This window comes from Yersinia alsatica, from assembly GCF_025133195.1.
GTDB classification, from domain to species: domain Bacteria; phylum Pseudomonadota; class Gammaproteobacteria; order Enterobacterales; family Enterobacteriaceae; genus Yersinia; species Yersinia alsatica.
The window spans coordinates 4,259,104-4,316,774 of sequence record NZ_CP104006.1 but is presented as its reverse complement, the minus strand read 5'-3'; the positions used below and the strand labels follow the sequence as shown (position 1 = coordinate 4,316,774).

The window sequence follows — 57,671 nt, the reverse complement described above, 5'->3', positions numbered from 1 at the left end:
GCAACATGCGGAATGGTGCATCAGCCTGCACATAAACTTTCTTCACACGACCACGGTCGATAAAGTCGTTTACGTAGCTGCCGCCCATCGCGGAACCGAGGGTGGTATTGATATCAGAAATTGACACACCAAGGGCTTGTGCTTTTTCCTGATCAACTTCCACTTTGAACTGAGGTGTGTCTTCCAGCCCGTTAGGGCGCATACCGACCAGCATATCTGGATGTTGCGCAGCCATACCAAGCAGTTGGTTACGTGCTTCAGTTAACTTCTGATGCCCCAAGTTACCTTGGTCAATTAACTGGAAGTCGAAACCGGTGGCTGTACCCAATTCCACAATCGCTGGCAAGTTAAAGGCGAACACCAAACCGTCTTTAATTTGTGAGAATGCAGCAGAGGCACGGCCTACAATGGCTGGGACTTTGTTTTGCTCACCTGGGCGCTCGTCCCAGTTTTTCAGACTAACGAATGCCAGACCGGTGTTCTGACCTTGACCACTGAAACCGAAGCCGTTAACGGTAAACACCGAGTTAACCACATCTTTTTCTTTGTCGAGATAATAGTCAGTAACCTGATTTAGCACCTTCTGAGTACGTTCTTGGGTTGCCCCCGCCGGCATTTGTACCATGGTCAGGAACACGCCCTGATCTTCTTCTGGCAAGAATGAAGAAGGGAGCCGTATGAACAGCAAGCCCATCACAATAACCAGTGCCAGATAGATCACCAGATAACGACCGGTGCTGCGCAAGATGTTGGCAACACTGTCGGTATAATGGTGGGTACTCTTGTCGAACATGCGGTTAAACCAACCAAAGAAGCCGGTTTTCGGGCCATGTTCGCCTTTGGCGATAGGTTTCAGCATTGTTGCGCACAGTGCTGGTGTCAGAATTAATGCCACCAGAACCGAGAGCACCATGGCTGAAACGATAGTGATAGAGAACTGACGATAAATCGCCCCGGTTGCGCCGCCGAAGAAGGCCATCGGGATAAATACCGCAGAAAGCACCAACGCGATCCCCACCAATGCACCTTGGATCTGCTCCATGGATTTCTTGGTGGCTTCTTTCGGTGGTAGCCCTTCCTCTTGCATCACACGTTCGACGTTCTCTACGACCACGATGGCGTCATCCACCAATAGCCCTATCGCCAACACCATCCCGAACATCGTTAGGGTGTTTATCGAATAGCCAAAGGCAGAGAGAATGGCAAAAGTCCCCATCAATACGACCGGCACCGCAATCGTTGGAATCAACGTTGCACGGAAGTTTTGCAAGAACAGGTACATAACCAAGAACACCAGAATAATGGCTTCTACCAGTGTTTTAACCACTTCGTTAATAGAGATCTTAACGAACGGTGTGGTGTCGTACGGATAAACCACTTTCAACCCGGCAGGGAAGAACGGCTGTAATTTCGCCAGTTCAGCTTTTACTGCCGCGGAGGTGTTCAGGGCGTTAGCCCCTGTTGCCAGCTTGATACCGATACCTGCCGCTGGCTTACCGTTATAACGGGCAATGATGTTGTAGCTTTCAGCACCCAGTTTGACGATAGCAACGTCTTTCAGGCGAACCTGCGAACCATCAGTATTCACTTTCAGCAAAATTTGGCTGAATTCTTCCGCATTTGTTAAACGGGTTTGCGCAATAATTGATGAGTTCAGTTCCTGACCTGGCACCGGTGGTGTCCCACCTAACTGACCCGCTGCAACCTGATTGTTCTGTACTTTAATGGCGCTGATAACATCAACTGGCGTCAAACCGAAGTTATTCAGTTTGTGCGGGTCCATCCAAATACGCATCGCATATTGGGAACCAAACAGCTGAACATCACCCACCCCAGTAGTACGGCTAATCGGATCTTTAATGTTAGAACCAACATAGTCAGCAATGTCTTCTTGCTGCATGTTACCGTCTTCAGAAATAAAGCCGGCAACCATCAGGAAGCTACTACTGGACTTTTCAACGCTGACACCTTGCTGCTGTACTTCTTGCGGCAGCAATGGCATCGCTAATTGCAGTTTGTTCTGGACCTGAACCTGAGCGATATCCGGGTCAGTGCCTGAGTTAAAGGTCAACGTCAACTGCACATTACCGGAGGAGTCACTGCTGGAAGACATATACAGCAGGTTATCGATACCGTTCATGTTCTGTTCGATAACCTGTGTAACTGTATTCTGCACAGTGGTCGCATCAGCGCCAGGGTAGTTGGCGGAGATTGTAATTGCCGGTGGCGCAATGGTCGGATATTGCGCAACAGGTAATTTCATTATCGCAAGAGCGCCCGCCAACATGATTATGATAGCGATAACCCAAGCAAAAATAGGGCGATCTATAAAGAACTTAGCCATGAATTACCGGCTCCTTTTAAGACTTCTTCGCTGTATCAGCTGGGGCTGCTTTTGGTGTCTCGTCAGTAACTTCCTGCACTTTTACCTGCACACCCGGTCTGATTTTCTGCAAGCCGGAAACAATAAGACGATCGCCTGCTTTCAACCCTTCGGTAACCAACCACTTGTTACCAATAGCTTGATTAGCAACCAACGTGCGCATTTCAACTTTGTCGTCGGCACCAACAACCATCGCTGTTGCTTCCCCACGTGGGTTACGGGTCACACCTTGTTGAGGCACTAACAGTGCATCAGGTCTGACACCTTCATCCAGACGGGCACGGACAAACATCCCTGGCAGTAATGCCTCATTCGGGTTAGGGAAGATTGCACGGATGGTGATTGAACCTGTGGTTTCATCCACAGTGACACCAGAAAACTCTAACGTACCGGTTTCAGGGTATTCAGTACCGTTTTCCAACAACAAGCGAACTTTGGCTTTGCCGTTTTCTTGTTTGAGCGTGCCATCAGCCAGCTCTTTTTTCAGGCGCAGGAATTCATCGCTTGATTGAGTGACATCAACATACATAGGATCAAGCTGCTGAACTGTTGTCAGCGCAGTTGCCTGGCCACTGGTCACTAAAGCCCCTTCAGTCACTGAAGATTTACCCGTGCGACCACTGATTGGCGAGGTGACCTGAGTATAAGCCAGGTTAATACGCGCTGTTTCTACCGCAGCTTTTGCCGCAAGAACTGCAGCATTGGCTTGCATAGAGTCAGACACTGCCTGGTCATATTCTTGCTTACTGATGTAGTTGGTACCCAGTAGTGGTTTATAACGGTTCACAGTCAGGCGTGCGATGTCAGCAGCAGCTTGCGCCTTAGCTAAATCACCTTTCGCACTGTCATAAGCAGCCTGATACGTGGCTGGGTCAATTTGATAAAGAGATGTTCCGGCGGTGACATCACTGCCTTCAACATAGTTACGTTTAAGAATAATCCCGCTAACTTGCGGGCGAACTTCTGCAACACGGAATGCGGACGTGCGGCCTGGCAACTCGGTTGTGATATTCAGCGGTGCTGCTTTCAATGTCACAATACCGACTTCAGGTGCCTGTTGAGCATGGGCTTGCGCCGCATCTTTGTCATTACATCCTATAAGTACTAAGCTGCCTGAAAGTACCAGAATTGCAGCCAGAGGCATTACCCCTCTGTTTTTGCTCATAGATAAACCTCAAGTGTCCGATTTTTAATTTAATCCAATGGATCACAAGCTTTAAAACCCATTGCTGCGTAAATTATATGTGCGTGCTATGGTACATACATTCGTGAATGTATGTAAATCGCACCCCCTCGAAAAAACAACGCTATGGCACGAAAAACCAAACAGCAAGCCGAAGAGACCCGGCAACAAATTCTAGATGCCGCAGTGCGGGAATTTTCTGCGCACGGTGTTTCTGGCACTTCGCTTACTGATATTGCCGCCGCCGCAGGTGTTACCCGTGGCGCGATTTACTGGCACTTCAAGAATAAGGTAGACCTATTTAACGAGGTTTGGGCGTTATCAGAGTCTAAAATTGATCAGCTCGAGCTAGAGTATCAGGTAAAATATCCTGATAATCCACTACGTATTCTGCGCGAAATACTCATCTATGTACTTGTTTCTACGCGTGAGGATTGCCGACGCCGCGCATTAATGGAGATTGTATTCCATAAATGTGAATTTGTCGGTGAGATGACCTCCGTCCATGACGCGCGTAAAGTTCTTGATTTAGCTAGTTATGAGCGAATTGAATCGGTTTTGCAAGGCTGTATTGAAGCAAATCAATTGCCCGTCAATCTTGATACTCGCCGTGCTGCGATAATCATGAGAGCTTATATTACAGGTTTGATGGAAAACTGGCTTTTTATGCCGGAAAGTTTTGATATAAAACAAGAGGCACCGGTATTAATTGATGCCTTCCTGGATATGTTAGCCCACAGCCTTTCATTGCAAAATGAGACTAATAGCAAGGTATCGGATTAACTGGAGAGGTTTATATGAGTTCTGAAGTCAATTCGCTGGTGGTGATTGCCAATGGCGCGGCTTATGGCCATGAGTCACTATTTAATGCCCTACGTTTATCCATCACCTTGAAAGAACAGCAAACAAATCTCGATTTACGTCTATTCTTAATGTCTGATGCGGTTATTGCTGGCCTTAATGGGCAGCAGCCACGAGAAGGTTATAATTTGCAGCAGATGCTGGAAATATTAACTGCACAGAATGTTCCGGTAAAACTTTGTAAAACCTGCGCGGATGCACGTGGTATTAGTGAGTTAACGCTGGTTGATGGTGTAGAAATCGGTACTCTGGTAGAACTTGCACAATGGACGCTGGCTGCTGAGAAAGTCCTGACATTCTGAGTGACTTGGCGCTTCTGATTTTTATTATCTAATCAACTTATATTTCTGGCAGTTACATAACATTGCGCAGCAAGTGCGTAACTGCCCGCATTATTACTGCTATTCACGCTCTGAAAGACTTTTCTTATTATGAGCCAAGATTGAACGTGATAGGATCTCATCCTCTGTGTTGAAATGAAGTTCAAATATGAGCAGCAAATTTCACAATCAATATTCTTTACCACTCTCTGCACCAATAATTACGCTAACGAGCGCGTTTTTATTACGCCTACAGACAATGCTTACCCTGCTTATAATTGCATTGCTATTTTCCCCGTCACTCTTTGCTGCGGGAATCAATATAGATGTACCGACCCGTAATGAAGTACTGAGCCAACTGGATGCATTATCAAAGCAAAAGATATTGTCCCCAGCGGAAAAACTATCGCAGCAAGATCTGACCAAGACGCTTGAGTATCTTGATACTATCGAGCGAACCAAGCAGGAAACCAACCAGCTTAGGCAACAATTGGCTCAAGCCCCGGCGAAGTTACGTCAGGCGACCGAAGGGCTGGATGCACTCAAGAATAACTCCGCCGACACAATGACCCGTGAGTCACTGGCGAACTACTCATTACGCCAGTTGGAGACACGTCTAAACGAAACGCTGGATGATTTGCAGTCGGCTCAGGAAGACCTCTCCGCCTATAATAGCCAACTCATTTCCCTGCAAACACAGCCTGAACGCGTCCAGAGTGCGATGTACAATGCATCGACACGTTTAATGCAAATTCGCAATCAACTTAATGGCTTAGCGCCGAGCCAAGAAGCTTTACGGCCAACCCAGCAGCAAGAGTTATTGACAGAACAGGTCATGTTAAACGCGCAGTTAGATTTACAGCGTAAAAATCTGGATGCTAATACTACTTTGCAAGATTTGCTGCAAAAACAACGAGATTACACTACCGCACACATCGATCAGTTGGAGCGCTATGTCCAGCTACTGCAAGAAGTGGTGAGTGGTAAACGGTTAATTCTGTCAGAGAAAACAGCCAAAGAAGCGCAAGCACCCGCTGACGCGACAGATATCCAAAATGACCCTTTAGTCAGTCGTGAATTAGCGATTAACAAAGAGTTGAGCCAGCGATTAATTAATGCCACTAAAGAAGGCAATACACTGGTTCAACAGAATATTCGGGTTAAAAACTGGCTGGATCGCGCCCTACAATCTGAGCGAAATTTAAAAGAACAAATTACCGTATTACGCGGCAGCTTATTGCTTTCTCGCATTTTGTATCAGCAGCAGCTGAATTTACCGACCTCTGGTTTGATTACCAATATGGGGCCGCGCATTGCCGATTTACGGCTTGAGCAATTTGAAATTAATCAGCAGCGCGACCAACTCTTCCAAGGGGATGACTATATTCAAACCCTGATGAGTGACAGTAAAGAGAAAATTAGCCCTGATGTGGAAGACGCGCTGGGGCAAATTGTTGATATCCGGCGCGAATTACTGGATCAATTAAATAAACAGCTGGGTAACCAACTGACACTGGCTATTAATCTGCAAATTAACCAGCAGCAGCTATTGAGCGTCAATCAATCACTACAACATACGCTAACGCAGCAGATTTTCTGGGTTAGTAGCAACAAGCCGATGGATTGGTCTTGGCTGAAAGCACTACCGGGGGCGCTCAAGGCAGAAATAAGTAATTTCCATTTTACTCTGTCATGGGGGGATATCTTCGCCGGCTTGCTTAAATCCCTGGTGTTCTTGGTTCCGATGCTAATTGCGGTGGGGGTGATCCGATCGCGCTATACCATCATCAATAAGCATCTGGGTAGCCTGGCTGATGATGTTGGGCAATTAAAACGCGACAGCCAGATGCACACCCCGGTTGCCATCATGTTCACTTTGCTGAAAGTGCTACCAGGCACCCTGATCATCTTAGGCGTCGGTTACTGGTGTTTGCGCTCAGATTTCAATCTTAGTGATGTGCTTTGGAGCTTCTTCCAACGTTTAGCCTTGTTCTGGCTCGTGTTTGATCTGACATATCGAATGTTATCGCCAGGTGGCATCACTGAGCGCCACTTTATGATAGCGGCCGACCGATGCGCGCATTATCGCCGTCAGATGGTGCGCTTGGGGGCGGCATTATTGCCGGTTATCTTCTGGTCTGTGCTCGGAGAGAAAAGCCCACTTCGGTTAGTCGATGATGTTATCGGACAGGTGGTGATTGTTATAGCTCTGGCACTGCTGGCCTTGTTCGTTTATCCCTTCTGCCGTGATAGCTGGCGCGAGAAAGACTCTCATGCAGTCAGGTTAGTCATTGTTACCGCTGTGGCTGTAACCCCCATTATATTAATTGGGTTGATGATTGCTGGGTATTTCTATACCACGCTACAGCTGGCTGGCCGCTGGATTGATAGCCTGTATTTATTATTCTTATGGAATATCGTTTACCTAACAGCTATTCGTGGTTTAGGTGTTGCAGCGCGGCGTTTGGCATACCGGCGCGCAATTGCGCGGCGACAAAGTCTGGTTAAAGAGGGAGCCGAAGGCAGTGAACCAATAGAAGAACCGCCGCTGGCGTTGGATCAAATTAACCAGCAATCATTACGCCTGACCACGATGGCGCTGTTCCTGATATTTGCCAGTGCCTTCTACGGGATTTGGGCAGATCTCATCACCGTTATTTCCTATCTGGACAGCATCTCGTTGTGGCATTACAGCGCGACGGTGGCGGGGGCGAGCGTCACACAGGCTGTCACATTGGGCAATATGCTAGTCGCTCTAATGGCGCTGGTGGTTGCTTATATTCTGACACGTAACTTGCCAGGTTTACTTGAAGTCGTTGTATTGTCGCGCCTGCAACTGCGGCAGGGGACTTCTTACGCGATCACCACGATCCTGACTTATCTGATTACCGCGATTGGGGGGATAACGGCGCTGGGTTCACTGGGTGTTTCGTGGGATAAGCTACAGTGGCTGGTGGCAGCACTGTCTGTGGGGCTAGGGTTTGGTTTGCAGGAAATCTTTGCCAACTTTGTATCGGGCTTGATTATTCTCTTCGAACGCCCTGTTCGTATTGGCGATACCATTACCATTGGCACTTTCTCAGGGAATGTCAGCAAGATACGGATCCGCGCGACCACTATTACCGACTTTGACCGCAAAGAAGTAATTATTCCGAATAAGGCTTTTGTTACTGAGCGCCTGATCAACTGGTCACTATCCGATACCGTCACTCGAATTATCATTAAAGTCGGTGTGGCCTATGGTTCTGATTTAGCAAAAGTAAAAGAGATTTTGCTAAAAGCAGCACATGAAAATCCACGAGTAATGACTGACCCGGAACCTCATGTATTCTTCCTAAACTTTGGTGCCAGCACTCTTGATCATGAATTGCGTGTGTATGTGCGTGAATTAGGTGACCGAAGTTATACGGTAGATGAATTGAACCGAGCGATTGATAAACTATGTCATGAGAATGACATCAATATTGCCTTCAACCAGTTAGAAGTGTATTTACACCAAGCTAATGGCACCGAAGTGCAGGAAGTCAACCGCCCGTTTGATACCCATGGTTTGCCGTCAGGCCAATCTGACGCTGGGGATAAGAAACCTAAGTTACCGGATATCAACAAACCACTCGCCTGAGATCATTTAGCGGGGGGTATTGGTGAATACCATTACTGGCAACAAGGCGATACCAGTGTGTATCGCCTTGGCTAAGCATCAAAGCATCAGTGAAACTTGGTTAATCAGTAGTCTGATGACGGAGCTTACGCTGATAATCAAGTTGCACGATCGCTAACGCTGCCAGTGCTGTTTCTGGCGCTATCTCATTGCATTCCAGCAAGTAGATAAGATCTACTGCCAGTTGCAGTTCTGGTGAAGCTTTTTCAACTGACATAACGTGGCCAACATTTGATTTTCAGTTAATAGGAAAAGCCCGGTAGCAAGACCCTTGTTCTGGGTTCTCACCTGACTTGATTTCAATATTTATGCCCAACGGATCTCAATGTGCAGGAGAACTGCAAACTAAAGTAGCCAACACAGCTGCTAATGGGCATTAACATTATAGAAAACTATACGCTGTCGGAACCACAATGATTCAAAAAATGTGACAAATATTCAAAAACCGTTCTCTTTCTTTTCAATACTGCGCTCTATTTTTATCAGCGCTTGCCGGCAGCGCATTAGACGGCCTTCTAATGCGGCAAGCTCTTTCTGTATTTTTTGCTGTTCGATTAATAAACTTTGCTTACCAAGCTGGCTTTCTCGGTCCTGAATCATGGCCAGAATACGGCGTTCATAATCTTGGTGTTCAGCCAGTTTATGGTAAGGATCCTGTTTATTATCTCGCGGTTCAGGGTTAGATTTCCTTAACTTCTGTGTTGCCAGCTCTCGTTGTAATGCGGATATCTGTGCAACCAATCTCTCAGCCAGAAAAGCAACCTGCTGTGTCCGATTCTCAGCCACAACCTGTTTCAATTGCGCCATATTCTTGTGCACTTCCATTAGATAATCGCGAAAGCGGTTACCATGATTGCTAAACAATTTCAGATCAAAGCGGGCTTGCTGAGAAGGTGTATTAGCTTGCGGCCCTACCTGCGCAGACAATGCTTCAATTTGGCTTTCAAGCACCTGTAATAACTTTTCTGTACTCATGGCGCTTCTCCTTAGCGTTTTTCGCCAGCTTGCCTTTGAAAGAGCGGAGTTACAAGTAAGAGGCGAGTAAATATATGTATTGTGCTAATAATGCCAAGAATATCTATTGATGATGGTTAGCGCATGCGTTATTGATAGGGCTGCGTTGATGAATATTAGATCCCGGTAATCTTTCAAGCTGTAAGTGTATTGGCGGCTATCGTTCACCCCGCGAATTAGCGCAAACGTGATACAAATCAGTTGTCACTGAGTTACAACTTGGATTTTATTGGGTACGAAAGGGAGTGTATGTCTCGTTGGTTGTTAATTGCCTTGGGTTGGTTGGCAGTAGTTTTGGCGACCTTAGGTGTCGTGCTGCCTCTGTTACCGACTACGCCATTTTTATTATTGGCCGCGTGGTGTTTTGCTCGATCCTCTCCGCGTTTTCATCATTGGCTACTTTACCGTTCTTGGTTTGGTAGCTATATACGCACGTGGCAGCAACATCGAGCTTTGCCTCCAGGGGCAAAATGGAAAGCAATATTTGTTACCGTGCTGACTTTCGCCCTTTCGCTGTGGCTGGTGAAAATTTGGTGGGTCAGGAGCATATTGCTCGTTATATTAGCGATATTGCTGACTTTCATGTTACGGATGCCAGTTATTGACCTATCGCAACAAAAAAAGCCCTGAGCAGTTCACATCAGTTGCTTTTTGGTATCAGTTTGCATAGATTTGAGCGTTTTCGTGCGCGGGGTATTCCCTCGTTGCGTCCTTAGGGTTAAGGATGCAGTAATTTGCTCCATTTATGGCGACATGGTAGACCGAAATATTGCCAGATAGGACAAGTTACTCAGTTGATGCCAATTTAGCACCGACTGGCCGCGCTTTAGTATGTACAGCAGTTTTATCAGGCACAAATTATGACCGCTACTGCACCTAATACAGCACAACAGCTTGAATATATTAAAAACAGTATCAAAACCATCCCCGATTATCCAAAAGCGGGAATACTGTTCCGTGATGTGACCAGCTTGCTGGAAGATCCGTTAGCCTATGCTGCCAGCATTGAACTACTGGTTGAGCGCTATCTGGATGCAGGCGTGACCAAAGTCGTGGGTACTGAAGCACGCGGCTTTCTGTTCGGTGCGCCAGTGGCTTTGTCTCTGGGCGTAGGTTTTGTTCCCGTCCGTAAACCGGGCAAACTGCCACGTGAAACCATCAGCGAAAGCTATGAGTTGGAATACGGTACCGACAAACTCGAGATCCACACGGACAGTATTCAACCAGGCGATAAAGTCTTGGTTATTGATGACTTACTGGCTACCGGTGGGACGATTGAAGCAACTGTTAAGCTGATTCGTCGTCTGGGTGGTGAAGTGACTGACGCTGCATTTATTATTGATTTGCCTGAACTGGGTGGCGAAACACGCCTGACTCAGCAAGGGATTACTTGCTACAGCCTGGTCTCTTTCAGCGGTCACTAATAGCTGATTTTATTTAAAATTGGTTGTTTGCAGATAGTAGCCTCGCCGTCAGTCGTGAGGCTATATCTAAGTGCCCCAGCCCTTTCCTCAAGCCTGATAAAATTTAGGTCAGGGAAGTGCACCCAGTAGTAAAAATATTCCTACCAACAAATTCTGACTCCTCCTCGTGTTACTCCCAAGCTTGCGCCATTGTCTGCCAGGGCCGGGTTACATCGGCAAAGTAAATTTATGGGAATGAGGATGGGCGTACTGATACACTACGGTGAGCATCGTCATTATGCGACTTGCATATGTCCGAAAAACGGCCAAATTAGATATACTAGGTTAAATTATCCATCATAAATCAACGATGAAGCATTAATGAGCTATCAGGTACTTGCCCGTAAGTGGCGCCCAAAAACGTTTTTAGACGTCGTTGGTCAGGAACATGTTCTGACGGCGTTGGCTAATGGCCTTTCGTTAGGGCGAATTCATCACGCCTATTTATTCTCTGGTACCCGTGGTGTTGGCAAGACCACCATTGCTCGGTTGTTAGCCAAAGGTCTTAATTGCGAAACCGGCATTACCGCGACGCCTTGTGGTGTCTGCGCTAATTGTCAGGAGATTGAGCAAGGCCGCTTTGTTGATCTTATCGAAATAGACGCCGCCTCCCGGACGAAGGTCGAAGATACCCGAGAGCTGCTGGATAATGTTCAATATGCCCCAGCCCGTGGCCGCTTCAAGGTCTATCTGATCGATGAAGTCCATATGCTGTCGCGGCACAGCTTCAACGCCTTGCTGAAAACTCTTGAAGAGCCGCCAGCTCACGTGAAATTCCTGCTGGCGACCACAGATCCGCAGAAGTTGCCGGTGACAATTCTTTCCCGATGCTTGCAGTTCCATCTTAAAGTTATCGATGTTGAAGTCATTCGCGCGCTGCTTGAAAAAATATTGCAGGCGGAACAGATTAGCAGTGACGCCCGTGCCTTACAGTTACTAGCCAGAGCCGCAGATGGCAGCATGCGCGATGCGCTAAGTCTGACGGATCAGGCCATCGCGATGGGGGATGGCAGTGTGACGACCGCCACCGTCAGCCAGATGTTGGGAACACTGGATGATGAGCAGCCGTTAGCGATTATTGAAGCTTTAGTGAGTGCCGACGGCGCGCGGGTGATGGCTCAGCTTGAACAAGCAGCATCACGTGGTATTGACTGGGAAAATCTGTTAGTCGAAACCCTAAGTTTGCTGCACAGTATTGCGATGGTGCAATTGTTGCCGTCAATGTTGGATAATCACTACGCCACCATTGAACCGCGACTACGCGAGCTAGCCCGGACACTACCTCCGACAGATATTCAGCTCTATTACCAAACCTTATTGGTGGGGCGTAAAGAGCTCGCTTTCGCACCTGACCGCCGCATGGGGGTTGAAATGACCTTCTTACGTGCTCTGGCGTTTCATCCTAAAGCGATAATTGCTGAGTCTCAGATGGTGCCAGTGAGTGCGCCGATGGCGGTGGCCAATAACGCCACAGCTCAACAACACCAGCAATCCCCAGTTTATGCTCAGCATGCACCTGCACAAGAAGCCCCGCCATTAGGTGCGGCTGCGCAGGAGAACGCCCAGTTACCGGATTCGACTGCGCAACTGCTTCAGGCGCGAACGCAGTTACTCCGACAGTCGGGAGCGACCACACCAAAAAAGAATGAACCGGCAGCGCCAGGAAAAGCGCGGCCGGCAAACTCAGCACTGGAGCGCTTAGCTTCGGTGACTGAGCGTAGCCAGCAGCGTCTGGCAGCTAAATCAACGGAAGAAAAGAAACCGGCGAAGAAAGAAGCTTATCGCTGGACGGCTCAGAATCAACCAGAGGTGTCGGCAGAGCCGGTAGCCACACCGAAAGCATTGCGTTCTGCGTTGGAGCATGAAAAAACCCCGGAGCTGTCAGCAAAATTGGCTGAAGCCGCGATGGAAAGAGACCCGTGGGCCGCAGAGATAGATAAGTTACAGATTCCGAAATTGGTGCAACAACTTGCGCTGAATGCATTTAAAGAAGAAATAGAACCGGGTAATATTCGCCTTCACCTGCGTTCTGCTCAGCGCCATTTAAATTCGCCATCGGCGCAAAAGGCGCTGGCTGATGCACTGAGTGAATTACACGGTAACGCGGTTACACTTAGCGTTATTGAAGATGATAATCTGGCGGAGCGTACCCCGCTGGAGTGGCGGCAGGCCATTTATGAAGAAAAACTGGCACAAGCGCGCCAGTCAATTATTGCGGATAATAATATTCAGACACTGCGTCGTTTCTTCGACGCGGAGCTGGATGAAGAAAGTATCCGGCCGGTTTAATCGCTGCGATAAGTGCATGGTGCACCGACGCAGCCCCTTGCTATGAGAGATGACTATGTTTGGTAAAGGCGGTATTGGCAATTTAATGAAACAAGCCCAGCAGATGCAGGAAAAAATGCAGCAGATGCAGGAAGAAGTCGCCAAATTGGAAGTTACCGGTGAATCTGGCGCGGGCTTGGTAAAAGTGACAATTAATGGGGCGCATAACTGCCGCCGGGTTGAAATCGACCCAAGCCTGTTGGTTGAAGAAGACAAAGAGATGCTGGAAGATTTGATTGCTGCGGCATTGAACGATGCAGCCCGTCGTATTGATGAAACGCAGAAAGAGAAAATGGCTTCTGTATCCAGTGGGATGCAATTGCCACCAGGCTTTAAGATGCCGTTCTGATGCAAACCAGCCCACTCCTTGAATCATTAATGGAGGCGTTGCGCTGTTTGCCGGGTGTTGGCCCGAAATCGGCGCAACGTATGGCATTCCAGCTGCTGCAGCGTGATCGCAGTGGTGGAATGCGCCTGGCGCAATCGTTGACTCGCGCAATGTCTGAAATTGGCCACTGTGCTGATTGCCGAACATTTACCGAGCAAGACTGCTGCACTATTTGCTCCAATCCACGTCGCCAGCAAAATGGCCAAATCTGTGTGGTCGAAAGCCCGGCAGATATCCATGCCATTGAGCAAACCGGTCAGTTTGGTGGGCGTTATTTTGTGTTGATGGGGCATTTATCACCTCTGGATGGTATTGGTCCTGGTGATATAGGTTTGGATTTGCTTGAAAAACGGCTTGAAACTGAAACTATCAGTGAAGTCATTCTAGCGACTAACCCGACGGTTGAAGGGGATGCAACCGCTAACTATATTGGCCAGATGTGCGGTCAGTATGGGGTGCTCGCCAGTCGGATCGCGCATGGCGTGCCTGTTGGCGGCGAGTTGGAAATGGTCGATGGCACCACATTATCCCACTCATTAGCTGGGCGTAATCCCATTAAGTACTAATTTCGTTAAGTACAAGCTGTACTCAGTACCATCCTATTTAATCTGGTGGGCGATAGTTTTTATCATTGATTATCATATGAATATTTCTATTCCTGATATTCAGTGAATCGCCCCTGATTCTTGATTTTTTTCTGCATTACGACTTGAAACCACCCTCTATTGGCCCCACTTGATACTCATTGTTCGATTTTATCTACCTGTCGGTAATTTGGATTGAGGTAATTAATGAGTATGAAAGGTCAAGAAACCCGTGGATTCCAATCTGAAGTAAAACAACTTCTTCATTTGATGATTCACTCGCTTTATTCCAATAAAGAAATTTTCTTGCGAGAGTTGATCTCCAACGCTTCTGATGCGGCAGATAAACTACGTTTCCGTGCACTGTCTCACCCTGAGCTGTTCGAAGGGGATGGCGAGCTGCGCGTGCGCTTATCTTTTGATAAAGAAAAACGCACTTTGACCCTAAGTGATAACGGCATCGGTATGAGCCGTGATGAAGTCATTGATAATCTCGGTACTATCGCCAAATCAGGGACCAAAGCATTCCTTGAATCTATTGGTTCAGACCAAGCCAAAGATAGCCAGTTAATCGGCCAGTTTGGTGTGGGCTTCTATTCTGCTTTTATCGTGGCGGATAAAGTCACTGTTCGTACTCGTGCTGCGGGTGCCCCAGCCGATGCCGGTGTGTTCTGGGAATCAGCAGGCGAGGGTGATTACACCATCGCGGATATCACCAAAGAAGATCGCGGCACAGAAATCACCTTGCACCTGCGCGAAGGTGAAGATGAATATCTGGATGACTGGCGTTTGCGCTCTGTTATCAGCAAGTATTCAGACCATATTGCACTGCCGGTCGAAATCCAAAGCAAAAATGAAGAAGATGGCACTGTAACTTGGGAAAAAATTAACAAGGCCCAGGCGCTGTGGACTCGCGGTAAAGCAGAAATAACCGACGACGAATACAAGGCATTCTACAAACATATCGCGCATGACTTCACTGACCCACTGATTTGGAGCCATAACCGCGTTGAAGGTAAGCAAGAATACACCAGCTTGCTGTATATCCCGGCACAAGCACCTTGGGATATGTGGAATCGTGACCATAAGCATGGTTTAAAATTGTACGTCCAGCGTGTCTTTATCATGGATGACGCTGAGCAGTTCATGCCGAATTACCTGCGGTTTGTCCGTGGTTTAATTGACTCGAATGATCTGCCGCTGAACGTATCGCGTGAGATTCTGCAAGACAGCCGTGTTACCCAGAACCTGCGCAGTGCGCTGACCAAGCGTGTGCTGCAAATGCTAGAGAAACTAGCAAAAGACGATGCCGAGAAGTATCAGCAGTTCTGGCAGCAGTTTGGTATGGCGCTAAAAGAAGGCCCTGCGGAAGATGGCAGCAACAAAGACATCATCGCTAAGTTATTGCGCTTTGCTTCAACCCATACTGACAGCTCCGCGCAGACTGTCTCATTAGAAGATTATGTCAGTCGCATGGCGGAAGGGCAGGAGAAGATTTACTACATCACTGCTGATAGCTACGCCGCAGCGAAGAACAGTCCACATCTGGAACTGTTCCGTAAAAAAGGCATTGAAGTCTTGCTGTTATCTGATCGTATTGACGAATGGATGATGAGCTACCTGACTGAATTCGATGGCAAAGCTTTCCAGTCAGTCAGTAAAGCAGATGATTCACTGAACAAGCTGGCAGATGAAGAGCGTCCAGAGCAGCAAGAAGCGGATAAAGCGCTGGAGCCTTTTGTTGAGCGGGTGAAAACTCTGCTGGGTGAGCGCGTAAAAGATGTCCGTCTGACACATCGTCTGACTGATACTCCGGCGATTGTGACCACCGATGCCGACGAAATGAGCACGCAGATGGCAAAATTGTTTGCTGCTGCGGGTCAACAGGCGCCGGAAGTGAAGTACATCTTTGAGTTGAATCCAGAACATAGTTTGGTCAAACGTGCGGCAGATGTCGCTGATGACGCTCAGTTTGCCGAATGGGTCGAGCTATTACTGGATCAAGCGCTGCTGGCTGAGCGCGGGACATTAGAAGATCCTAACCAGTTCATTCGTAGAATGAATCAGTTATTAACAGCTTAATTAAGTAATGAAGCGCCCTGGATAGATATTATATCTGGGGCGTTTTTTTTGTTTAATTTCATCGTGTTATTTTTTTATTTTACCTTCTTCGTATTCATTCTATCTCTTGAAGCAAACTCGCATGCCTTGAGCCAACCCCCCTGAAAATGGTATGGTTGCTTGTTTTCCGCAATTTCGATTTTTTTTAAGTAAAAACACAAATACCCAATAGATTTCATCATGCAGCAAGGCGACAAACGAGAGATTCCTGATGAACTTACATAAGTGAGTGATTCTGGTGACCGAGAACAGCCAACACACCTGCAACTTGAAAGATGAAGGGTATAGAAAAACTACATAGCAAGGGGATTTACGCAATGCGTATCATTCTGCTGGGCGCTCCGGGCGCTGGTAAGGGTACTCAGGCTCAATTCATCATGGAGAAATACGGTATTCCGCAAATCTCTACTGGTGATATGTTGCGCGCCGCTGTAAAAGCAGGTTCTGAGTTAGGTCTGAAAGCGAAAGAAATTATGGATGCCGGCAAGCTGGTTACTGATGAGCTGGTCATCGCATTGGTTAAAGAGCGCATCACACAGGACGATTGCCGTGACGGTTTCCTGTTAGATGGGTTCCCGCGTACCATTCCTCAGGCTGATGCCATGAAAGAAGCCGGTATCAAGGTTGATTATGTGCTGGAGTTCGATGTTCCGGACGAGCTGATTGTTGAGCGCATCGTCGGTCGTCGGGTACATGCTGCTTCAGGCCGTGTTTACCACATTAAATTCAACCCGCCAAAAGTTGAAGATAAAGATGATGCCACTGGTGAAGATCTGACTATTCGTAAAGATGATCAGGAAGCCACGGTTCGTAAACGTCTGATTGAATATCATCAACAAACTGCGCCTTTGGTTTCTTATTATCGCAAAGAAGCTGATGCAGGAAACACACAGTATTTTAAACTGGACGGAACCCGTAAAGTAGCAGAAGTCAGTGCAGAACTGGCGACTATTCTCGGTTAATTCTGGATGGTAAGATAGCTAAGGCGGCCTAAGGTCGCCTTTCTTATTTTACGGATATCGTCGACAGTGTCTTCACCCGCTCAAATAATCGACGCAATACCCACAACAAGGACTTATGCATGATGCAAAGCAAGCTTGGCGTACTGATGGTTAATCTGGGGACACCGGATGCCCCGACACCACAAGCGGTCAAACGCTATCTGGCTGAGTTCCTGAGTGACCGCCGAGTGGTTGATACTTCCCCCTTGCTGTGGTGGCCATTGTTACATGGCGTTATTTTGCCGATTCGCTCACCGCGCGTAGCAAAATTATATCAGTCAGTATGGATGGATGAAGGCTCGCCTTTACTGGTTTATAGTCGGCGACAGCAAAAAGCGCTAGCCTCACGTATGCCAGATATTCCCGTCGAGCTGGGGATGAGTTATGGTTCGCCAAATCTACCTGATGCAATTGATAAACTGTTATCACAAGGCGTGACCAAGCTGGTGGTTTTGCCGCTTTACCCGCAATATTCTTGCTCGACAAGTGCCGCGGTTTGGGATGCTGTTGCTCGTATTTTGAAAGGCTATCGCCGCTTACCGTCGGTGTCATTTATCCGTGATTATGCTGAACATCCAGCTTATATTTCGGCGTTGAAGCAAAGTGTTGAACGTGCTTTTGAGCAACATGGGAAACCTGATCGGCTAGTGCTCTCTTTCCATGGCATTCCCAAACGCTATGCCCGCTTAGGGGATGACTATCCGCAGCGTTGTGAAGATACCAGCCATGCATTACGAGCAGGATTAACTTTGCCAGCAGAACAGATCATGATGACTTATCAATCTCGATTTGGCCGCGAGCCTTGGCTTACCCCCTATACAGACGAGACATTAAAAAACCTACCTTCTCAAGGGGTTAAGCATATTCAGCTGATTTGCCCCGGTTTTTCTGCTGATTGCCTGGAAACACTGGAAGAGATCAAAGAGCAAAACCGAGAAATTTTCTTACATGCAGGCGGTGAGAAATTTGAATATATTCCGGCACTGAACGACGACGAGAGCCATATTGATCTTTTAGAACAACTGGTAAAACAAGAGATTGGTTCACTATCCTTGTATTCATAATTTGTTATGTATCATTCAGTCTCTGAGTGACCCATCATGACACTTTTTTACCCGGCCTTTTGCTTGTAATACCTGCTTAGATGTATGAGAATTACCTAATTATAAAAAATAGGCATATGATTATTTTCTGTAACTATTTGTTATAAATTGATTTTTATTCGGTTGAACAGAATGTCGGATTCCAAGAACAGTACATTGGTAGCTGCAAGCCAAGGGCGGTAGCGTGCTTTGTTTTCAGCCAAAGTTTTGTCATAAATCACACAGAATTGATCTTACTTTGTAAGAAAAAGAAATAATTAATAGGCTTAATACTTATGAGAAATATAATTTAATCCAATAACTGGAAATAAAAATGTCAGTGCTCCGCAGGAATATTTTTTCTTTACTTTTATTGCAGGGTAGTAACTATATTATTCCTCTTTTAACTCTCCCATATTTAACTCGAGTATTGGGAGTCGAGGGGTTTGGTGTTTATAGTCTTACACTCTCATTAGCCCAATATTTTGTTATTTTAATTGATTTTGGATTTAACTTATCAGCATCAAAAAAAATAGCTGAACATCAAGATGATCCTGAATACATATCTAAGATTTTCTTTGAGACATTGTATTCTAAGTCAATATTATGCTTGGCTTCTATTTTAATCGTTATCTTGCTTGTTACTACGAATTCACATGCTGTAATTAAGAGCGAATTAATTTATACGGTACTCATGTTAATAGGTACAACATTGATGCCGGTATGGTTTTTCCAAGGGATAGAAAAGTTGTCTGTTGTTACAAATTTAATGATAGTGGCAAAATTATCGATGTTGCCATTATTTTTTATATTTGTTCGTAGTGATGCTGATATTAAGTATGCAGTAATGATTCAATCATCAATGAACTTACTGGCAGGGATCATCGCTATAATATATATATATCGGAAAAAATTAGTAAGAGCCGTTAGCTTCTCTAACCTAAGGTTAGCGTATACACTAAAAGATTCATTCCCAATATTTTGTGCAACTTTATCTATCAGCCTCTATACCATGAGCACAACAATTATCATTGGTATCTTCAGTAATGTATACGAGGTCAGCATATTTACTGCGGCAGATAGAGTTAAAGGTGCTATTCTCGGAGTGTTCTTGGTCTTGGGAAATGCATTTTATCCAAGAATAAATTCTTTGCTAGTTAATAAAAAAGAAGAAGCTTATGCCTTAATAAGGAAGATTTTTTATTGGCAAGGGGCTCTATGTATAGCTATCATAATATTCGTTGTTATTTTTTCTAAACTGATTACCAGAATAATGTTTGGCCCAGAATATTCTGAAGTATCAGCGCTTTTGATTTTATTTACTCCGGTCTATCTTCTTGTTATACAATCAACAGTACTGGGTAATTATATTTTACTACCTCATGGGCATAGGAAGTCTTATACTCTTCTACCAATAGTTTCTGCAATAATTCATATTCCTCTTTGTGCATATCTTGCATCTCAGTATGGTGCTTGGGGGGGGGTTATTTCAATTATTACTATCGAAGCTTTATCCTTCGTATGCTTGGTTTTAATTCTTAAGAGAAAAAATTTGTTATTTGAAATTCTTTCGAGAAATAAAAATGGACAATAAAAAAATACTTTCATTGATTATACCGGTATTTAATGCAGATAAATATCTTGAGCTTTGTCTAAATTCTGTTTTTTCTCAATGGGATAGTAGCCTCGAAGTCATTATTATTAATGATGGCTCAACTGATAACTCTCCTGCCATCATAGAAAAGTATGGCGAAAAATATGAATTTATCTACATCGATCAAAAAAATTCAGGTATATCGGCTGTAAGAAATAAAGGCGTGTCCATTTCTGCGGGAGAATATATTACTTTCCTGGATTCTGATGATCTGTGGTGTGATGGAATATATAGTTCTATCAAGAGAATAGTTTTAGATTATTCACCAAGTTGTATTGTTTTTAACTACTCTGAAATTGTAGATGATAAAGAGAAAGTATTTGAATTAGCTAAAGAGAGTAATTTTTTTTCTGACAGACTTGATTATATTAAAATTAAAATAGCTAAAAGTGAAATGTTTTATGTATGGCGATTTCTTTTTAAAAAAGAAATTTTCAATAATATTAGTTTTGATATTGGACGACGATTTGAAGATCAATTATTGCTTCCTATACTAATCAATAACTGTAGCTCTATATTTGAATCTAACAATTTAATAGTCAAATATAGGCAAGTCTCAAGTAGTATTACTAAAAATCTAAATATATTAGATCTTGATGATAGTGAATTCGGATTAAAACGTTTTACAGATAAATATACAGAGTGCAGAAGTAAATATTGGGCTATTATTTTAGCTAGTGTATTTCTTTCTCATGTATCAAAATGCGCCAGAGTATATCATTTGGATAAGTGTATAGCTTTGAAAAGCCTTAATGAATCTTACAAAATAGTTCCATTCAGTCCTATTATACATGCCGGAAAATTAAAACCAATTCTGTATTATTTTTTTAAACGTAAGCTATTTTTCAGACTGGTATCATCTGTTGAACATGAGATGAGAAAATAAAATGATATTAGTTACAATATTCACGCCTACCTTCAATAGGGCTCATCTATTAAAACGCTGCTATCTTTCGATATTAGATCAGGGTAGAGATGATATCGAGTGGTTAATAATTGATGATGGTTCGACAGATAATACCTTGGATGTAGTTAAAGAATTTAAAAATGAAAATAGATTAAAGATAAATTATATATATCAAAATAATAGTGGTAAGCAGGCAGCATGGAACTTAGCTGTAAAAAATGCAAACGGAAATTACTTTATTGGCTTGGATTCCGACGACGCTCTTGTTCACGATTCTATTAATAAATTGCTTTCGATAAAGACTGTATTTGACGATAAAGAAATTATTGGGATTCGAGCTGTTTCAGTGAGTTCAGAGACAATGAAACCTAATAATTGTTATTTATCCAACGCAGATAATAAAAGTTCGTGGTTTGAGGAGTTTCGCTCTGGTATTCGTGGTGAGAGAATTGATTTTTTTAAAACGGAATTGTTACGGAAATATTTTTATCCAGTAGAGCCTGGTGTAAATTTTATTCCTGAAATCTGGTTTTATAGTACCGTATCCAAAAATTATAAATTTTATTATAGTTCGATATCAGTTCGTATTTTTTTTGATGATGAAAATACTAATCGATTAAGCAAGTCATCGATAAAAAGGCATGCCGTAGGTCACTATATATCTCGTAAAGCGCTACTTGATAATATGCCTAAAAAAATATGGTTATATCGACCACTCGATTTTATAAAGTCTGTTTTACGGCTTAATCAAACTTTGGCTGTAATTGATAAAAAGTATATTAACCAGAGCAAGTCTTCTATCTTGGTTAAAATCGTTTCATTACCTGGTCTTATAATCAATAAAATAAAAAGACAATAAGGGATTTTATGAAAAAAATTGCTTTCTTTGGTGGTGATATCAGTCATACCGGTGGTACTGAGAGAGTTAGCATAGCGCTTGCTAACTACCTTGTTAAAGATGGCTATCAAGTTATTATTATAAGCTTAAGTGGTAATGCATCACCTAAATTTGATGTAGATGAGAGAATAAAGTTAGTATCCCTTTTTGATAAAAAAATACGCTTTTCACTTGCTTATTTCTCAGTGGTTTTTAGATTGCGTCGTATTTTAATCGATGAATCAATAGATATAGTCATTGATGTTGACACAATGTTAGCATTATTTAGTACTGTATCTTTATTGGGTACCAATATAAAGCATATATCGTGGGAACATTTTAATTATAAAAATGATTTAAATATTAAGTCGCGTAAATTTGCTAGAAGACTTGCTGCTAAATATGCTGGTGCCGTAGTCACATTAACAGAGAAAGATCGTGAGTATTGGTTAGAAGAGAATAAATATCCTGAAAGAATAGTATCAATATCAAATCCATTGCCTTTTGCACCAAAAAATAAACTCACAAAGAAAAATACAAAAAAAATTTTGGCCTTGGGCCGTCTTAGTTATCAGAAAGGATTTGATCTTTTACTTGATATCTGGGCAAAAATTGAAGAAGTGAATAGCGATTGGGAACTAGTCATTGCAGGCGATGGCGAGGACAAAAACTTATTATCTGAAAAGATAAATGAGTTAAATTTAAAAAATGTAGTGTTACTGCCTTCAACGCCAAATGTCCATGATTTGTATGATCAATCTGCCATATATGTAATGACTTCTCGATTTGAGGGCTTCCCGATGGTATTGCTTGAAGCAAAAGCTAGTGGATTACCTATCATCGCATATGACTGTGATACCGGTCCCTCTGAGTTAATTATTGATGGCGAAGATGGATTTTTGATTCCTTTTGCAGATAGTGATACTTTTTCAGAACGTCTTATTAAACTGATGAATGATGATAATTTAAGAGAAGCTATGTCATTAAGGTCATTAGTGAACTCAGAAAAATATCAAATAGAAGTAACTATAGGTCGGAAATGGAAAGACTTGATAGATAACATATAGTAATTATGGATGAAATATTACAGTCAATATCTACATAAAGGCTGAACACTGTAAATAATGATATTTATTATATAAATGTGAAAATAAGACAACGAGGATACTAGTGAATTTATTATATGTTATTACTGGGCTTGGTATGGGAGGGGCCGAAAAACAAACCGTTTTGATTGCTAACAAGATGCATGAGGCCGGGCATAATGTCATGATTATATCTCTTACTGGTGAGACTTTGGTCAATCCCAGTAATGGCGTTCAGTTAAATGAATTAAAATTAGAAAAAACACCGGTTAGCTTTTTTAAAGGCTTGCTTGAAGTTAGACGAATAATAAAAAAATTCAAGCCAGATATTCTCCATAGTCACATGTTTCATGCCAATATATTCTCAAGGTTTTTACGACTATTCACTAAAATTCCTGTTTTAATATGTACAGCTCATAATACTAATGAAGGAAGCTCTTTGCGGATGTTGGCATATAAATATACTGACAGGCTGGCTTCTATTTCTACCAATGTTAGCCAAGATGCTGTTGATTCTTTTATTCGTAAAGGCGCATCTAGCATTGATAGAATGATTGTTGTTTCAAATGGTATTGATACTTCCCAATTTGATTTCTCAGCAGATGATAGAGATACCAAGAGATCAGAGCTAGGGATTTTGGATGATACTCCAATACTGCTTAGTGTGGGGAGACTCACGGAAGCGAAAGACTATCCCAATTTATTGAAGGCATATTCTTTACTTCTTAAAAATAACAGTTTTCATAGTATACCGCGTCTATTTATTGTTGGAACTGGGCATCTTGAAAATCACCTCAAGAGCATGGTCAAAGAGTTTGATATCGAAAAGTATGTCACCTTTCTTGGACAGAGAGATGATATAAGACAGCTAATGTGTGCTGCAGATATCTTCGTCCTATCTTCTGAATGGGAAGGTTTTCCGCTTGTTATTACTGAAGCTATGGCATGTAAGAAATTAATTGTCGCGACGGATGCTGGCGGTATAACTGAGGCTCTGGGCGATTGTGGCTCTATTGTTCCAGTAAAGGATCCTGTGAGTTTATCTCAAAAAATAAATAAAATGATAAAATTATCTAATGAAGAAAAAGAGACCTTAGGTAATAGAGCCAGAGAGCGAATCACAAAAACAAATTCAATTGAAAAAATCATTGAGCGCTGGATATCTATATATAATCAATATAAAAATAAAACAAGCTGATTTCATCTAAAGTAACAAGATATATTTATAGTTACTGTAGCTATAGATTGAATTGGGGTTAAAATGCCAAATTTAATGTTGTTAATATCAATTTTTTTTGTTGTGTCTGTAATGCTAACCTATTTGTTACGAGTTTATGCATTAAAGAATAATATTATAGATACACCTAACTCTCGTAGCTCGCATGTTATCCCAACGCCAAGGGGAGGAGGGGTTGCTATAGTTGTGAGTTTTCTTATTGGTATTATGCTGTTCTATTTCCAAGGTTACCTGGCCCTTTTACCCGCAGTAGGGCTAATTATCTCTGGCGGAGTCATAGCACTAGTTGGTTTTTGGGATGATCATGGGCATATTGCTGCCCGCTGGCGTCTCCTTGCTCATTTTTCTGCTGCCGCATTTTTACTATTTTGTTTAGGTGGTTTCCCTGCATTAACTATCTCAGGCTATACCATCGATCTTGGGCTCTTTGGGAGTGTGTTCGGTTTACTATTTCTGGTGTGGATGCTTAATCTCTACAACTTTATGGATGGTATTGATGGTTTAGCAAGTGCCGAAGCGGTAATTGTCTGTATTGGTGCGATTGTTATCTATCTTATCAGTGGCAACCACATTGAACTGGATAGCTATTTAGTTCTTTGGTTGCTCGCGAGTACTGTTTTAGGATTTTTACTGTGGAATTTTCCACCGGCAAAAATATTTATGGGTGATGCAGGTAGCGGATTTCTGGGACTAATAATTGGTTCTTTGGCGATAAGTGCCGGTTGGATTGAAACTAAATTCTTTTTCTGTTGGCTAATTTTATTAGGTTTATTTATCGTCGATGCCACCTGGACTTTGGTACGCAGAGTTCTTGGTGGTTTTAAAGTTTATGAAGCTCATCGAAGTCATGGCTATCAAATTGCCTCTAGAAAATTTAAACGTCACTTGTCCGTTACATTACTTACTATTGCTATTAATGTTGTCTGGCTATTTCCTATTGCATTATTGGTTGGGCTAAATATAGTTAATCCTATAATTGCATTGATTGTTTCCTATACTCCACTTTTGTATGTTGATTATAAACTTAATGCGGGAATTAATAATGACTAGCGGGTTAAATGAATAATTGAGTAACTCGGCTTAATCTGTTTTTTTAATGGCGTATTTCGTCTTTGGGTTGGTACTCTATGTTTCTTGTATTTTTGTTATCTTTACCAAGGCCTGTCAAACGAATTATTATGCTGTTGCTAGATGCTATTCTAATTGCTTTAGCATATTGGGGGGCTTTCTGGGTACGACTGGATGTTGATAGTCCATTTACCAGCGTTGAACAGTGGGTTGCCTTAGCTGTAATTATACCACCGACTCTTTTGGTCTATGTCAAACTGGGTTTATATCGGGCCGTACTGCGCTATGTAAGTGCCAAGATCGTCAATGTGGTAATAGTTGGCGTTATATTATCTTCCGGCTTGCTGGTGTTAGGTTCTTACTTTTTAGGTGTGTACTTACCAAGAACAGTCTCTGTCATGTTCTTCATTTTCTCACTAGTCTTTATTTGCGGCTCTCGGTTATTCTTTCGGATGCTACTAAACTACGGAGTTAGGGGACAAATTCCGGTTGTGATTTATGGCGCGGGTGCATCAGGTCGGCAACTAGTACCGGCTCTTATGCAAGCAAGTGAATATTTCCCAATTGCTTTTGTCGATGATAATCCTAAGTTACATAAGGCAGTTATTCATGGTGTCACAGTCTACCCCTCAGAAAAGCTTGAGTATTTAATTGGTCGCTATGGGATAAAGAAAATATTGCTTGCAATGCCAAGTGTAAGCCAGAGCCAGCGCCGAGCGGTAGTCAGTAAACTTGAAAATCTTTCTTGTGAAGTTCTATCTATTCCTGGTATGTCTGACTTAGTTGAAGGTCGAGCACAAATAAGTAACTTGAAAAAAGTGTCGATAGAAGAGTTATTGGGCAGAGATCCGGTAGTACCAGATGAAAAATTATTAGCTAAAAATATCACTAATAAAGTGGTCATGGTGACTGGTGCTGGAGGGTCAATTGGCTCAGAGTTGTGTCGTCAAATAATTGTCGAAAAGCCAAGCCTATTAATTCTGTTTGATATTTCTGAATTTTCCCTTTACTCCATTGAGAATGAAATAGCATCAATCTGTAGAAATCATCATATCGAAACAAAATTTGTAGCACTGCTTGGATCGGTTCAAAGTGAAAAGCGCTTAATCCAAGTTATGTCTAGCTTCAATGTTAATACTGTCTACCATGCTGCCGCTTATAAACATGTCCCTCTGGTTGAGAACAACGTGATTGAGGGGGTGAGAAATAATATATTTGGCACTCTTTATTGTGCCAAAGCGGCAATAAAGTCTGGGGTAGACAAGTTTGTTCTCATTTCTACAGATAAAGCTGTGCGACCGACCAATACTATGGGTGCAACCAAGAGAATGGCTGAACTTATATTACAGGCATTATCGAAGGAGCAAGATAAGACCAAGTTTTGCATGGTTCGTTTTGGGAATGTTCTAGGTTCGTCGGGCTCTGTCGTGCCTCTGTTTAAGAAGCAAATTGCAGAGGGAGGGCCAATCACTCTTACTCATAAAGATATTATTCGCTACTTCATGACCATCCCGGAAGCTGCTCAACTTGTTATCCAAGCCGGTGCAATGGGGCAAGGGGGCGACGTTTTTGTATTGGATATGGGTGATCCCGTTAAGATTATTGATCTGGCTAAGCGGATGATTAACCTTTCCGGTCTTTCAATTAAGAGTGAAGAAAATCCTGATGGTGATATTGCGATAGAGATCTCCGGTCTACGCCCTGGTGAAAAGCTATATGAAGAACTACTGATTGGCGAGTCGGTGCAAAATACTTATCATCCGCGAATTATGACAGCAACCGAAGTTATGCTTGAATGGCCTAACTTGGAGGCTTTGCTAAATAGAATTGAAGCCGCCTGTAATGACTTTAATTATGAATCTATTCGCTCTTTATTATTAGAAGCACCCGCAGGATTTCAACCAACAGATGGTATCTGCGACCTGGTTTGGCAAAAGACTCACGACGAGAATGCAGAGAATATGACTGTCCATTGATAATTCATGGGTTGTTCACTGGCGATATTTGCATTTTGTTGTTTATGGAACTGATATGAAGACTATTGCATTTGTTATCACAAAATCAATCATTGGTGGTGCTCAAGGCTGGGTTCTTGAGCAAGTTAAGCTACTTAAAGATGATTGCAAAATTATTTTGATAACCTCTGAGCCGGGTTGGCTCACCGAAACTATTGTTTGTGACAAAGTGGTTATTATTCCTGAAATTAGGAAAATGGCCAGTATTAAGGCTATTTACTCTTTATATAAAACCCTTAAAGAGAATAACGTTGATGTTGTTGTCTCCAGTTCAGCCAATGCCGGTCTTTATAGTCGGTTAGCACGTTTATTCTTACGCTTTCGTGGCGTATATGTCTCTCATGGTTGGTCATGTATCTATAATGGCAACCTGTTGAAATTTATCTTCTGTTATATTGAAAAGTTACTGTCGAATATTACAGATGTTGTGTGGTGTGTTTCTCAAAGTGATGCTGATAAAGCCGTTAATATTATTGGCATTAAGTCTGAAAAAATAGTGACCCAACTTAATGCTATAACACCATTAACAGAGCGGCCAGATCGCCAGTGTCAAAATAAAATTATTTACGTCTGTAGGTTAGCTTATCCTAAACGACCAGACTTAATTTTAAAAGTAGCAGCAGCCAATCCCCAATATGATCTCGATATTGTTGGTGATGGTGAGTATTACCAAGAGCTTAAGAAAGAATTTGATAGTTGTGAAAATATTCATTTCTATGGTGAAATCAAAGGGTTCGATAAATTTAGTGAGTATGATGTTTTTGTATTAACGTCAGAAAGTGAAGGTTTACCAATGGCGGCAATTGAGGCAACCAGTGCGAGTCTACCAGTGATTCTTAGTAACGTTGGTGGCTGTGGTGAGGTTGTCGATCAAAATGGCATTTTAATTGAGAATACAACAGAAGAGCTGGAGTCTGCTCTTAATACTGTATTTGCAAATTATGATTCATTTTATAAAGCTGCTCAGAAACAAAAAAATAAATTTGATATAAATAATGTCAAAGATAAATGTCGAGAAATTATTCTTGGTCCACAGGCCCAGCCTTAACTCATCAAATTGAATAGGTAAATTATGACTATTTTAGTGACCGGTGGCGCAGGGTATATTGGCTCACATACGGTATTAACATTATTAGAACAAGGCGATGATGTTGTTGTATTAGATAATTTATCTAATGCTTCGGCAGAATCGCTATTACGTGTAGCTAAAATCACGGGCCGAGATGCAATATTTTACCAAGGTGATGTGTTAGATAGACATTGCCTTAAAAAAATATTTTCTGCACATGACATTGATGCTGTTATTCATTTTGCTGGTTTGAAGTCAGTTGGTGAATCAGTCGCTAAACCGATTGAGTATTATCAAAATAATGTTACCGGTTCGATTATCTTGCTGGAAGAGATGGTCATTGCTGGTGTGAAAAAATTGATATTCAGTTCGTCCGCCACGGTATATGGTGACCCTGAATTTGTGCCTTTGACCGAAGATGCCCGTATTGGCGGCACAACAAATCCTTATGGTTCTTCCAAGGTCATGGTTGAACAAATATTAAAAGACTTCTCTTGTGCTTATCCAGATTTCTCCATCAGAGCCTTGCGATATTTTAATCCGGTGGGCGCCCATCCATCAGGTTTAATTGGTGAAGACCCAAATGGGAAACCTAACAATTTGCTGCCTTTTATCACGCAAGTTGCCATTGGGAAACTCCCCAAGTTAGCTGTCTATGGTAATGATTATCCTACAATCGATGGCTCAGGGGTTCGGGATTATATCCATGTTATGGATCTGGCCGAAGGGCACCTCTGTGCACTGAATAAACTGACCAAAGGGTTCAAGGCCTATAATCTCGGATCCGGTGTTGGGTATTCAGTACTTCAGATGATCACGGAATTTGAACGTATATCAGGTAAAAAAATTCCTTATGAGATAGTGGCGCGTCGTTCTGGTGATATTGCTGAATGCTGGGCGAGTGCGGAACTTGCGCGCAAAGAATTAGATTGGCAGGCTAAAAGAAACTTAACGGATATGTTAACAGACGCATGGAAATGGCAGCAATCCAATCCGAATGGCTATGTTCGCTGAATACCGGATGAGTTGTGCTAAAATTCCTTATCTTTTCATTTCTAAATTTGTAACTCACAACAATGAAATTTCCTGGCAAACGCAAATCTAAACACTATTTTCCTGTTAATGCTCGCGATCCCTTATTGCAGCCGGCTCAGACAGAAAATGAAGTGAGTACATCTTATATTGTTGGCATTGATCAGACGCTGGTTGATATTGAAGCGAAGGTCGATGAGGACTTTATTACGCGTTATGGTCTTAGTCAGGGGCACTCTTTGGTTATCGAGGATGATGTCGCCGAACGTCTTTATCAAGAATTGATGGCTAACGGACTGATTACTCATGAGTTTGCTGGCGGTACCATCGGTAATACGTTACATAATTATTCAGTGTTGGCTGATGACCGTTCTATTTTGTTAGGTACGATGTGCAGCAATATTAAAATTGGCAGCTATGCCTATCGCTATCTGTGTAATACCTCGAGTCGCACCGATTTGAATTATTTACAGGCAGTAGATGGTGCGATTGGCCGTTGTTTTACTTTAGTCACCGAAAATGGTGAGCGAACATTTGCTATCAGTCCCGGCCAAATGAACCAGTTACGGCCAGAAAGTATTCCTGAAGAGGTCATTGCGGGTGCATCAGCACTGGTCCTTACTGCTTATCTGGTACGCTGCAAACCCGGTGAGCCGATGCCTGATGCAACTATGCAGGCTATTCGTTATGCGAAGAAACACAATGTTCCGGTGGTGATGACATTAGGAACGAAATACGTCATTGCAGATAATCCGCAGTGGTGGCGTGATTTCCTTAATGAGCACGTTTCTATCGTAGCGATGAATGAAGATGAGGCTTATGAGCTGACGGGCCTAAATGATCCGTTAATGGCCTCTGATATGGCATTGAACTGGGTTGATTTAGTCCTCTGTACCGCCGGGCCTAATGGGCTGTATATGGCAGGCTATACGGAAGAAGCTAATAAACGTCAAACTCAGCACCCATTATTACCCGGTGCCATTGCTGAATTTAACTTGTATGAATTTAGTCGAGCAATGCGCAAAGAGCATTGTGATAATCCATTACGTATTTATTCGCATATAGCCCCTTATATGGGCGGGCCTGAGAAGATAATGAATACTAATGGGGCAGGGGATGGCGCTTTATCTGCTGTGTTGCATGACATTGCAGCTAATGGCTATCACCGTAATAATGTTCCTAACTCAAGTAAACATGTGCGCAGTTATCTGAGCTACTCTTCATTGGCGCAAGTATGTAAATATGCCAATCGGGTGAGTTATCAAGTGTTGAATCAGCATTCACCGCGTTTAACTCGTGGTTTGCCGGAGCGAGAAGACAGTTTGGAAGAGTCTTACTGGGAACGGTAATTAGAGTGTTAGATTAATAAACAGGGCCGGCATATGCTGGCCCTGTTTGTTTTTGTCTTATTGGATAACGAAATGGTGCTTAGATTGGGCAGACTGGGCGCTTATCGTCTTCAGTCAGCGTTTCTATTTTCAGCATATTAAGCATGCTGTTAGCAATTTCACGTTCGCCCATGACAACCTGATTGGCACCACGGTCGGAGATATAAACAACTTCATCGTCGTAATGAGCACGCGCAATTATCTCAAGGTCTGGCCGTTTAATTCTGGCGGAGGCAACAATTTCCCCAGCCTCGTAACCATTTGGAATTGTCAGTAATAGCCAACGGGCGCAATCCAAACGTGCCAGTGACATAATATCTGCACTGGCAGCATTGCCTAATACCGCATTAATACCTTGCTCACGTAGGGCTTCCACTCTTGGTCGGGAATTCTCAATGACAACCAATGGAATTCCTTCAGCATGCAATTTTGCCCCTAATAGGCTACCCACTCGGCCATAACCCACTAATAAAGCATGGTTGCACAGGTCGACAGGGATCTGTTTTTCCTCTTCGACAGCCTCTTCCAGAATCAGGTCTTCCATGGTTTCGTTCTTGGCTAAATAGCGGTCTAGCAGAGTGAAAAGTAGCGGATTGAGCATGATGGACAAAATCGCGCCAGCCAGTACCAAATTACGGCCATGTTCTGACATCAAACCAAGAGAAATCCCGAGCCCCGCCAAAATAAAGGCGAATTCACCAATTTGTGCCAAGCTGACTGAGATAGTGAGTGCGGTGCGTTTTGAGTGACCAAACAACCGTACCAAGATGAATGCCGCAGCTGATTTCCCAAAGATGATGATCGCCAATGAAGCCGCTACGGCTAACGGCTCATGCACTAAGATCATCGGGTCGAACAGCATCCCAACCGAAACGAAGAACAGCACGGCGAATGCGTCACGCAGTGGCAAGGTATCTTGCGCGGCTCGGTGGCTCAGTTCAGACTCATTCAATACCATTCCGGCGAAGAATGCCCCCAGAGCAAAGGATACGTCAAACAGCCCTACAGCGCCGTAGGCAATACCGAGCGCCAATACCAACACCGCTAACGTAAACAGCTCACGAGAGCCAGTACTGGCGGTTTTGGCCAGTATCCATGGAACCAACCGGCGGCCCACAACAATCATCAACGTAATAAAGGCGATGACTTTACCAATGGTAATCGCCAACTCAGTGAATAATTGGCTCAGACTGGTGGTTTCATTCCCCATCACGCCAGCAAATGCCGGCAATAGGACCAGTGTCAGTACCATCGCCAGATCTTCGACAATCAGCCAGCCAATCGCAATCTGCCCTCGTTGACTATCAATTAGTTGCCGTTCTTCCAGTGCTCGCAGTAATACCACGGTACTGGCGGTTGATAGACAAAGACCGAAGACAAATCCAGTCATCAAATCCCAGCCTAATAAATGGGATAGCCCCATACCGAGTAGGGTGGCGACGGCTATTTGCGCGACCGCTCCGGGTATGGCGATGGCTTTTACTGCGAGGAGGTCTTTAAGCGAGAAGTGAAGCCCAACACCAAACATCAACAAAATAACACCAATTTCAGCCAGTTCAGGTGCTAATGAGGTATCAGCGACAAAACCTGGCGTGAATGGCCCGGCTAACACCCCTGCGGCAAGGTACCCCACCAGTGGTGAGATACGCAGACGGTGAGCCAAAGTGCCCAAGAGGAAGGCGAGAACAAGGCCTCCGACGATCGTGGTAATTAAGGGTGTTGAGTGGTGCATCCAGACTCCTTCTCGTTATACCCGCCATCTTTTAAGCTGCAGGTGTGGGGCTGTATTCAAATCTGCTTCCAGCGGCTTTGTCACCCGAGTCACTTACCTGAGTAAGTTGATCGAGATTATGCGCCAGACTAGGGGTTCACTCTTTGGGCTAGCGCCGCATTTTTGAAATCTATTGGGATATACAGGGCGGTAGCATTTCACAGCAATAACATCAGTTTATTGCATTTATGCGATCAATGCGCGATAAAAATTAAATTTTTATCGATAAAAGTCTGGTTTGACATGGAAATTGTTTGAAGTGGTTGTTTGTGGGGGATTTGATGTTTTCATCACGATTACACTGGGAACTCTCCCGACTGAAACATATATCTCAGTCGGGATTATAAGGTTATTACTATTACTTATCTTCTATATTGGGCAGTAAGGCAGTAAATATCCCCAGTAATGGTAAGAATGCACATATTTGATAAACCAGTTCAATACTGGTTAAATCCGCAACATACCCTAGTACAGCCGCACCTACCCCCCCCATACCGAAAGCAAAACCGAAGAATAGACCCGATACCATGCCCACTTTCCCCGGGATCAACTCCTGCGCATACACCAATATTGCGGAAAAGGCTGATGCCAGGATAACACCAATGATCACAGTCAAAATCCCAATCCAATACAGCGATGCGTAGGGTAAAATAAGGGTAAATGGTGCAACACCCAAGATTGAGCCCCAAATAACATATTTTCTCCCAATTCTGTCGCCGAGAGGGCCGCCAATTATGGTGCCAGCGGCAACAGCAAAGAGGAATACAAATAAATGTATTTGGGCATTTTGTACTGAAACACCGAATTTATGCATCAGAAAAAAGGTGTAATAGCTGCTGATGCTGGTCAAGTAGAAGTATTTAGAGAATATCAGCACCATCAAGACAGCTAACGTGCTTACAACCGTCTTTTTCGGCAGTACTTTTGCTGATGAGACCTTGATGACTTTGCCATGACTGGCTCTTTGTTGCTGCTGATACCATTTACTGACTTGCAATAGCACCACAATCGCCAGTAATGCGGCGAGTGAGAACCAGCCAACATTGCCTTTACCGTAAGGCGCAATCAGGATTGCGGCTAACAACGGGCCGAGAGCACTGCCAAAATTACCACCAACCTGAAAAATAGACTGAGCCATACCATGACGGCCACCAGATGCCATACGAGCGACCCGCGAAGATTCCGGGTGGAAGACTGAAGAGCCTGTCCCGACCAATGCTGCCGCCAATAAAACCACCGGGAAGGTTGTGGCAACCGCTAGTAACAAAATACCGGATAGGGTGAAACCCATCCCGATAGGCAAAGAATAGGGCTGGGGATGCTTATCCGTATACAGGCCTATCAAGGGCTGCAATAGCGAGGCCGTCAGTTGGTAAGTCAGGGTAATTAACCCTATCTGGGCAAAACTCAGTGAAAACTCGGCTTGTAGTAGTGGATAAATCGCCAGAATCAGCGACTGGATCATATCGTTGAGCAAGTGAGATACGCTGATAGCACCCAAAATAGAGAAAGAGGTGCGTTTTACAGAAGTATTAACGGAAGGCTGGAGTCCAGTCTCAGAGCGATCGGTCATAATGAGTATTCGCCTAATAGTTTTCACTGTTAATAATATGTTGGTAATGAATACATATTATGCAGTTCGAATGATTTTTACTACTACTGACATAATTTGATATATATTCCAAAGTTATGAAATTTGTACTTCCGTCATCACATTACAATACAAAGTGTGTCACAGTATGACCTTGATTTATCGTGATATTGATATATATCCCTCAAATTTCATTCATTAAGCTGGCATTTTTGGTGCTGGTTTTTAACGACAACATGGAGATTTGCCATGCGTTTTTCATTACCAACCACAGCCTGCGCCTTAGCTGTGTCGCTGGCGTTTGCACCGGGATGGGCGGCGGCTTGGGAAAAAGACAAAACTTACGACATCACTATTTTGCACACCAATGATCATCATGGTCATTTCTGGCAAAACGATTATGGCGAGTATGGTTTAGCCGCACAGAAAACAGTAGTGGATGAGATTCGCAAGCAAGTAGCCGCCGAGGGGGGAAATTTGTTACTGCTCTCCGGCGGTGATATCAATACCGGTGTGCCTGAATCTGATTTGCAGGATGCCGAGCCCGATTTCCGTGGTATGAATTTAGTGGGTTATGATGCCATGGCTATCGGTAATCATGAGTTTGATAACCCACTGAGTGTGCTGCGCCAGCAGGAAAAGTGGGCGACCTTCCCGCTATTATCCGCCAATATCTACCAGAAAAGTACTCAACAGCGGTTATTCAAACCTTACGCTTTGTTTGATAAGCAAGGGGTGAAAATTGCGGTAATTGGCTTAACCACTGACGATACCGCGAAGATCGGGAATCCCGAGTATTTCACGGATATCGAATTCCGCGTGCCGGCGGTAGAGGCAAAGCAAGTTGTCGATCAACTGCGAAAGACCGATAAGCCTGACATTATTATCGCCGCGACACATATGGGGCATTACGATGATGGCAAACATGGTTCTAATGCTCCAGGTGATGTCGAGATGGCTCGCAGCCTCCCCGCAGGCTATTTAGATATGATAGTGGGCGGTCACTCGCAGGACCCGGTGTGTATGGCCAGTGAAAATCATAAACAGGCGAATTATATCCCGGGGACGCCTTGTGCCCCAGATCGACAAAATGGTACGTGGATCGTGCAGGCCCATGAGTGGGGTAAATATGTTGGACGGGCTGACTTTACCTTCCGTAATGGCGAGCTGAAACTGGTGAGTTATCAGTTAATTCCAATCAATTTAAAGAAAAAAGTTGAGAAGGCGGATGGTACCAGCGAGCGAGTTTTCTATACGCAAGAGATTGCCCAAGATCCATCGATGCTGAAGCTTTTAACCCCATTTGAAGAGCAGGGTAAAGCACAACTAGAGATTAAAGTGGGCAGTGTGAATGGCAAGTTGGAGGGGGATCGCAGTAAAGTCCGCTTCGAACAAACCAATCTGGCACGTATGTTACTGGCGGCACAAATGGAACGTGCGGGTGCTGATTTTGCTGTGATGAGTGGTGGCGGTGTTCGCGATTCTATCGAAGCCGGTGATATCACTTATAAAGATGTGCTTAAGGTTCAACCATTCGGTAATACTCTGGTTTACGCCGACATGAAAGGCAGTGAGGTTGAGAAGTATCTGGCGGTGGTGGCAAATAAAAAAGTAGATTCTGGCGCTTATGCTCAATTTGCCAATGTTAGCCTGATGGCTGATGGCGAGGGGGTTAGCGAGGTGAAAATACAGGGTAAGCCGTTAGAACCGAATAAAACTTATCGTCTGGCGACATTGAATTTCAACGCGCTAGGCGGTGATGGATATCCGAAGATTGATACCTTGCCGGGGTATGTCAATACTGGTTTTATCGATGCAGAAGTTCTGAAACAGTATATAGAAAAACACTCGCCACTGGATGCTAGTCAGTATCAGCCGAAAGGTGAGATTGTTTATAAGTAAGCGATGAATCTGGAAGCCTCCTGCTACTGATGGAGGCTTCTTTCATCCCCTTGTTAATATCCCCGTCATCTTTCAAGTTGCAGGGTTGTTGGCTGTCATCATTCACCCAACTTATTGAGTTATCTCAACGCCTTGAGTTCATGCTATTGCCGCCTACCTGCAACTCGAAATCTATTGGGTATACAACCGATTTATCAATCCCTTTTCGCGATATCAGCAAATGTACCTTGCAGTAATCGGCACAGATCTGTTGCAGCTAATTCAATGTCTAAACCGCGTTTGCCGCCAGAAACAAAGATAGTGGCATATTCTTGCGCCGGGCTATCAATCACTGTAGGGAGGCGTTTTTTCTGCCCTAATGGACTAATACCGCCAACTAAATATCCGGTGCTGCGCTGTGCCAACTGCGGGTCAGCCATTTCTGCTTTTTTCGCCCCCAATGCGCGAGCCACCTTTTTTAGGTCAAGCTGGGTGGCAACGGGGGTCACGGCAACCGCCAGATTTTTGGCATCACCATTTAATGCAACCAACAAGGTCTTATAGACTTGGTCTGCATTGAGCCCCAGCTTTTTAACCGCCTCATCGCCAAAGTTGGTCTCTGTGGCATCGTGGTGATAAGGGTGTAAGGTGAAAGGAACTTTTTGTTTTTCCAGCAAAACGACTGCAGGTGTCATAATAAACGTCCAATTTAAAATGAAGATTTATTCCAGTGGATTATCCTACATATGAACATTGGCGTAAGGTTAAAAATTAACCTAACAAAATCAGCATAATGCTCAAATGTCATGTGAGTTACGATGAATGTCGGTTGCTAATCTAATCGTCAGGTTGCTACCCTGTATTTGCTGCTCATATTATCCGCAAGGAATGTGAGCGCTTAATAACTAAAATAATGAAAATTCCTCTTTGACTGGCCGATAGCGATATCGGCCATTTTTTTATTGCAGGCCGGGTTGCAATAATTCAGGAAGATTTCCTTCGCCATATAAATGTAGTGCACCGACCGCAACCACATAGCGCCCGGCAGGTAATTGCTCCAGTTGCTGCTGCCAGCGTTTGTTGCGCTGAATCATTAGCACGTCGTACAGGCCTTGGCTAAAAGTGGGCGCCAGTGTGCTCAAATCATTTACCGGATGATGCTCCAGCCACCAGCTAATCATGGTTTGCAGCAGACGGGCATTGGTGTGCCAGTGGGTCAAAGTATCCAGCAGTAAAGACATGCCGTTGTCTGGCAGGGTCTCGAGCAAATCGAGCTGCATTTGCGCGCCTTCCAGCTCAATAACATTTTTCTCCTGTGCCGCAGCCGCTTTCAATAATTGGTAATCGATGCCGTATTCACCACGTAGCCCTAAACGTTGGGCCTGACGGGCCTGTAGCATTAGGGCAACTTGCCATGCTGGTAGAAACGCCATGGATTGTGGATCGCTGCCCAACTCTTCGCAGCGCTGCAATAACTGTTGATAATGCTCTTCAGATAACCGGTCAACTAATGCTTCATCAAGACTATCGTTACCAAAGGGCGAGGCTGTTTCAGTGATATCAGCTTCGACAATGAGCGCATCAGCCAGATTCAACTTATTGAGCAACTCGTGGGGAAGGGGAAACATACCTTCGGTTCCCATATGAATGCTACCGACTAAGTGAAAATGACGTTCACCGGGTAACGTGATATCCAAAGCTGGGTAGGTATAGGTCGCCGAGGCAGTGATGCCCAGAAATTTTGCGATGCGGCGTAATAATTGGCCCATGTGGTTCCCTTATTAGCGTTTTCTAACATGCTAAACGCTAAATGGCGCACAAGAAAGTGTTGTGCGCCATTAGGTTATCGGGAAAGCCCCTTTTGATTTTGAAACCGCACTGTTGTTAGCGGCATTCAGTGACTTATGGGCCTCAACTGTTCGAGCCCCACAAGTCGCCATTCCAATTACTTTGACACTTGGTGAGTGCTAGGTTTAAAACGCAGTAACCGGTTAGCATTACTAACAACTGTAATCGATGACAGAGCCATAGCGGCCCCCGCCACTACTGGGCTGAGTAAGGTTCCGGTGAAGGGGAACAAAATACCCGCTGCAATCGGAATCCCCAGCGCATTATAGAAAAATGCCCCCAGCAGATTTTGTTTCATGTTCCGCAATGTGGCTTTGGAAAGCTCTACTGCATCTGCTACCCCATGCAAACTATGGCGCATCAGGGTTATCGCCGCAGTTTCAATCGCAATATCACTGCCGCCGCCCATGGCAATCCCGACATCGGCCTGTGCCAGTGCTGGTGCATCATTGATGCCGTCGCCAATCATCGCCACTTTATGCCCGGCAGCTTGCAGTTGCTTAATCGCCTCTGCTTTACCATCAGGCAAGACTCCGGCGATCACCTGATCAATACCGGCTTCTTTGGCGATAGCATTCGCGGTAATAGGGTTGTCACCGGTTAACATCACCAGGTTGTATCCTTGCTGATGTAATCGTTGCAGTGCGCTAACACTATCACTGCGCAGTGGATCTCGAATCGACAATAGCGCTGCCGGTTTGCCTTGTGCCGTCAGAATAACCGGAGTAGCACCGCTTTCAGCTTGTTGCTGCATCAGTGATTGCAACTCACTGGTATCAATCTGCTGTTCCTCCAACAGACGATTATTCCCCAGCAATAGCGGGATGCCATCGACTTCACCACTGACCCCCAAACCGCGTAATGTACGGAATTGGTTAACCGTCGCCAGTGTCAGCCCCTCTGCTCGCTGTAAAATAGCACGCGCCAATGGGTGATTAGAGCCGGTCTCCAGTGCCGCCGCCCATTCCAATGCTTGCTGTTCGCTGACACCATTGAAGGTATGAATAGCGACCACTTGCGGCTGCCCTTCGGTCAGGGTACCTGTTTTATCGAACACTAAAGTGTCGAGGTTGCTGGCCTGCTGCAATGCATCTGCATCACGTACCAGTACACCAAACTCGGCCGCACGGCCTACACCGGAGATAATCGACATCGGCGTTGCCAGCCCTAGAGCACATGGGCAGGCGATAATCAGCACCGTCGTGGCGACTACCAGAGTGTAAACCAGCTGCGGTTGTGGGCCGAAGAAATACCAAATTAGCCCTGCAATAACCGCAATCGCGACCACCGTTGGCACAAACACGGCCGAGATTCTATCCGCCAATTTGCCGATTTCCGGCTTGCTGCTTTGCGCCTGCCGGACCAGTTTGATGATGCGCGCCAAGGTGGTCTGACTGCCAATGGCATTGGCGCGGAACAGCACTGACCCATCCTGCACTTGGGTTCCGGCATGGACGACATCACCCGCCGATTTTTGTTGCGGGATAGGTTCGCCGGTCAGCATGGCTTCGTCCATCCACACTTCACCTTGCACGATTTCACCGTCAACCGGAACGCGGTCGCCCGTCGTCAGGCGCAATGTCATGCCCAGTTGCACATCCGCGAGTGGGATGACCTGCTCGCCTTCGTCTGTCACCCGCCGTGCGGTTGGTGGAGCCAAGTCTAGCAAGCGCTCCAGCGCATTTGATGAACGCTGTCTGGCGCGTTGCTCCATAGCATGACCAAGGTTAATTAAACCGATGATCATGGCACTGGCTTCATAATAAAGATGGCGTGCTTCCATCGGGAAAACTTCTGGCCAGATATTCACCGTGATGGAGTAGAGCCAGGCCGCACCGGTACCCAAGGCCACCAAAGTATCCATGGTGGCACTGCCATTCTTCAGACTGACCCAGGCATTACGATAAAAGTGACCGCCGGCAAATATCATCACCAGCAGAGTGATCACCCCGACAATCAGCCACGGCGTTTGGGTTTCGGGCGTTAGCGTCATACTGCCGCCAAATAACCCCCATCCCATCAATGGGATACCCAGCAACAGGCCAAGAGCAGCTTGCCACTGAAAACGCTTCATACTGGCTTGCGACATTTGATGCTGGCGTTCACGCCGCTCGCCTTCGTCTTCAATGATTTCAGCACCATAACCGGCGTTTTTCACCGCGGCAATTAAGGCTTCATTGCTGGGGTGACCGGTCACTAATGCACTGCGCTCGGCAAGGTTGACGCGCGCCACCTCGACACCATCAACACTTTCCAGCGCATTTTGTACTTTAGACACGCAACTGGCGCAGCTCATCCCGGTCAGTAATAACTGAACACTGTCGCTATCACTGGCTGCGGGTTCTGCCGCTGATGTTGTTGCCGGAACAGTTGAAGAGGCCGCTGCCAGATGTTCCGGCTGAGATGGGGCTGAGTGAGTCAGCGGCTCAGTTTTTGGGGATTCAGCCCCTTGCCGTGTGGCGTGATAGCCCGCTTGTTCCACGGCATCAATCAATGCTTGTGCATCAGCCTGACCATAAATTTTGGCGCTATCGAGGGTCACATCAGCCGCAATCACACCAGGAACTGCTTCCAGTGCTTTACGGGTAGACTCGGTACAATGTCCACAACTTAAGCCGGAGAGCTGTAATTCAACATCCGGTGTTTGAGCTTCTTCCGCCTGATAACCTGCCTGTTTGACGGTATCAATCAGCACATGAGTTTCAGCTTCACCAGTGACTTTCGCATAGTGAACATTCACTTCAGCATGATGAACATCTTCACGGCTTTCTAGCGCAGTTTTCACGCGTTTGGCACAATTCATACAGGAGAGGCCGTGTAAGGCCAGCACTGTGGTTTGCAACATAGTTAACTCCTTATCGAGTAGGAACCTATCCATAAATTTTGTAGGGATAAGTTTAGTCGGTATTCCCCGTCATAGACCTTATTCATGGCAAAAATGGACTGATATATCGCCTTTAGCTGTACAGCTTTTATTCCGTTGACCGTCTTTCATTCTGCTTGACTAGCATGGTTATTTTCACTAATTATAGAGGTTAAACCTTCCAGCAAGGGGAAGGTCAAGGGGGAATGATGAATATCAGCGATGTCGCAAAAAAAACCGGTTTAACCAGTAAAGCTATCCGTTTTTATGAAGAAAAAAAACTGGTGACCCCGCCGATCCGGACGGATAACGGCTACCGCAGCTACAGTGCTAAGCACATTGAAGAATTGACACTTTTACGTCAGGCGCGGCAGGTTGGTTTTACACTGGATGAGTGCCGTGAATTATTGGCATTGTTTCATAATCCGGTTCGGCATAGTGCAGATGTGAAAGCCGCGACGTTGCAAAAAGTCGCAGAAATTGAGCAGCATATTAATGATCTTAATCAGATGCGATTACGCTTGTTGGCTTTGGCCGAAGAGTGCCCAGGCGATGATGGTGCGGATTGTCCGATTATTAATAATCTGTCGGGATGTTGCCATGCGGATAATAAGCAGGAAGCTAGCACCAAGCAAAAAGTTGAGAGTTAACCAAGAAATCGTTTACTGATTTTTTGTTATTAACCTCGGCGTATTTAGATAAATACGCCTTTAGATTAAATTTTCAGTGATGAGTTATTGGACGAACATGCAAAGTGTTGCCTTCCACTAATATCACTTCAACTTCAGTACCGACACTCAGCTCAGTGGCGCTGTAAATGCGCCAGCTACTGTCACCCACCTTCATGCGGCCGTAGCCATCAACGGTTGCTTCAGTTAGCGTTGCGCGCGTTCCCAACAATTGATGATTGCGTTGGTTCAGCATGGCGGGCTGTGGTTTGATGCGTTTGCTCAACCAGTACCACCAGAGGATGGCAGAGACCACTGTCAGCACAGAAAACAGCACGCCCTGCATTTCCCAGCTAAAAGGAAATAGCCAGACTAGAATGCCGACCACCACTGCAGCCACACCGCTCCACAGCATGTAACCACTGGCACCTAGCATCTCAGCGGCCAGTAATAGGCCGCCGAGTGATAGCCAAAACCAGTTTGGGTTTACTGCAATATCCTCCAGCATGGTTATTTACCCCGGCTGTTTTTACTCTCACCAATCAGTTCTGCGATACCACCAATAGCACCCATCAGGCTGCTGGCTTCCAGTGGCATCATAATGACTTTACTGTTATTAGCTGAGCCGATGTGTTGCAGTGCATCGGTATATCTTTGGGCCACAAAGTAGTTAATGGCTTGAATATCCCCAGCAGCGATAGCCTCAGAAACCATTTTGGTCGCCTGTGCTTCTGCTTCTGCCGCACGTTCACGCGCTTCAGCCGCCAAGAATGCGGACTGACGCTCACCTTCCGCTTTCAGAATTTGTGACTGTTTTTCACCCTCGGCACGCAAAATAGCCGCCTGACGAACCCCTTCGGCTTCCAGAATATCTGCACGTTTGGTACGTTCAGCTTTCATCTGAGCATTCATCGCAGAAATTAGTTCAGTCGGTGGGCGCACGTCGCGTATTTCAATACGAGTGATTTTAATGCCCCACGGGTTTGTGGCTTCATCGACGATATGCAGCAAGCGGCTGTTGATGTTGTCGCGTTGAGACAACATTTCATCCAGCTCCATTGAACCCAAAACAGTACGGAAGTTGGTCATGGTCAAGTTGACGATGGCGAGTTCCAAATTGCTGACTTCATATGCAGCTTTTACCGGGTCAATAACCTGGATAAAGCAGACGGCATCAATCGCCACGTTGGCGTTATCGCGAGAAATAATTTCTTGGGATGGGATATCCAGAACCTGTTCCATCATATTGATTTTACGACCAATACGATCCATAAATGGCACAACGATATTCAGGCCTGGCATCAGTGTTTTGGTATAACGGCCAAAACGCTCGACAGTCCACTGAAAACCTTGTGGGACGATCTTGATTGAGGAAAAGACCACAATCAAAGCTACAACGATAAGAACAGGGATGACCGTAAACATATTTAACTTCCTGTCAGCAATGAATATTGTTTCTTAATATTACGTGACAGAGCGCTAAATGCCTAACGAAAGGCAGGTAAAAGCGTGTAAAGGAGAAAAAGCGCGATTGGGGCAGAATAAAACAGCGCGGGATGGCCCCGCGCAGTAGCAAATAATGGCAATAGAATAACGGTGAATGACCGTTAAATATCCCTATCAGTACAGTAATGAATACAGTTGACGACGATATTTAGCTGCCAGCGCATCGCCAGTGCCTAATGCCGCTAAAATATCCATTAAAGTCTTACGAGCGGTACCATTGGCGGCGGCCAAGTCTTTCTTCAGATGCCCCAATAACAGCTCCAATGCTTCTTCGTTGCGACCCACCTGATGCAGTTGCAGTGCTAATTGCACCGCAAGTTCGGCGTTATCGGGTTGCTCAGCCACTTGCTGTTGTAGTTGCTGAATTTCAGGGGTATCGGCGGCCTGTTTTAACAACTCGATCTGTGCAATCAGCCCCTGGTAGCGGGTATCACGGTCCTGGAGCGGAATGGTCGCCAACACGCCTTCGGCATCTTCACTGCGGTTGAGCAGAATTTGTGCTTCTGCCAGTTGCAGCGCGATGTCGCTGGTTTGTGGGTTATGGCTTTGCTGCATCAATTGCCAGGCGTCTTTCAGCAATGGCAAGGCTTCCTGTGCATTACCCTCACTCATCAATTTTGCCGCTTCGGCTGCTTTCAGTTCTTCAGGTTTTGGCAGCACGCGTTGCAGCAGTTCGCGGATAACCTCTTCTGGCTGTGGCCCCTGAAAACCATCGACCGGCTGGCCGTCTTTAAACAGATAAACCGCCGGGATTGAGCGCAAACCAAACTGTGACGCAACCATCTGTTGTGCATCACAATCGACACGCGCCAGAATAAATTGGCCCGCATATTCTGCGGCTAATTTATCCAGCAACGGAGTGAGTTGCAGACAGTGCTGGCTGCGTTCTGACCAAAAGTAGAACAATACCGGCACAGCCATGGATTGTTCTAATGCCTGATGTAGGTTCGCTTCAGTAATATCAATCGTTGTAGGTGCTAGCATGAATTTTTTCTCTCATCTGTTTTAACAGTAGATGGGGGCAGATTATGTTGCTTCAACCCTGACGACTATTATCAAGAATTGCCGCGCAGGACTTTATCTAACATTCGTCCCGGTAATATACGGCGCAGTATTGTCAGTGCATGGGCCACCAAGGTGACTGGATAACGCAATTGTGGGCGCGGGCTTTCCAGCGCATGGCGCAATTTCGGTAATATAGCTTCCGGCGGCAGAGTAAAGCGCTTCGCAATACCGGGATTATTCACCGGTTTATCCGCTGCTGCCTGATTCACATTTTGCGTGAAATGGGTACTTATCGGGCCAGGTTCAATCAAGCTGACATGAATACCGCTGCCGTGCAGCTCCATACGCAATGCATCTGACCAGGCTTCCAGTGCATATTTACTGGCAGCATAAGCGCCGCGACCGGCGGTTGAAACCAGCCCCATGACTGAGCTGGTTTGAATAATACGCCCTTCGCTGTGGGGGAGCATTGCGGGTAGCAGCAACTGTGTTAGTTGGTGAGTGCCAAACAAATTGGTGGAAAATTGTTTCTCTAACTGTTGGCGAGAAATGGTGTGCAGTGGGCCGTAGAGGCCAAAACCGCCATTATTAAACAAAGCATACAAGCGCCCACCGGTCAGTTCGATGACTTGTGCTGCGGCACGTTCGACACTGTCACTGTCATCCAAATCCAGCTCAATACCTTCCAGACCCATCTGTGTCATTTTGACCACGTCATCGGGTTTACGGCAGGCGGCCAATACGCGGTAACCGCGGTTTTTCAAATCTTTTGCCGCAACCAGGCCAATGCCACTGGAACAACCAGTAATTAATACTGCTTTTTGCATAACTTTACCTAGTGAGTGAATCTATTTGTTTAAAGTAATGGTTAACTAATCACTATAATTCAATGTTATTTGATAACTAACGGTTTGAGCTGTTGCGCCATCCAATCAGCAATGAAAGGTTGGGCTTCTGCGTTAGGATGTAAACCATCATCCTGCATCCACTCCGGTTTTACGGCCACTTGTTCCATAAAGAATGGAACCAGCGGGATGCCAAATTGCTGTGCCAGTTGCGGATACATTGCAGTAAAGGCATCAGTATAACGGCGGCCATAGTTAGGCGGAATGCGGATTTGCATCAATAAAGGCTGGGCTTTCGCTTCCTTTATCAGATTGATAACTTGTGTGAGATCCCGTTGAATATCCGGTGTTGGAAAACCACGCAGCCCGTCATTAGCGCCCAGTTCAATCAATACCCAGCGCGGCTGATGTTGTTTGAGCAGGGCGGGTAGGCGCGCCAAACCTTGCGCGGCAGTATCACCACTGATACTGGCGTTAACCACCTTAGGCAGTGATGGCGTGGCTTGCCATGTTTTATCCAGCCGTGAAGGCCATGCTTCGGCAATAGGCAAGCGGTAACCGGCGCTTAAACTGTCGCCGAGAATCAAAAGTGTATCGGTTGCGGCGGCACGCAAACTGAATAATCCCAACAGTAATAGGAAGGGAAGATGCCAGCGGAAAACGTTCTTGAAGTTCATCATCTTAATAAACACGTCGGTCAGGGTGAGCAACAGCTCTCCATCCTTACCGGAGTTGAGCTGGTTGTCAAACCCGCTCAAACAATTGCGCTGATTGGTGAGTCAGGTTCAGGTAAATCAACTTTGCTGGGAATTCTGGCAGGTCTGGATGATGGCAGCAGTGGTGAAGTGAGCTTGCTGGGGCAGTCATTGACTGCTATGGATGAAGAAGGGCGGGCGCAACTGCGAGCCAAAAACGTCGGTTTTGTGTTTCAGTCATTTATGTTGGTGCCCACACTCAATACCTTAGAGAACGTACAATTACCCGCACTATTACGCGGGGAAAGCGAACGTGAAAGTAAAGTACATGCCATTGAGTTATTAAAGCAGGTGGGGTTGGAGAAACGTCTTCACCATCTTCCGGCTCAGCTTTCCGGTGGCGAACAGCAGCGCGTGGCGTTAGCTCGGGCCTTTAGTGGTCGGCCAAAAGTATTATTTGCTGATGAGCCAACCGGCAATCTTGACCGGCACACTGGCGACCGTATTGCCGATTTACTGTTTTCCCTTAACCGGGACTACGACACCACGTTAATTCTGGTGACCCATGATGTGCAACTGGCTGGTCGCTGCCAACGTCGGCTGCGCCTGCAGGACGGTAAATTGTGGGAGGAAGCATGATTTGGCGGTGGTTTTGGCGTGAGTGGCGCTCACCCTCACTGCTGATTGTTTGGCTGGCATTAACACTGGCGGTGGCCTGTGTGCTGGCGCTGGGCAGTATCAGTGATCGGATGGAGCAAGGGCTTAATCAGCAAAGCCGTGATTTTCTGGCGGGTGATAGGGTACTGAGAGCCTCTCATCCAGCACCGGAAGGCTGGTTACAGGAAGCGAAGCAGCAGGGGCTGACTGTCAGTCGCCAGCTTTCGTTTATGACCATGACCTTTGCTGGCGACCGACCTCAACTGGCTGATGTCAAAGCCACTGATTTGGCCTATCCGCTGTATGGCGAATTAGAAACCTTGCCTCCGCACGTCAAGCTTGAACCGGGGACGGCGCTGGTGGCCCCGCGTCTGCTGGCGCTGTTGGGGGTTAAGGTCGGGGATTCAGTTGAAGTGGGTGATACCTCGCTGAAAATTATTGGCGAAGTGATTCAGGAGCCAGATTCAGGTTTTAACCCATTCCAAACCGCCCCACGAATTTTGATTAATTTGAGTGATGTGGAAAAAACCGGTGCGATACAGCCGGGTAGCCGCTTGAGCTACCGCTATATGTTTGCTGGCTCACCCGATGCTATCGCGCAATTTAGTGACTGGCTTACACCACAACTGACACCGGAGCAGCGCTGGTATGGTTTACAAGAGTCCGGTGGTGCACTGGGTAAATCCCTGCAACGGGCGCAACAATTCTTGCTGCTATCGGCATTATTGACGTTATTGTTGTCTATTGCCGCGGTTGCTGTGGCGATGGGGCACTATTGCCGCAGTCGCTATGATTTAGTGGCGGTGCTGAAAACATTGGGGGCCGGGCGCAGTGCATTGCGACGGCTGATTATTGGCCAGTGGCTCTCTGTTTTGGTGCTGGCGGGTCTGTGTGGCAGCGTCATTGGGCTATTGTTCGAGAAAATATTAATCCGCTTATTGTCCCCGGTGTTACCGGCCGCATTACCAGCGGCCGGGTTATGGCCATGGGTATGGTCAATGGGATCGCTGGTATTGATTTCATTGCTGGTGGGGATTCGCCCTTATCGGCAATTACTGGCGACTCAGCCCTTGCGAGTATTGCGCCGCGATGTCTCTGCCAATGTTTGGCCACTACGTTACTTTATTCCGGTGATGATCGTGGTCGTGGTGGGGTTATTGGCCCTACTGATGGGTGGGAACGCTCTGTTATGGGCGATCCTCGGTGGCATGGTGGTATTGGCGCTGCTGTTAGGTGTCATTGGCTGGGGCGGTTTATTGCTGCTACGTCGCTTGACCGTCACTCGCTTGTCATTGCGGCTGGCGATCAACCGGTTATTGCGCCAACCGTGGATGACTCTGACCCAACTGGCGGCATTCTCACTCTCATTTATGTTATTGGCTTTGTTATTGGTGCTGCGCGGGGATCTATTGGATCGCTGGCAACAACAGTTGCCGCCAGATAGCCCCAACTATTTCTTGCTGAATATCACTCCGCAGCAGGTGCCGCAAGTGACTGAATTCCTCACCCAGCATCAGATAACGCCGTCAACTTTCTATCCTATTGTCCGGGCGCGTTTAACGGAAATTAACCAGCAACTGGCGACGGAGCGGGTACATGAAGACGCCCCCGGTGGCGAGGCTGTCAACCGGGAGCTGAATCTTACCTGGCAGCAGGATCTACCGGCGCACAATCTTTTGACTGCGGGGCAGTGGCCACCAAAGGCAAATGAAGTGTCGATGGAGCAGGGGATTGCTGACCGATTGGGAATTAAAATCGGCGATAAGCTGACATTCAGCGGCGATACCCAGTCATTTGAGGCCACGGTGAGCAGTATTCGTCAGGTAGATTGGGAAAGTCTGCGTCCTAATTTTTACTTTATTTTCCCGCCGGGTGCGCTGGATAATCAGCCGCAAACTTGGCTGACCAGCTTCCGCTATCAAGGGGATGGAGAGGTGCTGACGCAATTAAACCGCCAGTTCCCAACCCTCAGTTTGCTGGATATCGGCGCGATGCTTAAACAGGTCGGGCAGGTGCTGCAACAGGTGAGTCGTGCACTGGAAGTGATGGTCATTCTGGTCATTATTTGTGGCACTTTGTTGCTGTTGGCACAAGTACAGGTCGGCATGCGCCAGCGCCGTCAGGAGTTGGTGGTCTATCGCACGCTCGGGGCAAGTAAACGCTTACTGCGGGGCACATTGTGGTGGGAGTTTGCACTACTGGGATTGGTTGCTGGCTTAGCGGCGGCAATCGGTGCAGAAGCCGCACTCTGGGCCTTGCAGCGGTTAGTGTTTGATTTCCCATGGCAACCTAACTGGGTGATGTGGTGGTTACTGCCATTGGCGGCGGCACTGTTACTGTCAGTTTGTGGTGGTTGGTTGGGCGCGCGATTGTTACGAGGCCGAGCATTATTCAGAGGATATGAAAGCTAGTTCTGTTCTAGTGCGGGCAGTGCGTAACTGCCCGCTTACTGATTACAGCTTATTCTGAGCCCAGGTTAAACCGGACTGATATTCGGTTGGTAATAAAGGTGCCAAAGCCACCAAGGCGGCACGCAGCGCTGCGCCGTCCGGGTCATTTAAATTCAAATGGCCCACTTTACGCCCGTCGCGCACCTCTTTTTCATACCAATGCAGATGGACCAATGGCAGCGACAACCACTCGGTATTCACTGGCGTACCAATCAGATTAACCATGGCTGACGGGGTATTCACCACCGGAGTTGGCAGCGGTAAATCTAAAATAGCGCGCAAATGCAGCTCAAACTGGCTGATGGACGCCCCATTTTGCGTCCAGTGACCGCTGTTATGCACCCGTGGAGCCAGTTCATTGATAAGCAAACTGTCCCCGACGATAAAGCACTCCATCGCCATAACACCGACATAATTCAGCTCATCCATAATGGCCGACAGCATCTTCTCAGCTTGCTGTTGTAAGCGGCTATCCGGCTGTGGCAACGCCACACTTATGCGCAAAATGCCATCTTCATGCAGATTATGAGTTAGCGGATAAAAAACCGATTTACCTTGATGGCTACGGGCACCCACCAGCGAAACTTCGCCAGAAAAGTTGATGCCCTGCTCGACAATACATTCGCCGTAAGCATCGGCAGGCAAAGTGCCTTGCTCTCCGGCACGTAAACGCCATTGACCACGGCCGTCATAGCCGCCGACCCGACGTTTCACGATAGCTAATTCACCTAGCGTGGCGAAGACTTGTGGCCACTGGCTAGCACTGGCCAATAATTGCCATGGAGCCGTCGCCAGATTCAGGCTATCGAGTAACTGCTTTTGTGTCAGACGGTCGGCCAGTCGCGGGAAGATATCGCGGTTAACAAAAGCGGTGTGTGTGGCAAGTTCGCGAGTTAAGGCGGTTTCTGGCCAGCGTTCAATCTCGGCGGTAATCACACTGTGCTGATAAGGTACAGCTTCCGGTTCAGCATCTAAACCCACCGGATACACCGCAATACCCAGTGGTTCGCCAGCCTGACGCAGCATGCGCCCTAACTGACCGTTGCCTAATACGCAAACTGGTTTCATGCTTTCACCTGTGAATTCGCCGTCGGCAGATCTGACTCCCGCGGATCTGGATTATCTAATACTTCGTCAGTTTGGCTTTTACGCCAATCGGCCAAACGCACAGCTAATTCGTGGTCATGTAGCGCCAGTATTTGAGCCGCCAGCAAGGCCGCATTCGCCGCCCCTGCTTTACCAATGGCCAGTGTTCCCACTGGAATACCGCGCGGCATCTGCACAATGGAATACAGGCTATCGACGCCACTTAATGCTGCACTTTGTACTGGCACCCCTAAAACCGGCACCAATGTTTTTGCCGCCAGCATACCCGGTAGGTGAGCAGCACCTCCTGCGCCAGCAATAATGACATGTAAGCCATTAGCATCAGCTTGTTCGGCAAAACTGAACAGTTTGTCGGGGGTTCTGTGTGCAGAAACAACTTCGACATGAAACGGAACATTGAGCGTGGTGAGCACGTCGGCGGCGAACTGCATGGTGGCCCAGTCACTCTTGGACCCCATTACGATAGCGATTTTAACCCCGGCTGCATAAGCCGAATCGAGGTTGGCTCCCATGGGTGTAAAGCTCCTGTGATTGCGCAAGCGTCGGCCAGACCGATTTGATATAAATCGTGACTGGCGAAGAGGGCGTAGAGCATATCATGAGCCAAAGGCAAGGAAAACGGTTGCGTCGCGGCTTTTGCTGGGTTTTATCGGTTTTTTTGTTAGGCAGCGATGGATAACAATAGCTGATTAAAACGGGAATTTAATCAACTCAACGCTCTCTTTGGTGACTTTTACCATCGACCCTTCAACATGCCAGGCTCCCAAAACGACCCGATGTGCTGTTGTGGCGGGTAATTCTACCGTATGAACCGCAGGGCGATGGGTATGCCCATGAATCATCCAACTGACATTATTGCGCTGGAATGCATCGACCACAGCTTGTGGGTTTACATCCATAATCAGTTGCGATTTACCGCTATTATTTTGCTGGCTTTGATTGCGCATATAAGCCGCAATACGTAAGCGAAAGCGCAGAGGCAACCACAGGAATAATTTCTGGATCAGAGGATTGTGTACTCGGCGGCGAAAATGTTGATAGTCGGCGTCATCAGTGCACAGGGTATCGCCGTGTAAAATCACAATGTCGCGGCCATACAACTCGACCACTTTCTCTTCGGGCAACAAGATCATGCCACTTTCAGTAGCAAAGCGCTTGCCGAGCAGAAAATCGCGGTTACCGTGAATGAAGTAGCAGGGCACGCCCTGTTGTTGGAGTGATTTTAATGCCGCAGCGATCTGCCGATACAGTGGTTCGGGGTCGTCATCGCCAATCCAGGACTCAAATAAATCGCCCAAGATATATAAGGCATCAGCATGAATGGCTTCACGCTGTATAAAATGCAGGAAACCGGCAGTGATTGCCGGTTCCTGAACGCTAAGATGCAAATCTGCAATAAAAAGCGTGCTCATTAAGCAGTCATTACTCGCTTACAGTAACACTTTTAATGATCACATCTTCTTTTGGCACGTCTTGATGCATACCGCTGCGGCCAGTAGAAACATTTTTGATTTTATCAACCACGTCCAGACCTTCAACCACTTCAGCGAATACACAGTAACCCCAACCATCAGGGCGCTCTGAACGGAAGTTCAGGAAGTCGTTATCAGCAACGTTAATAAAGAACTGAGCAGTGGCAGAGTGTGGATCATTGGTACGTGCCATTGCTAAGGTGCCACGGGTGTTTTTCAGACCGTTATTGGCTTCGTTCTTGATAGGTGCATCAGTATCTTTCTGGTTCATGCCCGGCTCAAACCCACCGCCTTGGATCATGAAACCATCGATAACACGGTGGAAGATAGTGTTATCATAGAAACCTTTACGGCAGTAGTTCAGGAAGTTTTCAACGGTAACCGGCGCTTTATCGGCGAAGGTATTGACGACGATATCGCCGTGATTAGTATGAAACGTGACCATAATAATGTTCCTGCTAGTGTAATAAGTGTATTCACAATGAGTCGTAACTCTTTAGACGGCTCTTATATCATATCTGCGAGATTGAGTCAGCACTCGAAACGTCGCCTTTATGGGCGAAAAAGTGCTGGATCAGAGGCTGATTTGCCTCATAATCTGATGATATCCTTTTTACCCATAGTAGTGATTACTTTGGGTATAAACCATGCGCACTGCAAAAACAAAAACCACGGAATGTCCCGATGCTAAAGATTTTTAATACACTGAGTCGCCAAAAAGAGGAATTCAAGCCTATCCATGCCGGTAAAGTTGGCATGTACGTATGCGGGATCACCATTTATGACCTGTGTCACATTGGGCATGGGCGTACTTTTGTCGCTTTCGACGTTGTTGCGCGTTATTTGCGTTATTTAGGTTACTCTCTGACCTATGTGCGCAACGTGACCGATGTTGACGATAAAATAATTAAACGTGCGATTGAAAACAATGAAACCTGCGAGCAACTGACTACACGGATGTTGGCCGAAATGCACAAAGATTTCGACGCCTTGAATCTTGAACGTCCAGATTTAGAGCCGCGTGCCACTCATCATATCCCCGAAATCATTGAGCTGACCGAGCGTTTGATCGCCCGTGATCACGCCTACGTGGCGTCAAATGGTGATGTGATGTTCGCGGTAGACAGTGATCCAGATTATGGCCTGTTATCGCGTCAGGATCTGGATCAGTTGCAGGCTGGCGCTCGGGTTGAAGTGGCGGATGTCAAACGCAACCCGATGGATTTTGTTTTGTGGAAAATGTCGAAACCCGGTGAACCGAGCTGGGAATCACCATGGGGGCCGGGTCGCCCTGGCTGGCATATTGAGTGTTCCGCAATGAATGGCAAGCAGTTAGGTGCGCATTTCGATATTCACGGTGGTGGCTCTGATTTGATGTTCCCACACCATGAAAATGAAATTGCACAATCTACCTGTGCCCATGATGGCCCTTACGTGAATTACTGGATGCACTCCGGTATGGTGATGATAGACAAAGAGAAAATGTCTAAATCACTGAATAACTTCTTCACTATTCGCGATGTGTTAGCCTATTACGATGCCGAGACGGTGCGTTATTTCTTGATGTCTGGGCATTATCGCAGCCAGCTTAACTACAGTGAAGAGAACCTCAAGCAGGCACGTGCTTCATTAGAGCGCTTATATACCGCACTGCGTGGAACTGATGCGAATGCAACTCCGGCAGGTGGTGCTGAGTTTGAAGCGCGCTTCCGTGCTGCTATGGATGACGATTTCAATACCCCAGAAGCCTATTCTGTGCTGTTTGATATCGCTCGCGAAGTTAACCGGCTAAAAACTGAAGATATCGCTGCGGCGAATGGTTTGGCGGCAGAGTTGCGTAAACTGGCTCATGTGCTGGGTTTGTTGGAGCAGGATCCGGAACTGTTTCTACAAAGCGGCGCACAGACTGACGACGATGAAGTGGCAAAAATTGAAGCTTTGATTAAGCAGCGCAATGACGCCCGCAGCAGCAAAGACTGGGCGCTGGCAGATTCTGCACGTGACCAATTGAATGAGCTGGGTATTGTGTTGGAAGATGGCCCGCAAGGGACGACATGGCGTCGTAAATAAAGGTGGTTAGCTCAGCCGGTTATTGGCATCTGGCGGGTAAACTCTAAAAAAATTGCGGTGCTGGCATTGACCAGTAACCGCAATTTTTTTGCCCATACTTTATGCTGCCAGCAGGGGAGGTTAAGATCAGGCCTTAACCTGCACTTTCATGCCTTGAAACTCAACAACTTGGTCAGCTACGATTTTGCAGCGCTTGCGCGTTTCTACATTCCCGTCGACTTTTACCTGACCATCAGCGATGGCGGCTTTTGCTGAGGCGCCGCTGTCGTTCCAACCTTGCAACTTTAATAAGTCACACAGTTCGACATGCGGGTGTTTTTCCAAATGAAAAATGTCCATTACTGTCCTTTCTATCAATTTTCGTTGATGTCGTGATATTCCTCGCAGGCTTGCAAGGTATTTTGTATCAGTGTTGCGACGGTCATTGGCCCAACGCCACCGGGAACCGGTGTAATCCAACCCGCACGTTCAACAGCGACATCAAATTCTACATCTCCGACTACTTTACCACTTTCCAGGCGGTTAATGCCCACATCAATCACGATAGCGCCCGGTTTAATCCACTCGCCGGGAATAAAACCGGGCTTGCCCACTGCAACCACAAGTAAATCAGCATTTTCGACATGTTGGCGCAGATTCTTGGTGAAACGGTGCGTTACTGTGGTGGTGCACCCCGCCAGCAGCAGCTCAAGGCTCATTGGGCGGCCAACAATATTGGATGCGCCGACGACGACGGCATTTAGGCCATAAGTGGGGATTTCATAGCGCTCCAGCAGTGTAACAATACCGCGTGGGGTGCAAGGGCGCAGTTTTGGCGCACGTTGGCACAAACGGCCTACGTTATACGGATGGAAGCCATCTACGTCTTTATCTGGATGAATACGTTCCAAGACTTTGACATTATCAATCCCGGCAGGCAGCGGCAGTTGCACCAGAATCCCATCGATTTCACCGTCATCATTCAGTGAATCAATTAAAGCTAACAGCTCAGCTTCAGTAGTCGTCATCGGCAGGTCATAAGAACGGGAAACAAAACCGACCTCTTCGCATGCCTTACGCTTGCTGGCGACATAAATTTGTGATGCCGGATTCTCACCTACCAACACCACCGCAAGCCCGGGAGCACGTTTACCCGCAGCTAAACGTTTCTGTACCAACGCAGCAACTTCGTTTCTTACCTGCTGCGCAATCGTTTTACCATCAATAATTTTTGCTGACATCAGTGGAAAGGTCCATCAATTAAAAAAGCGGGAATCCACCTATTTTGTCAGAAGCGGGGCGTGCTGTCAGGCGTATAATAACGATTAATTAACGATTAAATAGCCAGATGATAAACCATAAGGCGAAAACCCATTGACTCGAAAGCGACTGCCCGTATAATCCACCCCGCAACTGACTACCGGCAGCCTCTATGCTGCGGTAAATATCAAATGCGCCCTTAGCTCAGTTGGATAGAGCAACGGCCTTCTAAGCCGTAGGTCACAGGTTCGAGCCCTGTAGGGCGTACCATCTTTACGTCTCCTGAAGTCTATCTAAGTCCATAAATCCCTTATATAATCAGTATCTCTGGAACTTCCTGGTATCCCTGCGCTTATCCACATCTACTGAGTTATATAGATAGATGGGGGTATAAATGGGGGTAAGTCCAGGTTCAATGGATTGAGATACCCCCACATGGAACTAAACGCCCGGCAAGTCGATACCGCAAAGCGAAGAGAGAAACCTTACAAGCTCTCCGACGGCGGTGGATTATTTTTATTAGTAAACACGAACGGTTCACGTTACTGGCGGTTGAAGTATCGGATTGCTGGAAAAGAAAAGCTGCTATCAATCGGGGTCTATCCTGATATCACTCTCGCTGAGGCCCGGGCCAAAAGAGATGAAGCCAAACGAATACTGGCTGCTGGTGGTGATCCCGGGGAAGAAAAAAAAGCAGATAAACAAGCTAAAAAAGTCAGTATCGATAACACGTTCGAAGCGCTGGCCAGAGAATGGCATACCTATAAAAGACCTAATTGGTCGAAAGGTTACGCCGACGATTTAATGGAATCGTTTGAAAACGATATTTTCCCCTATGTAGGAAAGCGGCCAGTAGCCGAAATCAAGCCGTTAGAGATGCTTGAAGCGCTGCGCAAATTAGAAGCGCGTGGTGTCCTCGATAAAATGCGCAAAATCCGTCAGGCGTGCAATCAGACTTTTCGCTATGCGATCGTCACCGGCAGGGCGGAGAACAACCCCGCCAGTGAGTTGGCAGGTGCTTTAGCCGTTCAGAAACATCAGCATTATCCCTACCTTTTAGCTGCTGAGCTTCCTGAATATCTCCAATCCCTTAGTGCCTACAGCGGTAGCTCTGTTACTCGAATAGCTACCCGTTTGCTCATGCTTACTGGCGTTCGAACAATTGAGTTACGTGCTGCTGAGTGGGCTGAATTCAATTTAGATAAAGGTCTGTGGGAAGTTCCCATTATTCGAATGAAAATGCGTCGCCCCCATCTGGTTCCTCTATCTGAACAGGTTTTGGAGTTGTTATTGCAACTGCATGCTATAACCGGCCGCTTTAAATTAGTTTTTCCTGGTCGCAATGACAGTTTAAAGCCAATGAGTGAGGCCAGTATCAATCAGGTCATAAAGCGTATTGGCTACCATGGCAGAGCCACCGGCCACGGTTTTCGCCACACTATGAGCACTATCTTGCATGAGCAGGGTTTCAATACTGCGTGGATAGAAACACAACTGGCGCACGTCGATAAAAACAGTATTCGCGGCACCTATAATCACGCTCAATATCTGGATGGCCGTAGAGAAATGCTGCAATGGTATGCCGACTATATGGATAGTTTGGAATGTGGTGAGAATGTAATCCATGGCAGATTTGGGAAACGGGCATAATTCGTATCACAAATTCTGAAGATAGGTTAAAACGGGCCACTATGGCAGATGGCCCAGAAGACTGAGGCTAAGATACACTTTTATGAGCAGTTTAAAGGGTTAAATTCCTGAAAGCTCGTTAATCAAAGAGGGATGCCGATCAATCATTATCAATAGCTTAAGCGAGCTACCTGATGGAATCCTTCTATGTTGCTCCCACGCTTCAACTAATGAAGGACTCACACCAACAAGTTGTGCAAAGTCTTTTTGCCTGTACCCAATTTTCTTTCTGATTTCTTTTACATCAGGGATAGCAACCTCAGTGACTCTGCCTGCTTTTAATTCATCATGGCTAATCGCTACAGCCTGTTTCGCGGATGTCATTAAATCATTGAAAAAATCACTCATGCCGCACTCCCTTTGATTTGTATTATCACATCTTTGAATTGCTGTTTCTCACTACTGGTCAGCGTATCTTTTTGATTTTTGGGTAGACAGTAAAAAACCATATCCTTCCCTGTGGTTCCTGATAGTAATAAATAACGCGGACACCACCACTTTTCCCTTTCTGGCCGATGGCAAATCTTACCTTGCGTACACCGCCGGTACCCACAATCAATGCACCCGAAGATGGGTTTAATAGCAAGACTTGTTGAAGCTCCCTGAACTCATCTTCGGTTAGTAATACCTCCCGTTGCTTAGAGAAGAACGGGTTTTCAATGAACTGCAAAAAATCCATTATGTAGTCATCCTTGACATCACCTTAACTTAGGCTGAGTTAATTTTAGTCTTACATGGTAAGGATTTCAATCTGTTTATTGACTAATGCATACTTTCGGGAAAGGCATCTCACGATGCCTTTTTGTATTTTGGGCGTTATGCCGCAGCTTCCAGAGGTTCGTTGAGATCTTGATGATAGATGCGGTGTAGCAGGTCTATTTGCTGTTGTAGGACAAAGTTGAGTATTTCTTTCACTTCCTGAGATTCGAGTGTGATGACGGCGTAAATCAGCGCACGGCAGTGATCAATGACTTCTTCTAATTCCGCGGGTGTGTTATCGAACATAGCGCACCTCCCGTGAAAAAGCAGAGGCTCTGATGTGCTGTTGGTGATGGTGTTTAGGAATATAAACAGTTTTGGAATACTTAAATATTGTCACATCCATGATGACGACCTTTCTGTTGATATTTTTTACTTCACCACTAAGAGGTTCGAATCACTTGGGTGGTGAACTGGACGAGGTTCGAACTACCGGTCAACAGAGAACACCGGCGCATCTTGCGATGCCCCCGCCCAGCTCACCATTGTTTTTCACAGGTGTAACTGTACCCGCACATAGTAACCGCCATCGCTGCCGAGAGCAGATCAAAATAGCAAAATTGAGGGTCATTAGGGCTGGGGGAGCGGATCACGCCGAGCGCATCCTTAATCAGTAACGGTGGCGTCAATGGCCTGGCATCCGTCAATTCTATCAGCAGCCAGTTAGCTATCTGCGCCTGACTCATTGCAGGGTGAAGCCGTGATATCCGGTTAATCAGCTCCCTGATACTGATAAATTCCTGCTGCTTCGCCTTGAGCTTTTCCGCTGGGTTTATCATGAGATTACTCCTGTTATCTCTGGTTGGCCCTGCTTTGAATGGTACCGAACATAAT

The 57,671-nt window shown here is 45.9% G+C and carries 51 protein-coding genes, 1 tRNA gene, 1 pseudogene and 1 other annotated feature (1 of these 54 running past the window's edge); of the genes and pseudogenes, 28 read left to right on the top strand and 25 right to left on the bottom strand.

Annotated elements, in window-relative coordinates:
* Nucleotides 1-2,344 carry the 5' portion of an efflux RND transporter permease AcrB gene (acrB, locus tag N0H69_RS19530; RefSeq protein ID WP_050108904.1) on the bottom strand. Its footprint begins 809 nt before the window's first position, so the window shows 2,344 of its 3,153 coding nt (coding positions 1-2,344); the start codon lies at nucleotides 2,342-2,344; its stop codon lies beyond the left edge, outside the window.
* A gap of 16 nt (nucleotides 2,345-2,360) precedes the next feature.
* Nucleotides 2,361-3,548, bottom strand: coding sequence for an efflux RND transporter adaptor subunit AcrA (gene acrA / locus N0H69_RS19525; protein WP_050108902.1), 1,188 nt, complete (start codon nucleotides 3,546-3,548; stop codon nucleotides 2,361-2,363).
* A 144-nt stretch (nucleotides 3,549-3,692) separates the two neighbouring features.
* On the opposite strand from acrA, the gene acrR reads away from it, so the two are divergent.
* From acrR to mscK, 3 genes are all read left to right on the top strand, one after another.
* Complete coding sequence (gene acrR, locus N0H69_RS19520; RefSeq protein ID WP_050108900.1) at nucleotides 3,693-4,349, top strand: multidrug efflux transporter transcriptional repressor AcrR; 657 nt, start codon at nucleotides 3,693-3,695, stop codon at nucleotides 4,347-4,349.
* Nucleotides 4,350-4,363: 14 nt separating this feature from the next.
* Nucleotides 4,364-4,729, top strand: coding sequence for a DsrE/DsrF/TusD sulfur relay family protein (locus N0H69_RS19515; protein ID WP_050108898.1), 366 nt, complete (start codon nucleotides 4,364-4,366; stop codon nucleotides 4,727-4,729).
* A 187-nt stretch (nucleotides 4,730-4,916) separates the two neighbouring features.
* Nucleotides 4,917-8,369 (top strand): mechanosensitive channel MscK, encoded by a 3,453-nt coding sequence (mscK, locus tag N0H69_RS19510; protein ID WP_050151538.1) that lies wholly within the window; start codon nucleotides 4,917-4,919, stop codon nucleotides 8,367-8,369.
* Between the two features lie 100 nt (nucleotides 8,370-8,469).
* Here mscK and rsmS read toward each other — a convergent pair whose 3' ends face one another.
* Both rsmS and priC read right to left on the bottom strand, forming a co-directional pair.
* Complete coding sequence (gene rsmS / locus N0H69_RS19505) at nucleotides 8,470-8,625, bottom strand: pleiotropic regulatory protein RsmS (RefSeq protein WP_050122667.1); 156 nt, start codon at nucleotides 8,623-8,625, stop codon at nucleotides 8,470-8,472.
* A 221-nt stretch (nucleotides 8,626-8,846) separates the two neighbouring features.
* Entirely contained in the window at nucleotides 8,847-9,383 is a 537-nt protein-coding gene (gene priC, locus N0H69_RS19500) for a primosomal replication protein PriC (protein ID WP_050151536.1), read from the bottom strand.
* Nucleotides 9,384-9,671: 288 nt separating this feature from the next.
* Here priC and N0H69_RS19495 point away from each other — a divergent pair, with 288 nt between their 5' ends.
* On the top strand, nucleotides 9,672-10,052 hold the full coding sequence (locus tag N0H69_RS19495) for a DUF454 family protein (protein ID WP_050108891.1): 381 nt from the start codon (nucleotides 9,672-9,674) through the stop codon (nucleotides 10,050-10,052).
* Nucleotides 10,053-10,140: 88 nt separating this feature from the next.
* Here N0H69_RS19495 and N0H69_RS22300 read toward each other — a convergent pair whose 3' ends face one another.
* Nucleotides 10,141-10,200, bottom strand: a complete 60-nt coding sequence (locus N0H69_RS22300; protein WP_080987071.1) for a hypothetical protein — start codon at nucleotides 10,198-10,200, stop codon at nucleotides 10,141-10,143.
* An 82-nt stretch (nucleotides 10,201-10,282) separates the two neighbouring features.
* Here N0H69_RS22300 and apt point away from each other — a divergent pair, with 82 nt between their 5' ends.
* From apt to N0H69_RS19410, 17 genes are all read left to right on the top strand, one after another.
* Nucleotides 10,283-10,846 (top strand): adenine phosphoribosyltransferase, encoded by a 564-nt coding sequence (gene apt, locus N0H69_RS19490; protein WP_050108889.1) that lies wholly within the window; start codon nucleotides 10,283-10,285, stop codon nucleotides 10,844-10,846.
* A gap of 360 nt (nucleotides 10,847-11,206) precedes the next feature.
* The gene (dnaX, locus tag N0H69_RS19485; RefSeq protein WP_050151534.1) at nucleotides 11,207-13,174 is read left to right on the top strand and encodes a DNA polymerase III subunit gamma/tau; all 1,968 of its coding nucleotides are present in this window, start codon (nucleotides 11,207-11,209) and stop codon (nucleotides 13,172-13,174) included.
* Nucleotides 12,504-12,568 (top strand) — a sequence feature (DnaX frameshifting element). It overlaps the preceding gene by 65 nt.
* Nucleotides 13,175-13,229: 55 nt before the next feature.
* Entirely contained in the window at nucleotides 13,230-13,562 is a 333-nt protein-coding gene (locus tag N0H69_RS19480) for a YbaB/EbfC family nucleoid-associated protein (RefSeq protein ID WP_019081276.1), read from the top strand.
* Nucleotides 13,562-14,167, top strand: a complete 606-nt coding sequence (gene recR / locus N0H69_RS19475) for a recombination mediator RecR (RefSeq protein ID WP_050151533.1) — start codon at nucleotides 13,562-13,564, stop codon at nucleotides 14,165-14,167. Before N0H69_RS19480 ends, recR begins: the two co-directional genes overlap by 1 nt.
* Before the next feature lie 231 nt (nucleotides 14,168-14,398).
* The gene (gene htpG / locus N0H69_RS19470; protein ID WP_050151578.1) at nucleotides 14,399-16,267 is read left to right on the top strand and encodes a molecular chaperone HtpG; all 1,869 of its coding nucleotides are present in this window, start codon (nucleotides 14,399-14,401) and stop codon (nucleotides 16,265-16,267) included.
* A gap of 356 nt (nucleotides 16,268-16,623) precedes the next feature.
* Nucleotides 16,624-17,268, top strand: a complete 645-nt coding sequence (gene adk, locus N0H69_RS19465) for an adenylate kinase (protein WP_050108884.1) — start codon at nucleotides 16,624-16,626, stop codon at nucleotides 17,266-17,268.
* A 119-nt stretch (nucleotides 17,269-17,387) separates the two neighbouring features.
* Nucleotides 17,388-18,371, top strand: a complete 984-nt coding sequence (hemH, locus tag N0H69_RS19460; protein ID WP_050151532.1) for a ferrochelatase — start codon at nucleotides 17,388-17,390, stop codon at nucleotides 18,369-18,371.
* 352 nt (nucleotides 18,372-18,723) lie between these two features.
* The gene (locus N0H69_RS19455; RefSeq protein WP_050151531.1) at nucleotides 18,724-19,983 is read left to right on the top strand and encodes a flippase; all 1,260 of its coding nucleotides are present in this window, start codon (nucleotides 18,724-18,726) and stop codon (nucleotides 19,981-19,983) included.
* On the top strand, nucleotides 19,973-20,929 hold the full coding sequence (locus tag N0H69_RS19450; protein WP_050151530.1) for a glycosyltransferase family 2 protein: 957 nt from the start codon (nucleotides 19,973-19,975) through the stop codon (nucleotides 20,927-20,929). The genes N0H69_RS19455 and N0H69_RS19450 overlap by 11 nt, the downstream gene beginning before the upstream one ends.
* Nucleotide 20,930: 1 nt before the next feature.
* Complete coding sequence (locus N0H69_RS19445; RefSeq protein ID WP_050151529.1) at nucleotides 20,931-21,809, top strand: glycosyltransferase family 2 protein; 879 nt, start codon at nucleotides 20,931-20,933, stop codon at nucleotides 21,807-21,809.
* Nucleotides 21,810-21,817: 8 nt separating this feature from the next.
* On the top strand, nucleotides 21,818-22,894 hold the full coding sequence (locus N0H69_RS19440; protein WP_050151528.1) for a glycosyltransferase family 4 protein: 1,077 nt from the start codon (nucleotides 21,818-21,820) through the stop codon (nucleotides 22,892-22,894).
* A 103-nt stretch (nucleotides 22,895-22,997) separates the two neighbouring features.
* The gene (locus N0H69_RS19435) at nucleotides 22,998-24,110 is read left to right on the top strand and encodes a glycosyltransferase (RefSeq protein WP_050151526.1); all 1,113 of its coding nucleotides are present in this window, start codon (nucleotides 22,998-23,000) and stop codon (nucleotides 24,108-24,110) included.
* Between the two features lie 63 nt (nucleotides 24,111-24,173).
* Nucleotides 24,174-25,199, top strand: a complete 1,026-nt coding sequence (locus tag N0H69_RS19430) for an MraY family glycosyltransferase (RefSeq protein WP_050151524.1) — start codon at nucleotides 24,174-24,176, stop codon at nucleotides 25,197-25,199.
* Nucleotides 25,200-25,276: 77 nt separating this feature from the next.
* Nucleotides 25,277-27,193, top strand: coding sequence for a polysaccharide biosynthesis protein (locus tag N0H69_RS19425; protein ID WP_072077562.1), 1,917 nt, complete (start codon nucleotides 25,277-25,279; stop codon nucleotides 27,191-27,193).
* Between the two features lie 55 nt (nucleotides 27,194-27,248).
* The gene (locus N0H69_RS19420; protein ID WP_050151522.1) at nucleotides 27,249-28,280 is read left to right on the top strand and encodes a glycosyltransferase; all 1,032 of its coding nucleotides are present in this window, start codon (nucleotides 27,249-27,251) and stop codon (nucleotides 28,278-28,280) included.
* Between the two features lie 24 nt (nucleotides 28,281-28,304).
* Nucleotides 28,305-29,315, top strand: a complete 1,011-nt coding sequence (gene galE, locus N0H69_RS19415; RefSeq protein WP_050151519.1) for a UDP-glucose 4-epimerase GalE — start codon at nucleotides 28,305-28,307, stop codon at nucleotides 29,313-29,315.
* A 62-nt stretch (nucleotides 29,316-29,377) separates the two neighbouring features.
* The gene (locus N0H69_RS19410; RefSeq protein WP_050133528.1) at nucleotides 29,378-30,682 is read left to right on the top strand and encodes an inosine/guanosine kinase; all 1,305 of its coding nucleotides are present in this window, start codon (nucleotides 29,378-29,380) and stop codon (nucleotides 30,680-30,682) included.
* Nucleotides 30,683-30,761: 79 nt separating this feature from the next.
* Here the strand turns inward: N0H69_RS19410 and ybaL are convergent, their stop codons facing one another.
* The gene (gene ybaL / locus N0H69_RS19405; RefSeq protein ID WP_050108868.1) at nucleotides 30,762-32,453 is read right to left on the bottom strand and encodes a YbaL family putative K(+) efflux transporter; all 1,692 of its coding nucleotides are present in this window, start codon (nucleotides 32,451-32,453) and stop codon (nucleotides 30,762-30,764) included.
* 397 nt (nucleotides 32,454-32,850) lie between these two features.
* A complete protein-coding gene (rosA, locus tag N0H69_RS19400; protein WP_050108866.1) occupies nucleotides 32,851-34,065 on the bottom strand; it encodes an MFS transporter RosA in 1,215 nt (404 codons plus the stop codon).
* A gap of 267 nt (nucleotides 34,066-34,332) precedes the next feature.
* On the opposite strand from rosA, the gene ushA reads away from it, so the two are divergent.
* Nucleotides 34,333-35,985 (top strand): bifunctional UDP-sugar hydrolase/5'-nucleotidase UshA, encoded by a 1,653-nt coding sequence (ushA, locus tag N0H69_RS19395; protein ID WP_050151517.1) that lies wholly within the window; start codon nucleotides 34,333-34,335, stop codon nucleotides 35,983-35,985.
* Between the two features lie 194 nt (nucleotides 35,986-36,179).
* On the opposite strand, the gene ybaK is transcribed toward ushA, so the two are convergent.
* From ybaK to copA, 3 genes are all read right to left on the bottom strand, one after another.
* A complete protein-coding gene (ybaK, locus tag N0H69_RS19390; RefSeq protein WP_005167764.1) occupies nucleotides 36,180-36,659 on the bottom strand; it encodes a Cys-tRNA(Pro)/Cys-tRNA(Cys) deacylase YbaK in 480 nt (159 codons plus the stop codon).
* Nucleotides 36,660-36,923: 264 nt separating this feature from the next.
* Nucleotides 36,924-37,733, bottom strand: coding sequence for a TraB/GumN family protein (locus N0H69_RS19385; protein ID WP_050144935.1), 810 nt, complete (start codon nucleotides 37,731-37,733; stop codon nucleotides 36,924-36,926).
* A 176-nt stretch (nucleotides 37,734-37,909) separates the two neighbouring features.
* Complete coding sequence (gene copA, locus N0H69_RS19380) at nucleotides 37,910-40,657, bottom strand: copper-exporting P-type ATPase CopA (protein ID WP_050151515.1); 2,748 nt, start codon at nucleotides 40,655-40,657, stop codon at nucleotides 37,910-37,912.
* 227 nt (nucleotides 40,658-40,884) lie between these two features.
* On the opposite strand from copA, the gene cueR reads away from it, so the two are divergent.
* Nucleotides 40,885-41,325, top strand: coding sequence for a Cu(I)-responsive transcriptional regulator (gene cueR, locus N0H69_RS19375; protein ID WP_050151513.1), 441 nt, complete (start codon nucleotides 40,885-40,887; stop codon nucleotides 41,323-41,325).
* Between the two features lie 73 nt (nucleotides 41,326-41,398).
* Here the strand turns inward: cueR and N0H69_RS19370 are convergent, their stop codons facing one another.
* The 5 genes from N0H69_RS19370 to tesA all read right to left on the bottom strand — a co-directional run bounded on the left by N0H69_RS19370 (nucleotide 41,399) and on the right by tesA (nucleotide 45,376).
* Nucleotides 41,399-41,851, bottom strand: a complete 453-nt coding sequence (locus N0H69_RS19370; protein ID WP_050108856.1) for an NfeD family protein — start codon at nucleotides 41,849-41,851, stop codon at nucleotides 41,399-41,401.
* 2 nt (nucleotides 41,852-41,853) lie between these two features.
* Nucleotides 41,854-42,768, bottom strand: coding sequence for an SPFH domain-containing protein (locus N0H69_RS19365; protein ID WP_004712636.1), 915 nt, complete (start codon nucleotides 42,766-42,768; stop codon nucleotides 41,854-41,856).
* Nucleotides 42,769-42,963: 195 nt separating this feature from the next.
* Nucleotides 42,964-43,833 (bottom strand): co-chaperone YbbN, encoded by an 870-nt coding sequence (locus tag N0H69_RS19360; protein WP_050151511.1) that lies wholly within the window; start codon nucleotides 43,831-43,833, stop codon nucleotides 42,964-42,966.
* A gap of 71 nt (nucleotides 43,834-43,904) precedes the next feature.
* Nucleotides 43,905-44,681, bottom strand: a complete 777-nt coding sequence (locus tag N0H69_RS19355; RefSeq protein WP_050133511.1) for an SDR family oxidoreductase — start codon at nucleotides 44,679-44,681, stop codon at nucleotides 43,905-43,907.
* A 65-nt stretch (nucleotides 44,682-44,746) separates the two neighbouring features.
* Nucleotides 44,747-45,376: a multifunctional acyl-CoA thioesterase I/protease I/lysophospholipase L1 gene (gene tesA, locus N0H69_RS19350; protein ID WP_050151576.1), complete on the bottom strand. Its 630-nt coding sequence runs from the start codon at nucleotides 45,374-45,376 to the stop codon at nucleotides 44,747-44,749.
* On the opposite strand from tesA, the gene ybbA reads away from it, so the two are divergent.
* A complete protein-coding gene (gene ybbA / locus N0H69_RS19345) occupies nucleotides 45,347-46,033 on the top strand; it encodes a putative ABC transporter ATP-binding protein YbbA (RefSeq protein WP_050108998.1) in 687 nt (228 codons plus the stop codon). The two genes, tesA and ybbA, sit on opposite strands and share 30 nt — an antisense overlap.
* Complete coding sequence (gene ybbP, locus N0H69_RS19340; RefSeq protein WP_050151509.1) at nucleotides 46,030-48,462, top strand: putative ABC transporter permease subunit YbbP; 2,433 nt, start codon at nucleotides 46,030-46,032, stop codon at nucleotides 48,460-48,462. Before ybbA ends, ybbP begins: the two co-directional genes overlap by 4 nt.
* A 42-nt stretch (nucleotides 48,463-48,504) precedes the next feature.
* Here the strand turns inward: ybbP and purK are convergent, their stop codons facing one another.
* The 4 genes from purK to ppiB form a co-directional block, all read right to left on the bottom strand.
* The gene (gene purK, locus N0H69_RS19335) at nucleotides 48,505-49,569 is read right to left on the bottom strand and encodes a 5-(carboxyamino)imidazole ribonucleotide synthase (RefSeq protein ID WP_050151507.1); all 1,065 of its coding nucleotides are present in this window, start codon (nucleotides 49,567-49,569) and stop codon (nucleotides 48,505-48,507) included.
* A complete protein-coding gene (gene purE / locus N0H69_RS19330; protein ID WP_050151505.1) occupies nucleotides 49,566-50,120 on the bottom strand; it encodes a 5-(carboxyamino)imidazole ribonucleotide mutase in 555 nt (184 codons plus the stop codon). Before purE ends, purK begins: the two co-directional genes overlap by 4 nt.
* A 177-nt stretch (nucleotides 50,121-50,297) precedes the next feature.
* Nucleotides 50,298-51,020 carry a UDP-2,3-diacylglucosamine diphosphatase gene (locus N0H69_RS19325; protein ID WP_050151503.1) on the bottom strand — a complete coding sequence of 241 codons (723 nt, stop codon included), beginning with the start codon at nucleotides 51,018-51,020 and terminating at the stop codon, nucleotides 50,298-50,300.
* 10 nt (nucleotides 51,021-51,030) lie between these two features.
* Nucleotides 51,031-51,525 (bottom strand): peptidylprolyl isomerase B, encoded by a 495-nt coding sequence (gene ppiB, locus N0H69_RS19320; protein ID WP_050108841.1) that lies wholly within the window; start codon nucleotides 51,523-51,525, stop codon nucleotides 51,031-51,033.
* A gap of 239 nt (nucleotides 51,526-51,764) precedes the next feature.
* Between ppiB and cysS the strand changes: the two genes are divergently transcribed.
* Nucleotides 51,765-53,150, top strand: a complete 1,386-nt coding sequence (gene cysS / locus N0H69_RS19315; protein WP_050108839.1) for a cysteine--tRNA ligase — start codon at nucleotides 51,765-51,767, stop codon at nucleotides 53,148-53,150.
* Nucleotides 53,151-53,276: 126 nt separating this feature from the next.
* On the opposite strand, the gene ybcJ is transcribed toward cysS, so the two are convergent.
* Entirely contained in the window at nucleotides 53,277-53,489 is a 213-nt protein-coding gene (gene ybcJ / locus N0H69_RS19310) for a ribosome-associated protein YbcJ (protein ID WP_050108836.1), read from the bottom strand.
* A 14-nt stretch (nucleotides 53,490-53,503) separates the two neighbouring features.
* Complete coding sequence (folD, locus tag N0H69_RS19305; protein ID WP_050108834.1) at nucleotides 53,504-54,370, bottom strand: bifunctional methylenetetrahydrofolate dehydrogenase/methenyltetrahydrofolate cyclohydrolase FolD; 867 nt, start codon at nucleotides 54,368-54,370, stop codon at nucleotides 53,504-53,506.
* A gap of 212 nt (nucleotides 54,371-54,582) precedes the next feature.
* Between folD and N0H69_RS19300 the strand changes: the two genes are divergently transcribed.
* Nucleotides 54,583-54,659 (top strand) — tRNA-Arg (locus N0H69_RS19300).
* A 165-nt stretch (nucleotides 54,660-54,824) separates the two neighbouring features.
* Entirely contained in the window at nucleotides 54,825-56,039 is a 1,215-nt protein-coding gene (locus N0H69_RS19295) for a tyrosine-type recombinase/integrase (protein ID WP_050151501.1), read from the top strand.
* Nucleotides 56,040-56,138: 99 nt separating this feature from the next.
* Here the strand turns inward: N0H69_RS19295 and nadS are convergent, their stop codons facing one another.
* The 4 genes and pseudogenes from nadS to N0H69_RS19275 form a co-directional block, all read right to left on the bottom strand.
* Nucleotides 56,139-56,426 carry a NadS family protein gene (nadS, locus tag N0H69_RS19290; protein WP_050133476.1) on the bottom strand — a complete coding sequence of 96 codons (288 nt, stop codon included), beginning with the start codon at nucleotides 56,424-56,426 and terminating at the stop codon, nucleotides 56,139-56,141.
* Between the two features lie 58 nt (nucleotides 56,427-56,484).
* A complete protein-coding gene (locus N0H69_RS19285; RefSeq protein ID WP_155412597.1) occupies nucleotides 56,485-56,757 on the bottom strand; it encodes a type II toxin-antitoxin system RelE/ParE family toxin in 273 nt (90 codons plus the stop codon).
* 137 nt (nucleotides 56,758-56,894) lie between these two features.
* Nucleotides 56,895-57,083, bottom strand: a complete 189-nt coding sequence (locus tag N0H69_RS19280; protein WP_050151499.1) for a hypothetical protein — start codon at nucleotides 57,081-57,083, stop codon at nucleotides 56,895-56,897.
* A gap of 278 nt (nucleotides 57,084-57,361) precedes the next feature.
* Nucleotides 57,362-57,616: pseudogene (locus tag N0H69_RS19275) on the bottom strand (hypothetical protein); the annotation flags it as partial.
* Nucleotides 57,617-57,671 lie beyond the last annotated feature (55 nt).

Excerpts from the sequence above, each read along its gene's own strand:
- N0H69_RS19440 (WP_050151528.1), top strand. The coding sequence starts at position 21,818 with ATGAAAAAAATTGCTTTCTTTGGTGGTGATATCAGTCATACCGGTGGT.
- apt (WP_050108889.1), top strand. The coding sequence starts at position 10,283 with ATGACCGCTACTGCACCTAATACAGCACAACAGCTTGAATATATTAAA.
- N0H69_RS19455 (WP_050151531.1), top strand. The coding sequence starts at position 18,724 with ATGTCAGTGCTCCGCAGGAATATTTTTTCTTTACTTTTATTGCAGGGT.
- rsmS (WP_050122667.1), bottom strand. The coding sequence starts at position 8,625 with ATGTCAGTTGAAAAAGCTTCACCAGAACTGCAACTGGCAGTAGATCTT.
- N0H69_RS19355 (WP_050133511.1), bottom strand. The coding sequence starts at position 44,681 with ATGCAAAAAGCAGTATTAATTACTGGTTGTTCCAGTGGCATTGGCCTG.
- N0H69_RS19480 (WP_019081276.1), top strand. The coding sequence starts at position 13,230 with ATGTTTGGTAAAGGCGGTATTGGCAATTTAATGAAACAAGCCCAGCAG.
- priC (WP_050151536.1), bottom strand. The coding sequence starts at position 9,383 with ATGAGTACAGAAAAGTTATTACAGGTGCTTGAAAGCCAAATTGAAGCA.
- N0H69_RS19515 (WP_050108898.1), top strand. The coding sequence starts at position 4,364 with ATGAGTTCTGAAGTCAATTCGCTGGTGGTGATTGCCAATGGCGCGGCT.
- copA (WP_050151515.1), bottom strand. The coding sequence starts at position 40,657 with ATGTTGCAAACCACAGTGCTGGCCTTACACGGCCTCTCCTGTATGAAT.
- ybbP (WP_050151509.1), top strand. The coding sequence starts at position 46,030 with ATGATTTGGCGGTGGTTTTGGCGTGAGTGGCGCTCACCCTCACTGCTG.
- N0H69_RS19450 (WP_050151530.1), top strand. The coding sequence starts at position 19,973 with ATGGACAATAAAAAAATACTTTCATTGATTATACCGGTATTTAATGCA.
- htpG (WP_050151578.1), top strand. The coding sequence starts at position 14,399 with ATGAAAGGTCAAGAAACCCGTGGATTCCAATCTGAAGTAAAACAACTT.
- N0H69_RS19495 (WP_050108891.1), top strand. The coding sequence starts at position 9,672 with ATGTCTCGTTGGTTGTTAATTGCCTTGGGTTGGTTGGCAGTAGTTTTG.
- cysS (WP_050108839.1), top strand. The coding sequence starts at position 51,765 with ATGCTAAAGATTTTTAATACACTGAGTCGCCAAAAAGAGGAATTCAAG.
- acrR (WP_050108900.1), top strand. The coding sequence starts at position 3,693 with ATGGCACGAAAAACCAAACAGCAAGCCGAAGAGACCCGGCAACAAATT.
- purE (WP_050151505.1), bottom strand. The coding sequence starts at position 50,120 with ATGGGAGCCAACCTCGATTCGGCTTATGCAGCCGGGGTTAAAATCGCT.
- ybaK (WP_005167764.1), bottom strand. The coding sequence starts at position 36,659 with ATGACACCTGCAGTCGTTTTGCTGGAAAAACAAAAAGTTCCTTTCACC.
- N0H69_RS19280 (WP_050151499.1), bottom strand. The coding sequence starts at position 57,083 with ATGTTCGATAACACACCCGCGGAATTAGAAGAAGTCATTGATCACTGC.
- N0H69_RS19425 (WP_072077562.1), top strand. The coding sequence starts at position 25,277 with ATGTTTCTTGTATTTTTGTTATCTTTACCAAGGCCTGTCAAACGAATT.
- ushA (WP_050151517.1), top strand. The coding sequence starts at position 34,333 with ATGCGTTTTTCATTACCAACCACAGCCTGCGCCTTAGCTGTGTCGCTG.
- nadS (WP_050133476.1), bottom strand. The coding sequence starts at position 56,426 with ATGAGTGATTTTTTCAATGATTTAATGACATCCGCGAAACAGGCTGTA.
- tesA (WP_050151576.1), bottom strand. The coding sequence starts at position 45,376 with ATGAACTTCAAGAACGTTTTCCGCTGGCATCTTCCCTTCCTATTACTG.
- recR (WP_050151533.1), top strand. The coding sequence starts at position 13,562 with ATGCAAACCAGCCCACTCCTTGAATCATTAATGGAGGCGTTGCGCTGT.
- galE (WP_050151519.1), top strand. The coding sequence starts at position 28,305 with ATGACTATTTTAGTGACCGGTGGCGCAGGGTATATTGGCTCACATACG.
- N0H69_RS19360 (WP_050151511.1), bottom strand. The coding sequence starts at position 43,833 with ATGCTAGCACCTACAACGATTGATATTACTGAAGCGAACCTACATCAG.
- dnaX (WP_050151534.1), top strand. The coding sequence starts at position 11,207 with ATGAGCTATCAGGTACTTGCCCGTAAGTGGCGCCCAAAAACGTTTTTA.
- N0H69_RS19325 (WP_050151503.1), bottom strand. The coding sequence starts at position 51,020 with ATGAGCACGCTTTTTATTGCAGATTTGCATCTTAGCGTTCAGGAACCG.
- N0H69_RS19430 (WP_050151524.1), top strand. The coding sequence starts at position 24,174 with ATGCCAAATTTAATGTTGTTAATATCAATTTTTTTTGTTGTGTCTGTA.
- acrA (WP_050108902.1), bottom strand. The coding sequence starts at position 3,548 with ATGAGCAAAAACAGAGGGGTAATGCCTCTGGCTGCAATTCTGGTACTT.
- N0H69_RS19410 (WP_050133528.1), top strand. The coding sequence starts at position 29,378 with ATGAAATTTCCTGGCAAACGCAAATCTAAACACTATTTTCCTGTTAAT.
- mscK (WP_050151538.1), top strand. The coding sequence starts at position 4,917 with ATGAGCAGCAAATTTCACAATCAATATTCTTTACCACTCTCTGCACCA.
- ppiB (WP_050108841.1), bottom strand. The coding sequence starts at position 51,525 with ATGGTCACGTTTCATACTAATCACGGCGATATCGTCGTCAATACCTTC.
- N0H69_RS19285 (WP_155412597.1), bottom strand. The coding sequence starts at position 56,757 with ATGGATTTTTTGCAGTTCATTGAAAACCCGTTCTTCTCTAAGCAACGG.
- N0H69_RS19295 (WP_050151501.1), top strand. The coding sequence starts at position 54,825 with ATGGAACTAAACGCCCGGCAAGTCGATACCGCAAAGCGAAGAGAGAAA.
- N0H69_RS19365 (WP_004712636.1), bottom strand. The coding sequence starts at position 42,768 with ATGTTTACGGTCATCCCTGTTCTTATCGTTGTAGCTTTGATTGTGGTC.
- ybcJ (WP_050108836.1), bottom strand. The coding sequence starts at position 53,489 with ATGGACATTTTTCATTTGGAAAAACACCCGCATGTCGAACTGTGTGAC.
- folD (WP_050108834.1), bottom strand. The coding sequence starts at position 54,370 with ATGTCAGCAAAAATTATTGATGGTAAAACGATTGCGCAGCAGGTAAGA.
- ybaL (WP_050108868.1), bottom strand. The coding sequence starts at position 32,453 with ATGCACCACTCAACACCCTTAATTACCACGATCGTCGGAGGCCTTGTT.
- adk (WP_050108884.1), top strand. The coding sequence starts at position 16,624 with ATGCGTATCATTCTGCTGGGCGCTCCGGGCGCTGGTAAGGGTACTCAG.
- purK (WP_050151507.1), bottom strand. The coding sequence starts at position 49,569 with ATGAAACCAGTTTGCGTATTAGGCAACGGTCAGTTAGGGCGCATGCTG.
- N0H69_RS19420 (WP_050151522.1), top strand. The coding sequence starts at position 27,249 with ATGAAGACTATTGCATTTGTTATCACAAAATCAATCATTGGTGGTGCT.
- N0H69_RS19385 (WP_050144935.1), bottom strand. The coding sequence starts at position 37,733 with ATGGGCCAATTATTACGCCGCATCGCAAAATTTCTGGGCATCACTGCC.
- ybbA (WP_050108998.1), top strand. The coding sequence starts at position 45,347 with ATGCCAGCGGAAAACGTTCTTGAAGTTCATCATCTTAATAAACACGTC.
- cueR (WP_050151513.1), top strand. The coding sequence starts at position 40,885 with ATGAATATCAGCGATGTCGCAAAAAAAACCGGTTTAACCAGTAAAGCT.
- N0H69_RS19445 (WP_050151529.1), top strand. The coding sequence starts at position 20,931 with ATGATATTAGTTACAATATTCACGCCTACCTTCAATAGGGCTCATCTA.
- hemH (WP_050151532.1), top strand. The coding sequence starts at position 17,388 with ATGATGCAAAGCAAGCTTGGCGTACTGATGGTTAATCTGGGGACACCG.
- rosA (WP_050108866.1), bottom strand. The coding sequence starts at position 34,065 with ATGACCGATCGCTCTGAGACTGGACTCCAGCCTTCCGTTAATACTTCT.
- N0H69_RS19370 (WP_050108856.1), bottom strand. The coding sequence starts at position 41,851 with ATGCTGGAGGATATTGCAGTAAACCCAAACTGGTTTTGGCTATCACTC.